Origin of the sequence: Sodalis sp. RH19, from assembly GCF_047324215.1 — a bacterium.
Taxonomy (GTDB): domain Bacteria; phylum Pseudomonadota; class Gammaproteobacteria; order Enterobacterales; family Enterobacteriaceae; genus Acerihabitans.
The window spans coordinates 3,857,574-3,915,244 of sequence record NZ_CP178734.1 but is presented as its reverse complement, the minus strand read 5'-3'; the positions used below and the strand labels follow the sequence as shown (position 1 = coordinate 3,915,244).

Genomic DNA, 57,671 nt, shown 5'->3' with positions numbered 1-57,671 from the left:
AACCATGTATCGCTGGATGGAACTGGTCGGTCACCCGTTTATCGCCATCCTGCTCGCCTGCCTGGTGGCCATCTACGGTCTGGCTTATCGCCAGGGCATGAGCAAGGATAAGGTGATGGAGATTTGCTCGGCGGCGTTGCAGCCGGCGGGCATCATCCTGCTGGTGACCGGCGCCGGCGGGGTATTCAAACAGGTATTGGTGGATTCCGGCGTAGGGCCGGCGCTGGGCAATGCCCTGATCAGCACCGGACTGCCGATTGCCGTGGCCTGCTTTGTGCTGGCCGCCGCCATCCGCATTATCCAGGGGTCCGCCACCGTTGCCTGCCTGACCACCGTCGGCCTGATTATGCCGGTGGTCGCGCCGCTGGGGTTCAGCGGCGCGCAGATGGCGGCGCTGTCGGTATGCATCGGCGGCGGCTCCATTGTCTGCAGTCACGTCAACGATGCCGGCTTCTGGCTGTTCGGCAAGCTGACCGGCGCCACCGAACTGCAAACGTTAAAGACCTGGACGGTTATGGAAACCATTCTCGGCACCACCGGCGCGGTGGTGGGCATGATTGCCTTTGCCTTGCTATGATTCCCTCCACGCGGCTTTGCGTCCATAGCCGCGCAAGAGGATGCCGATAGCCACCGCGTAGGCGGGTGCAAATCACACTGTCCGGATAAGACATCTGCCCGCCGCCGGCAATCATTCTTGCCGTCGGCGGGCAGCGCTAATCAGAAGCGATAACCCACGCCCGCGTTAAACCCATTGATTGCCAGTGATTTATGATTATCGCTGGCTTTGAAATGGGAGCCTTCATATCCCACATCCAGCGTCAGGTTTGAAGTGGGGTTAAACTGCACACCGGCTCCATACATCAGGGACGTATTTTTATAGTTAGCCTGGGTTTCTCTTATTACCTTTCCTGTTTTATCATAAGCCTTGCGGTTATAGTCCAATTTATTAAAGTTAACCCCAGCCAGGCCATAAATACTGATAAATTCATTGAATCGGAAAGCCGGGCCGGCGGCAAGAGACAGATAACGGAATTTTTCTTTTTCTTCGCCGGTGCGATAGTTCTGTTTAGGATCAAATGCGGAGTAAGAATCATTGGCGCCCATAAACGTCATGGAAGTAATAATACCGACCGGACTCTCCCCTTCATAACGATACTTGAGATTCGCGCCTTTGGGACGGGAGTCTAAAATTTTACTCTGCGCATACCCCAAAGACAGGGTATGTTCATTAGCGGCGGCGGCAAAACTGGTTCCCAGGGTCGCGCAAGCGGCCAGCGCAAGGCATATTTTTTTCATTATCTCATCCTTAATTAATTTATAAATTAAATATATGCAATTGTTCAATAGTGTTATAACGCGTGAGTATAATAACGTGTTTGAGGGCGAGAATTTTAAACGAAACGTTACACTGAGAAAGAATAAATAAAAATCACCGGGTTAAATTGAACTTCTTGGTAATGCATGTTCATAAAATTGCTTATTAAAGTATTAAGTAATGTATTAACAAGAGAGGATGTTGCCATAAAATTATATTATTTTTATGATTAACCTCTATTGCCTGAATTAAAAAAAGATGACGTCTGTGCATTATATTCCATGCCCCGGCCGCGGTTGAGAGGACCTGGCATCCGCCTTCGACCGTCATTGCCGCTCTCCGCTGTCGAAAGCGGTCCTCGCGCCGGGATGTCCCTGGCGCAACAGCCTTGACAAAATCTGAAAACCACCTCGACACTGGCGTCGCGATTTTTTATAATGGCCATTAATTATTCAATCACCGCAGTTTGGGCCAGAGAGGATGTCATGAGCATTGAACAAGCAGCATGTCTGAAGAAGGGTCGTGGACGCCCTAAGCAGTTTGACCGCGACATCGCTTTGGACAAGGCGCTGGAAATGTTCTGGCGGCATGGTTATGAAGCCACCTCAATGGCCGATTTGGTCGAGGCCACCGGCGCCAAGGCGCCGACGCTGTATGCCGAGTTCGGTAATAAAGAAGGGTTGTTTCGCGCGGCGGTGGAACGCTACGTCAGCAAATTCGCCGAGAAAGGCAAAGCCTTGCTGACACGCCCCGGCAGTTCCATCACCGAAGCCGTGGAAGGTTTTTTCCGCGCCGCGGCGGCCACCTTTACCGATAAGAGCCTGCCTTCAGGGTGCTTTATCATCTGCACGTCGGCGGCGTTGTCCGCCTCCTCGGAGGATGTCGCCGAATTGCTGCGCACGCGCCACCATTTGCAGGAAAATACGCTGCGGGAATTCCTGCTGGCCCGCCAGGCCCAGGACGAACTGCCCGCCGGCACCAACATCCCGGCGTTGGCGAAATATCTGGCCTGCACGCTGCAAGGCATGTCGGTCCAGGCCCGGGACGGCGCAACCCAGGAAGATTTGGACAGTATCGTTTCCACGCTTATGGCGGTCTGGCCGGAATTAATCCGCATCGGCGCGGACTTCAGGCTGCTTGCCGCCGTCGAAGCCTGACTTTTACCCCCGGCGGCCCGTCGGCGCAGCCTGGCCCCCCACCCTTGGCGCGCCGGCCAGGGGGCGTGTACATCCCCCGCCGTGCGCTGGTCCGTTTTACACGGCTGCCTGCGTGATACCACTGATTACCCCAGCATTAATTTTTGCGCCAGCGTACGCATTTCCGCCGCCGGATTATGGCCGATCAGCATAAAATGGTGCTTTTGCGCGCTCCAGTACACCACGTTCATCTCCAGGCGGACTTCGCTTTGCGCGCCGCGGTTAACCGCGCGATCGGCCGTGGTAATACAGAACGCCAGTGGGCCATGGCTAGGGTCCAGATAGGCGATTTGCGCAATGGGCTGGCTATCGTAACGCAGCATCCGGGCAAACTTCAGCTCTATCCCCGGCAGGGACAGGCGTGAAGGCTCAAGCGCCAGGCCCAGCTTGGCGCCGATAGTGCGCAGCTGCCGGTGTTGCAGCGCCATGGATTCGGGCATGTCGGCAAAGGTTTCATTGGTATAAAGCGACATATACTGCGCAACCAGGCCGCGCCAGTTGCCCTCGGGCGCTTCGCCTTCTCCCAGCCCCGCCGACAGCCGTCCGGCCACGCCGCCCACCGCCAGGCACGCTATCGCCGCCGCGATCAGCTGGCGCCGGCTGACGCCATTCCCGCGCGCAGACGCCGCCGGCAATGGTGAAGACCCGGCGTACAGCGTTGCCAGCCCGGCCTTTAAGCGGGCCACCGGCGCCTGTTCCAGCAGGCCGGCATAAGCCGCGCCAAACGGCAGGCTGGCGGAATCCAGATGGGCCAGACGCGCCGCCAGCCGTGGGTCCCGGCTGACCTGCTCCTCTATCTGACGGCGTTGTTCCGCGCTGATTTCATTATCCAGGTAAGCCACCAGGGTTTCATCGGAAAACGGCGGAGCCGGGTGTTGTTGTGTCATTAAAAATCCCCCTCTGCCACGATCCGTCCTGACGCGACGGCGGTGTCGTTTGCCAACCGTTGCCGGGCGGTCGCCAGTCGGCTCATAATAGTGCCGATAGGTACGGACAAGGTATGTGCCGCTTCCTGATAGGTAAAACCTTCCACATAAACCAGGAATACCGCATTGCGCTGCGCCTCCGGCAACCGGTTGACCCGCGCCATGACTTGATTCGCCCAAATAGCATTCACCGCGCTATGGTCGTCGGTTGGAACATCGGCGCCATCGATATCAACAAATCCCTGGCCCTGGCGGATTAACCGTGACCTGATCTCATTGACCCATATTGAGTGCAGAATCGTGAACAGCCAGCGATCCAGGGTGGTGCCGGCGGTAAACTGCCCCGCACGCTCCAGGGCGCGCACGCAGGTCGCCTGCACCAAATCATCGGCGATATCCGGTTTGCGCGATAACACCATGCCGTAGCGCCAAAGGCGCGCCAGATGGTGCTCCAGTTCGCCTCTGATCTCGTCTGCTTTCACACTTATCCTCTCACTGCCGGATGCGCTGCCTATAGCTCGGGGTGGCCGTCAATGGCCGCCGCCAGATCGCGATATTCCTCGCATCCGGTACCGCACAGGGTCTTGATCGTGGCCAGCTGTTCCCTGGCCAGGTCCGGACGTCCCTTGATCATATAGGCTTCGCCAAGATATTCGCGTACCTGGGCATAATGCGGATCGAGGGCGATCGATTTCTGATAATACCCGATGCCCTCGTCGGTGCGCCCCAGCTTGCGGGTGGCGTAACCGCGATAATTCCAGGCCCGGGCGGTATTGGGCTGCCTGAGGGTATTCAATACTCCCAGCGCCTCGTCATAACGCCCGGCCTTGGCCAGGGAATAGGCATACCGGGCGCGATCGGCGTCGGATAGCATGCCGCCTTTATCCACCATGCAGCTTTTGGTGCGTGAATCGTAGATCTGTCCCTTGGGACAGGTGGGCGTCGTGGCCGAACTGTCGCCCATGGCGTTCGCCGCGCCGGACAGCAGCAGCATGACGCCGCCCGCCAGCGGCAGGACGCGTTTTTTTAATACCCTTACAGTCGCTGCATAAGTCATGGTTGGTACTCCGGTGGTTAAGGGGCGGATATCCGGACGTTATTCTGCCGGCGGGAACATTCTTTTCAGCGTATCGTCGCGCAGAACGTAGTGATGGAATAACGCCGCGCAGGCATGCAGGCCCGCAAGGATGATAATGGTCCACGCGGTATAGAAATGCAGCATGCCGAACGTACGGCGCAGCATGGGATCGACGCCGAAAATATCAGGAACAGGAAACAGGCCGAAAAACAGAAAAGGTTCGCCCTGAGCCCACCGGAACAGAAAGCCCAGGGTAACCTGCCCGATCAGCAGCAGGTATAGCGCCCAATGGGTCAGCTTGGCGATACGGTGCAGCCATAATGACGACGAGGCGGCGGGTAATCGTTTCCCGGCCGTACCCCGCCAGATAAGCCGGGCGACAATCAGAGCGGCGAGCATGATACCGAAGGAGATGTGCAGCGACTGGAGCCCTTTACGCCAGGGCGTACCGCGCTCCAGTTGCTCCCATATCTGCGAGCTGGCAAAAAGAAAAATAACGATTAACGCCGTTGCCCAATGCAACGTGATGGTCCATTTATCATAGCGTCGCGAGGGCGTTTTTTCCGACGCGGAAGGTGTGGTTGACATACCTGTATCCTGATTGCCTGGTTGGAATACAGAGTAAACACCTCATCGTGGCAATTTATTCGCTTTTTATAAATTATTTTTCTCACCGGCCTATGACGCTACGGCGTGCTCCCGGCCGCGCTGATAGACCGCCAGATGGGTATAGGCGGCGCAAAGCAGGGGAGTGGCGAGCCCGGCGCGCTGGCCTATTGCCACCAGATCGCCCAGCACCTGCTCCGCCTCCACCTGGTAACCCTGGTTCATATCCCGGTACATGGACGAGGTTTGCGCTGAATTTTTCTGAGTCAATAACGCGGTGGTATGCGCGATATAGTCTTCGCGCCGCTGATAGCCCGCCGAGGTTATCACCGTCAGTATCTCGTTTATCATCGCGCGGGCGAACTGTTCCCCGCCCGGGGCCGCGGCCACCTGGCCGATATTGCCGCGCATCAGGCAGGTAATGGCGCCGAGGCTTGCCAGCAGCAGCCATTTTTCCCACATATCGTTGATGATGGTGGTGGATAACCGGGAGGTAAAACCCGCATCCTTGAACAGCGCATCAAGCCGGCTGATGCGATCGGACAGCGAGCCGTCCAGTTCGCCGTAGGTGAATTCATGCAGCGGGCTTAATTGCACGACCCGTCCCTGTTCGTCAAGGGTGGCGGCTATTTTGCACAACCCGCCGATAACCGCCTGCCCGCCGAAGCGGTCGATGAGGATCTCCAGATGCTTCATGCCGTTGAGTATCGGCATGATAATCGTATCGGCGCCCACCGCCGGGGCAATATCGTTAAGCGCCGCTTCCAGGCCGAAGGCTTTTACCGTTAACAGGATGACGTCAAAGGGGCGGTTGATTTGCGCAGCGGTTATCAGCTGCGGTTGCAATGACGTCTCGCCTGTGGGAGTGACTAACCGCAGGCCGTGATGGCGCAGCACATCGGCACGCTTGCCGCGCACCAAAAAAGTCACGTCGCGTCCGGCCTGGGCCAGCCTGCCGCCAAAATAACCTCCGGTAGCGCCTGCGCCGACAACTAAGATCCGCATAGTATTCCCTTCTTATTGTTAAATAGTGAAGAACCCCATCATCCGCCAGAAATGGGTGAGGATGCAACTCAGCGCGCGGACATCCCAGGCATCGCATAACCCGGTCTGGGATGGGGCCTGCGCCAGGGAGCGGACAGGATACGTTAATCTAAACGCAATGCATGGCGTTAAGAAAATATCTTTCTAGCGGTTGATTATGAAAAATACTACCGTGATAATCCACGCTATTCAGTCTCAATAGCCAGCGTCAGGCCGGGATTTATATTGCGGCGGCAATTACCGCGGGATTATTTTCGCCACCTGCTGTTTGATCCGGTCTGGTCATGAAAATGTCATTTTATTCAATTATAATGAATTTAATAATATGATTTTAAAATAAAATATATTATGCCATTCTTAATAGATTATTGAATCGTATATGTTGACGCTTGGCGGTAAAAGTGCCGGCCGACCTGTTAATCGGCGCATGATGGATGACCCGTCATTCGATCTGATAATAATGTCATCGATAAGATAGTATTCAAAAGTTTTGATAATGTTATATGAATTAATATTAGCGGAGATAAGAAATGAAAATCATCCAGATCACCGACAGCCACCTGCGTTCAACGCCTGGCGCGACGATCCATGGCTATAATACCTATGAGGGGTTAACCTCGGTGATAGACGTTATTATTGACCATCATAATTTTGCATGCGAAGCACTGCTGGTTACCGGTGATATCTCTGATGACGGTTCTCACGCGTCTTATCGGCTCGCGCTGCAACAGATGAAAAGGCTGAGTCTGCCGATTTATTATTTGGGTGGTAATCATGATAACGCAATAAATCTGGCTGCGGTATTCGGCGCGGAAAAAAACGTCGGCAAGATAGAGGCGTTGTTATGCGACGATTGGCAATTTATCTGCGTCGACACCGTACAAAATAACCAGGACAGCGGTTTCCTGTCCGCGCAGGCGCAGGAGACATTGCGCAGGAAAATCGCCGGCGGTGAAAAAAATAATATCGCATTATTTATGCATCATCACCCCGTTGCCGTAGGTATACCTTTGGTCGATGATTGCATGCTGCTTAACGGCGAAGACATTATCGCCCTCTGTCAGGCTCACGATGAAATCAAGGCGCTGTGCTGCGGCCATGCGCATACAGAATATCAGGAAATACAAAATAATTGCATGATAAGCGTATGCCCGGCGACCTCGTTTCAATGGCAAGACGGCGCCAGAACACTACTCACGGAAAATAAGCGCGGGTTCAACATCCTGGAGTTCGGCGCAACCTATCAGGCCACAACCTTTTTTATATGACTGCCGTTAAGAGATATAACCTGCGCCATACCGTTGCCATCCCTGCAACGCGGCCGGCACTCCCCGCCGTTTACAGCCCGGGCGCTTTCCACATCGAGGTGGTCAGGCCATGATCCACCAGGCCCAGCTGGTCGGCGTACACCGCCTGCCAATTGATTTTCATTTCCTGGTAGCGCTGATGGTTTTCCATGTCGGGCTGGTATTCACGCTCCCAGCGCACCAGGCGCTCGCCGGTTTCGGCCAGCGCCGGATAGATGCCGGCGCCCACCCCGGCGGCGATGGCGCAGCCCAGCGCCGTGGCTTCCTTGACCTCGGGTACTTTAACCATCAGGCCGGTAACGTCGCTGAGGATCTGGCACCATAACTTACCTTTGGATCCGCCGCCGGCGAAAACCAAGGAGGGCGCCTGTACGCCTGAGAAGCGGGCGATCTGCTCCAGATTGCAGGCACAAACGATGGCCGCGTTTTCTTCCAGGGCGCGGAACAGCGTCTGTTTATTGCAGCGATCGGGATCGATGGACAAATTGATAAACGAGGGGGCGGCGTGATACCAGGATTTAAAATGCATGGCGTCGGAAAATATCGGCATGATGCCATGGGATCCCACCGGTACGCGGGCCGCCATTTCCTCCAGCAGGCTATAGGTGTCCACGCCCATGCGCGCGGCGATGGATTTTTCCTCGCTGCAAAAAGCGTCGCGAAACCAGCGCATGGTAAGCCCGGTAAAAAAGCTGATGCACTCGGCCTGCGTCATGCCGGGGATGACATGGGGATTGATGCGGATGTTCATATCCGGATCGGTCATCGGCGCGGGCAGGTTAACCACCTGCTGCCAAAAGGTGCCGCCCAGCACCGCGGTTTGTCCCGGCTGCACGATGCCTAATCCCAGGCTGCCGAGCTGTACATCGCCGCCGCCCATGACGACCGGGGTGCCCGCCGCCAGTCCGCAGGCATGCGCGGCCAGGCGCGTGACCTCGCCCAATAGGGTGCCGGTCTCGCGCACCGGCGAGAGCATGTCGGCGCGCAGGCCGGCCATATCCAGCAGGCTGCGTTGCCAGTCGCGGCTGGAGAGACTCAGCATGCCGGTGGTGCCGGCGTTCGAGGGATCGACCGCCAGTTCCCCGGAAAGCATATAGGCCAGCCAGTCGCTTATCATGGTCAGCGTCGCCGCCCGGCGATACACGTCCGGCCGGTGGTGCGCCAGCCACAACAGGCGCGGCATGGCGCTCAGCGCCAGGGTTTGCCCGGAATACTCATACACCTCGCGCTCAAAACAATAATCGTGCAGTTCTTTCAGCTCGGCCACTTCGCGGCTGGCGCGGGCATCGACGTTGGCGCAGGCCCAGATGGGCTTGCCGTGGCGATCATAGAGCACGATGCCTTCGCGCATGGAGCAGGCGGCCACCGCCCGAATCGCCAGGGGAGGAAGCCCGGCGCGTTGCAGCGCCTGGCGTATGCATCCGCAGGCCAGCTGCCAGTTGTTGTCCAGATCAAAGTCCATGGACCCTGGGATGGCGGGGTCGGAGACGTGCCGCCATTCAGCCTGGCTCACGGCCACCTGATTGCCTGCGGTATCGAAAATTACCGCCCGCACGCTGCCGGTGCCGGCATCGATCGCCATCAGATAATCGCCGCCGGGGGCGGGGTCATTGTGCGTAGGGTTACAGAGTGATGTCATGGTTTTATCTCTGTTTTATCCGCGCCGGGGCGCGTTATGGGTATGGATTACAGCCTATCGAGCATGGCCCTCACCGTACTTTCTTCCGTGACCAGGGCGTTGATATGTTTGCCCGCCAGCGCCGCCAGGATGGCCTCGGCTTTTTCCACGCCGCCCGCCACGCCGATCACCAAGGGGATATTGTCCAAATCCCGCAGCGATATGCCGATCAGCTCCTGGTGGATTGGCATGGCCGCCGTCAATTCGCCGTTTCGCTGCATAAAATAGCCAAGAATATCGCCCACCGCGCCCTTGCGTCCGAACAGCAGCTGTTCCCCCTCGCTGATATAACCGGAACGCATGATGGTGGCCTCGCGCCGCTGGCTTAGCGAACCGATGCCTACCACCGCGATATCCGCGGCGCAGGCGGTCAGCATGACATCCTGTACGCTGCGCTCCTGGCGGAAAATTTCCGCCACGCTTGCCGAGGACGCGCGCAGCGGCGCCGGGATAATGCTGACGCTGCAGGCGGCGTCCAACTGGCCGATGCCGGTCATATAGGGACCGACCCCGCCGGAAAGGGTCACCAGCCTGATCTGCTGCGAGGTGATAAAACCGCTCAGATGCTGCAGCGTGCTCATGGCGGTTTCGCCAAAACCCACCGCCAGCAGTTGCTGCGGTTGAAGCTGCTTCATGATCTCCTGGGCGGCGCCGATGCCGATGCGTTGGCTCATATCCCGCTGCGGCAAGGCCGGCAACACCCGCGCGTGGCGCAAATCGAAACGCTCCAGCAATTGGTTTTCCAGCTCCAGGCATCCCTCGTAACGGGAGTTAATTTGTACGCGGATGACGCCCGACTGGCGGCCTTTTTCCAGCAGACGCGACACCTTGAGGCGGGTCAGCCCAAGCTGCTCGCCAATCTCTCCCTGGGTCATGCCGTCGTGATAATAAAACCACGCTATACGCGCTAACAGTTCCTGCTCGGCCATGCTGCTGTCCGCTGGGTTGAAATGATCCGGATTATTTTTCTTCATATAGAACACTTATTAAAATTTAAATCAATTGTTCAATTAATCACAACGCTAAATTGTGATGGAGACGACAAAAAGACCTTTCCGCCATCTGGTACGGCGATTAATAACCCCGTGATGCACAAAATGTGATCGATCTGGCGGTTTTATTATAACGGCCCAACTAGGATTATGAACAGTTTTGAATTTTAAATTCATTTGTTCATACGCGTCGAGGCAGCATGATACTACCATCCCCGATGGAACCCACGCCGTTGCTCAGCGTGCATAACGTCAGCAAACACTATTCAGGCGTGGCGGTATTAAAAGATATCGCCTTTACCCTGATGCCGGGGCAAGTGCATGCCTTGCTCGGCGGCAACGGCGCGGGTAAGTCGACGCTGATGAAAATCATCGCCGGCGTGGTGGCGCCGGACAGCGGCGCCCTGAGCATCATGGGCGAGCCCTGCCCGTCGCTGACGCCCGCCCGGGCGCATCAGTTGGGTATCTATCTGGTGCCCCAGGAGCCGATGCTGTTTCCCAACATGACGGTTAAGGAGAATATCCTGTTCCGCCTGCCGCGCCATCAGGCCGATAGCCGGAAATTGCAGGCACTGTTGCACCGCCTGGGCTGCGATCTGCCGCTGCAGGCCGCGGCCGGCACGCTGGAAGTGGCCGACCAGCAGTTAGTCGAGATCCTGCGCGGCCTGATGCGCGACGCGCGTATCCTGATCCTCGACGAACCCACGGCGTCGCTGACCCCCGTGGAAACCCAACGTTTGTTTCAACAGGTGCGCGGCCTGTCCGGTCAAGGGGTGGGGGTGGTGTTTATCTCCCATAAACTGCCGGAGGTCCATGCCCTGGCGGACCGGGTCAGCGTTATGCGCGACGGCGCGATTACCCTCAGCGGCGCCATCGGTGAGTTTACCACCGACGCGCTTATCCAGGCGATCGCCCCCGTGGCGCGTGTGGATAGCCTGCCGGTGGAGCAGAAGATGTGGCTGGAATTGCCGGGACGACGCCATACCTTCGCCGCCCGCGGGCCGGTACTGGACGTGTCGGGCCTTACCGGCGAAGGGTTTAAAGACGTCTCTTTCACGGTTAATGCCGGAGAAATCATCGGCCTGGCGGGCGTGGTGGGCGCCGGGCGTACTGAGCTGGCGGAAACGCTGTATGGCCTGCGCCCGGTCCGCGGCGGGCAGCTACGGCTGGAGGGACGCGATATCGGATCGCTGACGCTGGCCCAGCGGCTGGCGGCCGGGCTGGTCTACCTGCCGGAGGACCGGCAGTCGTCGGGATTGTACCTGGATGCGCCGCTGTACTGGAATACCGCCGCGCTGACCGCCGGCCGCCGCGGCTGGTGGCTGCATCCCCGGCGGGAAAAAGCCACCTTGGAACGCTACCATCGCGCGCTGGGCATCAGATATGCCGATCCCGATCAGCCGGCGCGCACCCTCTCGGGCGGCAACCAGCAAAAGCTATTGATCGCCAAATGCCTGGAAGCGCAGCCCCGTCTGCTGATCGTCGACGAACCGACGCGCGGCGTCGACGTATCGGCGCGCGCCGATATCTACCGGCTGCTGCGCGGGGTGGTGGCGCAGAATGTGGCGCTGCTGCTGATTTCCTCGGATCCGGAAGAGATAGCGCTGCTGGCGGACCGGGTCTTTGTCATGCATCAGGGGCAATTAAGCGCGCCCATGACGGGCGGCAGCGTAAGCGTAGAACACATGATGCGCATGGCCTTTGGCTCCCATGCCCCGGATGAGGAGATCGCGGATGCTTAGACTATTGCAGAATAACCGTGAATTTACCGCCTTGCTGGCCATCCTGGTGCTGTTTGTGCTGCTGGGGGCGCTTGATCGCGGTTATATCGGTTTCCAGACGCTGCTGATGATTTTCAGCAGCGCGCAGATCCTGATGCTGCTGGCGATGGGCGCCGCACTGGTTATGCTGACGCGCAATATCGATGTGTCGGTGGGGTCCATCGCCGGTCTTTGCGCGGTAACGCTGGGATTGTTGCTCAATGCCGGCTGGCCGCTGGCCACCGCCATTGTGTTTACCCTTTTGACCGGGCTGGCGGCGGGGCTGTTTAACGGTGTGCTGGTCGCCTGGTGCCGGATACCCGCCATTGTCGCCACGCTTGGTACCCTGGGGCTGTACCGGGGACTGATGCTGTTGCTGACCGGCGGCAAATGGATTGAAGGCCTGCCGTCCGGGTTAAAGTCTTTGTCCAATCCGTCGTGGTTTGGCGTCTCGCCCATCGGCTGGGTGATCATGCTGCTGCTGGCCGGCCTGTTCTGGCTATGCTCGCGCAGCGCGTTCGGGCGCAACTTCTATGCGGTGGGGGACAATCTGCAGGGCGCGCGCCAATTAGGCGTGCCGGTAAACGCCATCCGTATCGCCGCGTTTGCCGTTAACGGGGCGATGGCATCGCTTGCCGGCATCGTGTTTGCCTCGCAGATCGGTTTTGTCCCCAACCAGACCGGCAGCGGACTGGAAATGAAGGCTATCGCCGCCTGCGTGCTGGGCGGCATCAGTTTGCTGGGCGGCACCGGTACGGTGATAGGCGCCATCCTCGGCGCCTATTTCCTGACGCAAATCGACACCGTGCTGGTATTGCTGCGTCTGCCGGCATGGTGGAATGATTTTATCGCCGGCCTGGTGCTGCTCGGCGTGCTGATTTTCGACGGCCGCCTGCGCCGGGCGCTGGAGTTGAACCGCCGTCGCCAGAAATACGCCCGTTTTATGCCGGCGCCGGCGGCGAAGGCCAAAGACGCTAAAAAACGCCCCGGCGGCGGCGCGCGCGCGGCGGCGTCCGGCACCACTAAAAAGAACAGCGGGGTGGCCTGATGAAACCGGCAAAACTAAAAGGCTATGGTTGGGAAGGCGCGCTGATAGTGCTGCTGATAGCGGAAATCCTGCTGTTCGGCGTCATCAACCCGCGCATGCTGGATCTCAATATGCTGTTGTTCAGCACCAGTGATTTTATCGCCATCGGCATCGTCGCCCTGCCGCTGACCATGGTCATCGTCAGCGGCGGGATTGATATCTCTTTCGCCGCCACCGTCGGGCTGTGCGCCATCGCGCTCGGGGTCCTGTTCCAGGGCGGGGTGCCCCTGTCCCTGGCGATCCCCTTGACCCTGCTGCTTGGCCTGGCGTGCGGGCTGCTTAACGCCGCCCTGATTCTTTATACCGGCGTGAATCCGCTGGTGATAACCCTTGGCACGCTGTATCTGTTCGGCGGCAGCGCCCTGCTGCTGTCAGGCCTGGCGGGCGCCACCGGGTTTGAAGGCATCGGCGGTTTTCCCGCGGCCTTCAGCGACGTCGCCAACCTGGCGCCGGGCGGCCTGCCGATGCCGCTGCTGCTGTTCCTGCTGACGCTGATGGGGTTCTGGCTGCTGATGCACCGCACGCGGCTCGGCCGCAATTGCTTTGTTATCGGCCAAAACGCGCGCGTGGCGCGTTATAGCGCGGTGCCGGTCGGGCGCACCCTGTGCGCGGTATATGGCTTGACCGGCCTGGCGTCGGCGGTGGCCGCGGTACTGCTGGTGTCTTATTTCGGCTCCGCCCGGTCCGACCTCGGCGGCGCGTTGCTGATGCCGGCGATTACCGCCGCGGTGCTCGGCGGGGCCAATATCTACGGCGGCTCCGGTTCCATCCTCGGCACCGCGCTGGCGACCCTGCTGGTGGGCTTTTTGCAGCAGGGCCTGCAAATGGCGGGCGTCGCCAACCAGGTCTCCAGCGCCCTGTCGGGCGCGCTGCTGATCCTGGTGGTTATCGGCCGCTCCGCCAGCCTGCATCGGGAACTATTGGCCCGCTTCCTGACTCGCCGGCTGCGCCCGCGGGTTTCCTTATGATGACTATCTCTGAGATCAATGGAGTCGAACATGGATAACAGTATCTGGCGCAATAGAGCAATGGCGGGCGCGTTCCTGCTGGCGGCCGCGGGGTTCGCCACCGCCCAGGCCGCCGAGCGCATCGCCTTTATCCCCAAGCTGGTGGGCGTGGGTTTTTTTACCAGCGGCGGCAACGGCGCGCTGGCGGCGGGCAAGGAACTGGGCGTCGACGTTACCTATGACGGCCCTACCGAGCCCAGCGTCTCCGGGCAGGTACAGTTGATCAACAATTTTGTCAACCAGGGCTACAACGCCATCATCGTATCGGCGGTGTCGCCCGACGGCCTGTGTCCGGCGCTCAAGCGGGCCATGCAACGCGGGGTAAAGGTGCTGACCTGGGATTCCGATACCAAACCGGAGTGCCGTTCGGTGTATATCAACCAGGGTACGCCGAAACAGCTCGGCTCGCTGCTGGTGGATATGGCGGCGAAACAGGTCACCCGGGAGCAGGCCAAGGTGGCGTTTTTTTACTCCAGCCCAACCGTTACCGATCAAAATCAATGGGTCAAAGAGGCCAAGGCCAAAATCAGCGCCGATCATCCCGGCTGGACTATCGTCACCACGCAGTTCGGTTATAACGACGCCACCAAATCCCTGCAAACCGCCGAGGGTATCCTGAAGGCCTACCCGGACCTGGATGCGATTATCGCGCCTGACGCCAACGCGCTGCCCGCCGCCGCGCAGGCCGCGGAGAATCTTGGCCGTAAGGGCGTGACCATCGTCGGTTTCAGCACGCCTAACGTCATGCGTCCCTATGTGCAACGCGGCACGGTGAAGACCTTTGGCCTGTGGGATGTAGTACAGCAGGGCAAGATTGCGGTGTATGTGGCGCATGAAATGCTGCAAAAGGGCGACCTCAATGTCGGCGATAAGCTGACCATCCCGCAGGTGGGCGCGGTGGAGGTCTCCGCCAACAGCGTGCAGGGATATCAATATGAGGCCAAGAACAACGGCATCGTCCTGCTGCCCGAACGCGTGCAGTTCAATAAAGACAATATCGATAAATACGATTTTTAACCGGTCTGCGTAGGAGACATGATTATGGCTGATTTGGACGATATCAAGGACGGCAAGGATTTCGGCATCGGCGTGGCGCAGCGCAATGTGCCGTTTTTCCTCAAGGGCAGCGGAGCGCTTGACTGGGGCATGCAATCACGCCTGGCGCGGATTTTCAATCCCGTATCCGGTCGTACGGTAATGCTGGCGTTCGACCATGGTTATTTCCAGGGGCCGACCACCGGTCTTGAGCGGATCGATTTGCACATCGCGCCGCTGTTCGCCCATACCGACGTGCTGATGTGCACGCGCGGCATCCTGCGCAGCCAGGTGCCGCCGGCGGTAAATAAACCGGTGGTGCTGCGCGCGTCCGGCGCCAACTCCATCTTAGGTGAACTGTCGAACGAGGCGGTGGCGGTATCCATTGAAGATGCGCTGCGCCTGAACGTGGCGGCGATGGCGGCGCAGGTGTATATAGGCAGCGAATACGAGCATCAGTCGATAAAAAATATTATCCAGCTGATTGACCAGGGCACGCGCTACGGCATGCCGACCATGGCGGTCACGGGCGTGGGAAAGGATATGGCGCGCGATCAGCGCTATTTTTCGCTGGCGACACGCATTGCCGCCGAAATCGGCGCGCAGGTGATCAAGACCTATTATACCGATATCGGTTTTGAACGCGTGGCGGCGGGCTGTCCGGTGCCGATCGTCATTGCCGGCGGCAAAAAACTGCCCGAACGGGAGGCGCTGGAGATGTGCTATCGCGCCATTGACCAGGGCGCATCCGGGGTCGACATGGGGCGGAATATCTTCCAGTCCGAGGCGCCGGTGGCGATGCTGAAAGCCGTGCAGGCGGTGGTGCACCACGGCGAAAACGCCGAGCGCGCGTATGCGCTGTTCAAAAGCGAGCAACACCCGATAGAAGGGGGCAGGTAATGCATGTGACGCTGGTGGAGATCAATGTCAAAGCCGACAAGATAGACGATTTTATTGCGGTTTTCCGGCAAAATCATCTTGGTTCGATTCAGGAACCAGGCAATTTACGCTTCGACGTGCTGCAGGACGAGCAGGTGCCGACCCGATTTTATATTTACGAGGCGTATCGCGATGAACAGGCGGTGGCGGCGCATAAAAAAACCGCGCACTACCTGCGCTGCGTTGAGCAATTGGCGCCGCTGATGACCGAACCGCGCAAGAAGACCACCTTTATCGGCCTGCTGCCGGAGACGGCGTAAGCTCCCGGCATAAACGGCGGGCGGTCAGGGCTGCCATAGCGGTTCCTGTCCGCTGAGCTTACGGTCAAGGAAAAACGCCGCGCTGATCAGTGCCAGATGGGTCAGCGCCTGCGGCGTATTGCCCAGCGGGTAGCCCCGCTGGTCGAATTCTTCAGCGTACAGGCCGAGCGGATTGGCATAGCTGAGCAGTTTTTCGAATTCGAAATGCGCTTCCTCCAGGCGATCCGCGCGCGCCAGGCACTCTACATACCAAAACGAGCAGGCGGCGAAGGCGCCCTCGCTGCCGGGCAAGGTATCGGATGGCGTGTTTTCGTTATTATAGCGCCGCACCAGGCCGTCCTGGACCAGCGTATCCCTGATGGCGTCCAGGGTGGCGAGCCAGTCGGGATCGGTGGCGCCGACAAAACGGAACAGCGGCATCAGCAGCATGGACGCGTCCAGGTCCTGACCGTGCCGCGTGGCGGTAAAATGGCCTAGCTCATCATTCCAGAAATGCGTCCAGATATCCGCGCGGATATCGGTGCGCGCCTGATCCCAGCGATCGTAGGGCATGGGCAGGGAGCGTTTCATCCCCAGGCGCAGCGCGCGATCGATGGCCACCCAGCACATCAGCCGGGAGTGCAGGAAATGCTGGGGTTCACCGCGCATTTCCCAGATGCCCGCATCCGGCTGGTTCCAGCTGTTGCAGACATGATCGATCATCCTGACGATATGCTGCCAGCCGCGGTGCGAAATAGCCTCGCCATATTTGTTCGCCAGGTAAACGGCATCCATCAGTTCGCCATAAATATCGAGCTGGAGCTGCCGGTAAGCCCCGTTGCCGATGCGTACCGGCACCGACCCGGCATAGCCCGACAGATGCGGCAGGCTGGCCTCCGGCAGTTCGGTACCGCTGTCCAGCCGATACATGACCTGCAGTTTATCCGGCTCAAACTGACTGTTTTCCATGCAGCGGCCCACCCATGTGGTAAAGGCGCCGGCTTCCTCGATATAACCCAGGCGCATCAGGGCATAAACGCTAAACGAGGCGTCGCGGATCCAGGAGGCGCGATAGTCCCAGTTGCGCGCGCCGCCCAGATGCTCAGGCAGGCCGAAAGTGGCGGCGGCGGCAATGGAGCCGTGTTTCCAGGAGGTCAGGAGCTTAAGCGCCAGCGCCGAGCGGTTGACCATTTCCCGCCAGCGCCCTTTATAGCTGCTGGCGGCGCTCCAACGCCGCCAATAGCGCAGCGTGGTATCGAAGCATACCCGGGTATTATCCAGATTGACCTGCGGGTCGCGGGCGCTGCCGAAGATAAATTCCGCGTGTTCACCGGCTTTAAGCGTAAAACGGGCCACGGCGGCGGTGCCCGCGGCGGTATGCAGGGGGACGCTGGACACCAGGCGCAGGCTGGGCTGGCCGGGAGCGGTAAACACCACCGTCTCATGGTCCAGGCGGGCGCGGGTGGCCGCGCGGGCATAGTCGTGCACCGGCGCGCAGCGCAGCGTAAAGCATGCTTCGCCCTGAAGCACCTTCAGGCGACGTATAATGCGCGGCATGCGGTTTTCGTCGTCGCAGATCGGCATAAAATCGGTGATTTCCGCCAAGCCGGTAGTGTCCAGCCAGCGGGTTTGCAGGATATTGCTGTCGGGCAGGTAAAGCTGTTGCCTGCGGGCATCCGGCCAATCGGGGGATAAGGTGAAAACCCCGGCCGCGTCGGTATCCAGCAGCGCGCTGAACACGGACGGACTGTCAAGGTCGGGCCAGCAGAAATAGTCAATGCTGGCGTCAACGGCGATCAGTGCGCAGGTCTGTAAATCGCCGATGATGCCGTGTTCCCCAATGCGTCGTATCGCGTCGGTTTGAGGTAAGTCAGCCATGTCCCTGATTTCCTGAAAAGGCGCGTATGCCGCTGGATTGAGTCAATGTAGTACTAACTATAGCGCAGGATGAATGGCCTGGCCTTTGCATCCGCGTTCATGCGCGCCAGTCTATGGGGTTTATGCAGGGATGATTTCAGGCGGCAGGCACGGAGAGCCGGGTTTTGGCATTGATGTTGATCAGCTGGCTGCCGGCGCAGAAAAATTTTTGCGGAATGTAACGATCGAACCCCTTGGCACGGCAAAAATCCACTAGCCCGCTTAAACAGTGCACGCCGGCTTTTTTATACACAATAAGCAATCTATTCTCGACGGTCCTGAACGAGAGGTTAAGTTTTTTGGCTATTATTTTACTGCTCATGGATTGCAATGCATAAAAGATCACGTCCAGCTCGCCTTCGGAAAACAGCTGTTCCGGCGGGAAAAAAGAGAAGAACGTGGGACGCTCGCCGTTAATATGTTTCAGCAGGGAAAAATGCTCAAACTTGCGGGCATGGAAAACGGTGCCGATACATTTGCCGATTCTATGGTCAAATAAAGGGAATTTATCAAAATAATAGGGCTGTAGCAGCTGTTCGCCGCCATAACGATGAATTTCCAGGGAACAGAGCCGATCTTTGACTTGCAGCGTGCTGCGGTCATGCTCTTTGAAATGCCAGGCGAATTCGGCAATGGAGGAGGGCAACTGATCGTCCAGGCAGCCTTCAATATTGTGTAACGAGCGCTTTACATTAATAAGGTCATAATAAGCTTTATTTGCATAGGCATAACGAGATTCTGTATCTTTAACGCCCCACGGCTCGCTGGAATTATCCCAGAACATCAAAAGCTGTGGTGATATTTCAATTGCAAATCGCTCGGCTATCCCAGCAGCGCATTTCATATTAACTTCCATTAGTGTGCCACCTAATTAATCACAACTTGTCCATATCCCCATCATAATGTTTAAACATAGTACTGTCCAGAGGGGTAAAAAAGATATTAATAACTGATAAAAATACATTGTCATTATAGAATGCAGGCCGTTAAGCCGAAGGCGCCCGTGTAGCTTACACCTTCATTTTTTTAATTTTAATTAAACGTAAATTATAAAATTAGATATTTAACCAACGTATAAACCGCCGATCCCGCATCTGGCGCTATTTACACTATAAGGATATTTGTGATGGAAAAAATCAATATCGCCGCCAATGATTATGCCTGCGCGCGCGTACCGGACGCGCGGCGCTCCGGCTTTCTCACCGTGACCATGATACGCATCGGCATTACCACCACCCTCGGGCAATTTTTGCTTGGGGCGATGCTTGGCCATGCCATGACATTTTACCAGGCGCTGTTCGCGACCTTTCTGGGAAGCCTGATCCTGGAATTCGTCGGCCTGGGGCTGGGACTGGCCGCCGCCAGGGAGGGGTTGTCCACCAGCCTGCTGGCCCGCTGGTGCGGTTTCGGCCAGGCGGGATCGGTGCTGATTGGCGTTGTGATCGCCCTTAGCCTGTTAGGGTGGTTTGGCGTGCAGAACGCCATTTTTGCCCATGGCGTTGATTATATGCTGGGAGGGCGGCTCGGTTTCGGCTGCTCCGCGGTTATTACCGGCATGGCGCTTACCGCCCTGGTCGCCTGCGGTTTTCGCGCCCTGGGCTGGACGGCCATGATATCGGTACCGCTCTTCTTCCTGGTGGTCGGCTGGATCGCGCTGGAGCTGCTGGCCGGCCATGATGTTGCCGCCCTGGTCGCCGCCGCGCCTATCGGCGAACCCATGACCCTGGGGATGGCGGCCACCAGCGTAGCGGGCGGTTGTATCGTCGGCGCTGTCACCACGGCGGATATCAGCCGTTATTGTAAAAACGGCCGGCATGTTTTCTGGATGATCACCGTCTCGATTATCATCGGCGAATTCGTGGTTAACGGTATCGCCATCCTGATAGCGCATGCGCTGGGAACGTCGGACGTGGTCGCGGTGATGACGCAGACCGCCGGATGGGTAGGCGTATCCGCGGTGATCTTGTCGGCGGTGAAAATCAATGACGCCAATTTGTATTCGTCTTCCCTGGCGCTGGCCAACGCTTTCGAAGGCATTACCGGCAGGAAGTTAAGCTATCGCCGGCTGACGATTATCTTGGGTGCCTGCGGCACGATATTGACGCTAATCGGCATTCTGGAGCAATATCAGCATTTCCTTATCCTGATGGGTGTGGTTTTCCCTCCGGTGGCAGGCGTTATGGTTTGTGATTATTATTTGCTGCGAACCAGCCGCCGGCTCCCTCGACCAAACGCGCGCCAACCATGCCCTGCCGGACCCGGCCTTGACGCCTGTCATCGGCTGGCGGGCCGTTATAGCCTGCGTAACGGGGATCCTGGCCGGCCTTCTCTTTGATGCGGGGATCGCGGCCCTTAATTCGTTAATGGTTTCCATTATTGTCTATTGGATAATATGTACTCTTAAATCAAGGCGCGTTGCCGATGTACAATAACCCTCCCCTGGTAAAGTAAAATGCCATAACATTAACAGGAAGCGTATCAGCGTCCGGAAAAAGGCGGATATCCTGATCGCTTCTTTGATATTCAAAATAATTCTTTATGTGTTTAAGGAAAATGAATATATCGTTCAGGTAAGATTTAACGTAATCTGCCAGCGCCATGACAATACCGGGCTTTATGCCACAATGTGCCCCGTTGTTAATCACTGGTATATCACAATTAGCCGCTGTCCACTAATCCACGTGGTAGAGTACTTTCTACTCGATAATAAATATGTTTTAATACGCAGCTATTTTAACAACATAACACTATACATTTGCCGGTGCAGGAGAAGACGCATGTGTAAATTCAGCCCCTGCTTCTATGAGTTCCTTTTTGATAGTCATGTTGAGTTCATTAGGAAGCCTGATGGAAATACAATAATTTTTGGCGCCTTGAATTTAACCCATACGGGAATCAGGCATATTCCGCAAAAATTGATAATTGTTAATTCGCTTATTATGAGATATTGCGACATTGAATATCTTCCCGAGGGGTTACAGGTGTTTGATGACCTGGACTTGAAAAACACGCCGATCAAGCGATTACCGCAGGACCTGCACGTTGGCGGAAGTATCTTCCTGGAAAATTCGCAGTTGAGCGAGCTGCCGGACAATTTCGAGGTTGACGGCGGATTGGATCTTGAAAATACGCCGATAAGAACGTTACCGAGTAATCTGTGCGTAGGGGGTTATCTGAACATCCAGGGTACCAATATTACCGCTTTGCCTGAAGATCTTTATGTCGGCCAGACTTTGCTGCTTGATAGCGAAAAAATCAGTATGAACGAGGCCTATCGCAATATTTTGGCCAGCGGGATAATATGGCCTAAGGAACGTCAATATATTAACAAGAATGTTAAGTCATTAACAAAGGTAGGCAATGCCGAATCGAGCTACACGCATCGTGCGTTTTTCTAGCTGCGCCGTTCGGCGCGCCCATGGCGGCCTGCTTTTTGATCCTCTTACCGGAAACGCCGTTCCAGGCTGTATTGCATTGGGGGGCCCGGCTTGTTATTAATATTTCTAATAGGGATATTAATAAAATGAGGGTGGGTTATCCCATTCCCGCGGCCTGTTTTATGGAATAGTAGTGGGCAATCTGACCCATACCACCGGTGTTTACCGCCCGGCGTACCGGCGCTGGGAGTCAATTTTCGCCATGGAGAGATTGTGATGACCCATTTTATCAACGGCAGCTGGCGCAGCGGCAAAGGCGATCCTTTTACCAAGCTTTGCCCTGTCAGCGGCGCGTTTTTATGGCAGGGTAACGAAGCGAATGCGCTTCAGGTAGACGAGGCATGTCGGGCCGCGCGCGCTGCGTTTCCCGCCTGGGCCAGGCGGCCGTTGTCAGGACGCGTCGAGCTGCTGCAGGCATTCGCCGGTTTGCTTGCCCAGCATAAAACCGAGCTGGCGAGCGTCATTTCCCGCGAGACCAGCAAGCCGCTGTGGGAAAGCCAGACCGAAGTGCAGGCCATGATCAATAAGGTGGCTATTTCCCTGACGGCTTACCACGCCCGCACCGCAGAAAGCGTCGCGGCCCAGGGCGACGGCCAGGCCAGCTTGCGCCACCGGCCGCACGGCGTGCTGGCGGTATTCGGCCCGTATAACTTTCCGGGGCATTTACCCAACGGCCATATCGTGCCCGCGCTGCTGGCGGGCAATACCCTGGTGTTTAAACCCAGCGAACTGACGCCGATGACCGCCGAACTGACCTTGCGTTTGTGGCAAGAAGCCGGACTGCCCCCGGGGGTTATCAACCTGGTGCAGGGCGGCCGGCAAACCGGCATGGCCCTGGCTCAATCTTCTGAGACCGACGGGCTCTTGTTTACCGGCAGCGCCCATACCGGCTATCAACTGCACCGGCAATTGGCCGGCCGGCCGGAAAAAATGCTGGCGCTGGAAATGGGCGGTAACAACGCCCTGATTGTTGAACAGGCGGACGACGTGGACGCGGCGGTAAATGTTATTATCCACTCGGCGTTCATCTCCGCAGGCCAGCGCTGTACCTGCGCCCGCCGTCTGCTGGTCAGGCGCGGTGCGGCGGGGGATGCCCTGCTCGGCCGGCTGGTAAAGGTAAGCGCCGCCTTGCGTATCGGCGCCTGGGATAGCCAACCGCCGCCGTTTATGGGCGGGGTGATAAGCCTGCAGGCGGCGGCCAGTCTTATCGTGGCGCAGGAACAACTGCTGGCCGCGGGCGGCAAAGCCTTGCTGGCCCTGACTCAGCCGCGGGCGGAAAGCAGCCTGCTGACGCCGGGCATTATCGATATCACCGCGGTGCCTGACGCCCCGGATGAAGAATACTTTGGCCCGCTGTTAAGCGTTATCCGCTATGACGATTTTGACCAGGCCCTGCATATTGCCAACAATACCCGTTTCGGGCTGGCCATGGGATTGATATCACCCCATCGCCATCATTTCGACCGGCTATTGCTTGAGGCCCGCGCCGGCATCGTCAATTGGAATAAACCGCTGACCGGTGCGGCCAGCAGCGCGCCTTTCGGCGGCATCGGCGCATCCGGCAACCACCGGCCCAGCGCTTTTTACGCGGCGGATTATTGCGCCTGGCCCATGGCGTCGCTGGAAAGCGAGCAATTGACCCTGCCCGAGCCATTGGCGCCGGGTCTGACATTTCCCGGTTAGCGGCGCGGATGTTTTCAGGCCGGCGGCGCGGGAAAGTAAACCCGGCATCACCCGCCGGCCGGATCCATAATTTGCCGCTGACCGCAGCGTAAATCGCTGCTATGATTGCCGGATTCATGGGTTCACCGTCATCCGGGCGCCCTCGCTCAGCCTAAGGTAGAGATATGGACATCAATAAAAGCTTCTCTATGGCGGCGCTGTGCGCCGTACTAAGCGCCTGCGCGCCGGCGCCGCACCGCGAGGCGCCGGCGCTATCGCAAAGGGCTGCGAGCGCGCCGGCCCTTTGCGGCAAACCGGATGCGGGCGCGGAAATGGATTATTATCAATCCACCAGGCAGGCCTATCTGGACGCCGGGATGGATGATGAATTAAGCACCTATCTTGCCCATACCGCCTCCGCCATGATGAGCTGTATCTGGCATCAGGAATTCGGTCAGTTCGCCGGCAGGACCTGCTCGGTGAAACTGGATTTCAGCGGTACGCGCCCGGAAAAGTCGTTTTCCGGTGATAAGGCGTTGTGCGCCTTTATCGAAAAACAAATTGTCCCGGTCGCCATTTCTCCGCCGCCGGCCTCCTATCTGAAACAGCATCAAGCCATTTGGATTGAGTTCACGCCCGGTTAAGGCGATACCGCCCGCGCTCAGACATTGCGGTTGGTGAACTCCTGGCCCAGCCAGTCTATAAATACCCGCACCCGGGGTGCTAGCTGGCGATTATGCGGATAGAGCACCGCAACCGGAATCGGCGCGGCGGGATAATCCGCCAGCAGCGACGACAGGGCGCCGCTGGCCAAATCGCCGGCCACATGGTAGCGCGGCACCTGGATTATCCCCATGCCCAGCCGCGCCGCCGCCACCAGGCTCTCCGCGCCGGTAACCGAGACCGTGGCCTGCAGCGTGCGGGTGTGCAGGGTGCCATCGATCATGAATTCCAACGGCATAAGGGTACCGGTGGCGGACGAGCGGAAACCGACCATCCTGTGGTCTGCCAGATCCGCCGGCGAAGCCGGCAGGCCGAAACGCTGAATATAATCAGGCGAAGCGCAGGTGATTTGTGCCAGCGCGCCGAGACGCCGCGCCACCATATCGCTGTCTTTCAGGTTGCCGACTCGCAATACGCAATCCATGCCCTCTCGCACCAGATCCACCAGCCGGTCGCCCTCGCTCATGAAAAACTCGATTTCCGGATACCGCGCCAGAAAGCCGGGCAGGCCGGGCAGTAGGAAATGGCGTGCCAGGGTGCCGTGTACGTCTACCCGCAATAATCCCTTCGGCCGGGCGCCGCTAAAGGCGGTCTCCGCATCCTCCACCGCCGCCAGGATCAGCAGGCAGCGCTGGTAATACGCCTCGCCATCCAGCGTCGGGCTTACCTGGCGCGTGGTACGATGCAGCAGCCTTACCTGCAGCCGGTTTTCCAACTGCTTGACGGCGTCGGTGGCGGTGGAACGCGGAATGACCAAATCCCGCGCCGCCAGCGTAAAACTGCGCTGTTCAACCACCCGGGTAAACACCCGCATGGCATCGTATCTGTCCAAGGTATTGTTTCTCATTTTCGGATAGTGATGACGAATAATAGGGGATTATCCGGTAAAGAAAAAGGTCCATGCTGTTTTCACCGGCCCCGACAGGGTATGCCGGCAACCCGACAGGAGAACAGCATGAATAACGCTACATCGCGCGTCGCCATCATTACCGGCGCCTCAAGAGGCATCGGCGCCGCCATCGCCCGGCGCCTGGCCCATGACGGTTATACCGTTATCGTTAATTATTCGCGCCAGCAGCAAGAGGCCGACGCGCTGGTCAGCCAGATCACGCAGGCCGGCGGCCATGCCCTCAGCGCCCAGGGCGACGTCAGCGACCCGGCGACTTTTACCACCTTGTTTGATCGGGCGGAAGAGGCGTTCGGCGGGGTGGATATCCTGGTCAATAATGCCGGCATCATGAACCTGAGCACCCTGGCGGACAGCGACGACGCGCTGTTTGATCGCCAGATCGCCATCAACCTGAAAGGCACTTTTAACGGATTGCGAGAAGCGGCGCGGCGCCTGCGCACTGGCGGCAGCATCGTCAATTTTTCCACCAGCGTCGTCGGCCTGCGGCTTGAAACCTACGGCGTCTACGCCGCCACCAAGGCGGCAGTGGAAACCCTGACCGCCATCCTGGCTAAGGAACTGCGCGGCCGCGCGATCAACGTCAATGCCGTCGCTCCCGGACCAACGGGAACCGATCTGTTTTTAAAAGGCAAACCGCAGGAAGTGGTTGACCGCATGGCCAAAATGGCGCCGCTGGAACGCCTGGGCACGCCGGAGGATATTGCCGCCGTGGTGGCGTTCCTGGTGGGTGCCGACGGTGCCTGGATCAATGGCCAGGTGCTGCGCGCCAATGGCGGGCTGATCTAACGCCTTTTCAGTCGATTCATTTCATCTTGAAAAGAGGTTTGGCCATGAAACACGTGATCGTGATAACCGGCGCCTCCAGCGGCTTTGGCGCCCTGACCGCACGGGCGCTGGCCGCAGCCGGACATACCGTTTACGCCGGCATGCGTGAAACCACCGGGCGCAACGCGCCGCAGGCGGCCGAAGCCCGGCGCTATGCCGCCGAACGGGGCGTCGATCTGCGCCCTGTGGAGCTGGACGTCGTGTCCGACGCATCGGTGCAGGCCGCCACTGCCGGCATTATCAGGGAGTGTGGCAGGCTGGATGTGGTGATCCATAATGCCGGTCATATGTCGTTCGGCCCGGCGGAGGCGTTTACCCCGGAACAATTTGCCCAACTGTACGATATCAACGTGCTCAGCACCCAACGCGTAAACCGCGCCGCCTTGCCGCAGCTGCGCAAGCAGGGCAGGGGATTGGTGGTATGGGTGTCGTCCAGCAGCGCCAGGGGAGGCACGCCGCCCTACCTGTCTCCTTACTTCGCCGCCAAGGCGGCGATGGATTCACTGGCCGTCTCTTACGCCGCGGAACTGAGTCGCTGGGGAATTGAAACCAGCATTATCGTGCCGGGGGCGTTTACCCGCGGCACCCATCACTTCGCTCATGCCGGGGCGCCGGCCGATGCGCCGCGCGCCGCGGAATACGATCAGGGGCCCTACACCGGGCTGGCGGAGCAGAGCCTGAAGGGGTTGTCTTCGCTGGAGCCGGCGAATGCCGATGTCGCCGAGGTGGCCAGGGCCATCGTCCGGGTCGTGGATATGCCCTTCGGCACCCGGCCGTTCCGGGTGCATATCGACCCGTCCGGGGACGGCTGCGAGGTGGTCAATGGCATGGCGGACCGGGTGCGCGCCGAACTGTTCCGCCGCATCGGCCTGGAAGACTTATTAAAACCGCACAACCGGTAGTATCTCAAGGCGCTTATGGTCTGGCATCCATCCTGTTACCGCCGCGACGGATCGCAGCGGTGATGTTCATCAGCTGTAGGGCCATAATGGCAACGTATGGTTCGCGGTAGTTATGGGCATGGGATAAATCAATTCGGTAAGACGGCGGAAATTCTTGACGGAAAAAAGGATATCGAAAAAACACTGCAGGTAATATTCGTCCGCTTCCGCAATATAGTCCTGGTACTCCCTGAGAATATGATAAATTTTTTCTTCAGACTCTTTATCCAACTGCTGCCGGTAGATGCCGGTAAAATCATAGAAATTCATATCGCGAATGATAAGTCGCGCTAAATCACTCAAAATATCGGGTAAAAAAGTGACGTTTCGTTTGATGCGGGCGTTATTGAGTGATTTTCTGATGGTAATAAGCATTTCCACCATATCAGCCAGGCGCCTGGTTCTTGCATAGCCCCGGCGATGTTCAGTAGCGCCATGCCTGTGCGTTACCGGCGCTGGCAATGCTTCACCCGGTTCGACGGTAGAGGGTGAAAAGCGGGTAAACCAATGGGGCTGCCGTTGCCTGATGTTATCTGTCGCCAGATAGGGGCCCAGCTGGATGTTGAGCCTGAGATCATTAGCCAGCACCTGGCCCCGCTGGGAATGAGGCGCAAATCCATCAAAGAGGGTGATTAATTCCATATATCGTACCTGCGCGAGGTCGGGCAGCTTGCTGTTGGCATAAACCAGACCGCGGATAATGTGCGCCATTTCGCGGGGGCGGGAGGGATAAATATTTTGTGGGACAGCCTCCATTTTAAGCGTCAGCACCGCGGGATTATCAGCCGAAGCCGCCAGCGTCCAGGTATTTTGGGTCAGCGTTTTTTCCCTTGCGGCCACAGGAAATTCTGCGATGGCCTCTTCACCATACGTAGTGGTGTTAACAATCTTCTGAAACGCCAGCCTGTCCGACATAACGGGTTCATCAGGCGGCGCGTTAAAAAGATTACCTGCGATCAGGGTATATTGTTCGGATGTGTTTCTTATCGTGAGCTTGCCTTCGGAAAAAGTACCCATTTCTTCGGCCAGGATAATCGAAGGCCCGGTCTCGAACAGCGGGTTAAATAAATTATTGCCTACGCCTGCAAAGCGGCCATCGCCGACGCTGAGTAATAAATGGCTTAAATATAAATCATCATAGAATACCGCGAGCAATTTCCCCGGCTTTATTTTTAACAAATCATCGATTTCCAGCAGTTCGACACCGGCTGACATGTAGCTCTGGCTGGGATAATTTTGACCTAATGCCCGCGTGGTTTTTTGCTGCATATCTTCCGTTTCCTGGGCGCTGAGAAGTTTAGCCTCTTTCAAAATGAGAAAAGGAAAGGTCACTTTCATATGATGATTTTCATCTGTTCGATCAATACGATCATATTCAGCGGTCATGTTACGCGCTGCCGACAAAACGGAAGGGGTATCATCATACTCAGCAGGTAATTTTTCCTTGACATAGCGATAATAATATTTAATCCCTGCGGTTTTATACCATATAGGTTCACGTAGCAAGAACGCGCCTTTGACGTATTTTCCCGGATGTTCCGCCTCACGATAGGGAAAGGCGATAGCCGATTTAATTTTACTGAAATCTTTGTATTTTATCAGGGGGTAATCGTTGCTGATGGTTTTTTTAATCAGATATGCCCATTCGGGTTCATTAAAAACCTGCCGGTCTTCAATGAGCCCGGCTCCGTACGGACGAAGGTAGGTCATATCAACAATATAATTATTCCCATTTATCTTTAAGACTAAAACAATATGATCTACCGGCAAACGATCGTGCTCATTCTGCCATAAGCGTTGCATGCGGTAGGCGACGCCCACTCCCCCATCCAGTGCTAAACCGGTTACAAAGTGGCGCAGCATAATGTTTTCCTCACCGGATCCCTGCGTAAAGACCTCACGGAATTTATGCTCGTCGGCAAGACAATCTACAAAGTCGGTTAACATATTACTTATGTCGCTGTTTTGGTCAAATAAATTTTTCATATGGGTGGTGTAGTCATTTACCATGATTTCTAACATGTAAATGTACATCCATTTATTGTCCCGGTAATGGTCTTTCGTAAATTGTATGGCGCGTAATGGTTCCATGGTAAAAATATCAATTTCTTTATTTATATGCCGGGTTCGACGGCCGGAGCGCATGTATATAGGGAAGCGGTCATTATCCAAAAAATAGGTGGCACTCCATTTGCCTTTATCGTTTTTATACATAGGGATGGCGTAATTGAAATTTATAACCTCGGTCGGTTTGACGACACGCCAGGATTTTATCGCGGCATCCCAAATAACCTGAAAGAAATAATCGTCAATCTCGATAAATTTCTGCGTGGTCCCCTGTCCCTGATCAAGGATAAATGTGCCATCGTTGTTTTTTTGAGAGAGTAAATTTTTATCAATTTTAGCGGACCAAAGAATAAAATTAGTCATTCTTTGCTCCATATTATTTAGAATAAAATTGCTCATCCATGAAATTACCGTGGCCATATTTTTAGATAAGTGATGCTTTACCTGCCTTGAGAATATGGAATGTATCGGCAACGGATTTAGATAACCGATAAGGCTGCTAACAACAGAACCCGAGCTTTTTCTTGCAATAGTGGGTAATTCTTCAACCAGTATTTTTGAAATAGCCCTATTCAGCTGCTTAACGGGCAGGTTATCGATATTGGCAATGTTAAATAAACGTTTGTATAATATCCCGGTTCCTTTGGCCGCACTACCGGTTAATTGCGCGAGCATAAAAGCCAGATCAAAAGTATCGAATATGATTTCTATGCCATTGGGCTGGTTGTCAGCGTCATGCCATTCCTTCCACAAGATTTCATAAAAGGGTATTAACGCCAGCAACTCTTGCCACCATTTTCTTTCTCGTAGCGAAATTTTTAACTGATCTGTTATCTCCTTTAGCATTTGCGTATTCCAGTAGTCCATTATTTCCATCAGCGTCTTATATCCATCTTTTTCTTTTCCCGCCACCAGAACATAATCCGGTGTGGGCATGCTGGCAATGTTTTCTTCTGGTTCAATCAGGAAAAGACTCAATGGCGACATACGCAACGTAGAGTTGTCAAAATGAATATTAAAAAGCTCTAATAAATCATCTGTTGTTATAGATATTTTCCGGCGATTAAGCCAGTTAAGGTCGAAATTGGTTTTTTTATGTTCAGCCCGAATAAAACTAAGTATGACATTCTCAGGAGATATCGATATCTCTTTGATAAATGGAGCGCTAAAAAGAGTGCATGCCATAATGAGTTTATGACTGTAAGTTTTAATCAGGGAAAAAGTGCCAAAGTTATTATTTGGCGCGAAGATATCAGTATTGGGAGATAATGAATTCTGGACGTAATTCCTAGAATAGATTTTAAAAGTATGTACTTCCTTGGGGGGATAGATCATATCCAAATAATCTAATTGCGAACGGGAAAGAATTTTATATGTAAATTGCCGTGCTTCCTGTTGTAGGGAATAAGCTTTATAATGGATAAATTGGTTATAAAAATCTCTGGCTGAATCAAATTCACTCGAGGGTTTCAACTCAAATATTTTTTTGAAATTTTCAACGGATCGCGACTCGAAATCAAGCGCGACCATTTTTTTTGCCTCTTGAAATTGCTTGATGATAAATAATGAATTGAGTTCGCTTAACTGATCCGGCCGGACGCGATGATAATCCATGTACCAGTAGATTGACGCTCTCAAAAGCAGTTCAATATCGCCCATAGTAACGCGGTGGAAGTATTGGTTGAGTATGTCCTGCTTTGATTTGTTGCTGGCGTCGCCGGGGAAGGCCATTATCATCGCCATGATTTTTGCTTCCGCCAGCCGTTGCTCATCCGTGTTACTGCCTAACAACACTTGTTCGTGCTGATGCTCGTCGACTATAATTATTAAGGAGGTTTGCAGCTTTTCAAGGAAACTCAACAATAAAATGCATTCCTTGTCATATTTAATTTGATCGAATAAAGTATTAATCCATTGAGGATTATGCGCATAGGCAGGATCGTCCATACGCGCAAGATTGGTGGCCGCGCTTTTCTCAAGGCAATGTAATGTCTCTTGGTAGGGTAGCAAACTTTCATCCTGCCAGCGTTGGCCTGCGTTGTGAGTAGCTAGGCGGGTACGATAAAAAGCGATGTCACGCAGCAACCGGTCGATATGGGGATGATATTTATCACTGCCGTGGATAAAATCCACGATCTGCTTTGCCACCAGCTCGGCTATTTCCTCTTCGCTTAACGGTGGGACCGGCTGGTCAAAAAGATTTCTGTATTCAGTCAGCTCTCCTGGAATAAAAAGATAATTGCCCTGAATGCTTAGGCCATTGTTCCTGCTATACTCGAAAATATAATAAAAAAAACGCTTAATAAGAATCCGCTTGAGATTTTTGGGCTGTTCATCGAGCATGTCAATATATATTTCCCGGGAATTGTAATAGATGAGTCTGTCTATTGTTGGGATTGAATCACTAAATAATGATCTTTCGTATTTATGCTGCGCTTCTTGCATTAAAATAAGCATTGTATATTGTTCTCTATACATTTCAACGTCGTCTAATGATGATTCTTTAATCAGTTGCAGCAGGTTTTTTTTGGCATCGGCATACGAAATGCCATTTTTAAAATCTATCAATTCACGCAAAAGTTTGAAATTGATTTTTCCCAACGCCTCTTCAATGTGGTGGCTAATCTGAGGATAAAAATCGGCCACCATCCTCTGCTCTTTGAAATAGTTTCTGCTGGAATTTTCATATTTTGTTATTTTGGCCGACGATTTAATACAATCTTCAATATTGTTTTCGATATATTTTTTGATCATTATAATATCAGTAAACTGCACTATATTGTTAAGGTATGAAATATCGTTAAATAGTTCAGTTATTTTGTCGTATAAAAAAATATTGAGATCGTACATCCATTCTAGCGAGTAAATTTTACCTTTCGCCAATGGGATATATTGCTGTTTAATTTCCGTATATAATTCTTTGGCTGCATGATTAGCGATATGTAAGTTTGTTTCACAGATATGATTTTTTCCATTATCGTCGTTTTCTGTTATCGGCGGATCGGAAAACAAGGGCAAGGCGTGGTCATGCCGCCGCTCAATGTCATCTACCGCTGCCGCGCCGGCGCCAGGTAACAATGTGGGTAGAAAGAACCTATGACGGGATTGCCACAGGGTGGTTAATATGCCGGAGGCACGCAGCGGGGAAGGACCGATATCGCGTGCTTGCGCGTTGGGCCGGTGCCCCGATGCGGCGATTTTTGCTTGTTGCGGCCCCGGTGTGCCCCGGGGTTGTGCCTGGAAAATCCGGCTCGCGTAATAGCCGCTGACCACGCCCGCGAGATGCTCCAGCAGATTGACCAAATTGTCCATCCAGGTGCGGGGCGGACCGGCAAGATCGTCAATATGATAGATCTCCCCATCGGAAAGCAACCACCGCCCGTCCATTTCCGCGATATAAACACCATAGCCGCCAGGCAAGACAATCTTGCGGGTCGGTATGCTAAGGGATTGATCGGCAATAGTGATGGTAATATTTTTTCCGGTTGTCGCCGTGGATACGCTTTCGGGATGTTTTTTAAATAAAGCCACGCAGGCGTATAACCGATCCGCTTTTAATTTTTGTTCAGCTGTTTCTTCAGTGTCAATACCGTTATGTGGTTTAGATACGCATTCGCGCTGCTTTGACGGCAGATTAGTATAATGTTGGTTCTGAACGTTGTTAATTTTTTGATAGTAATTATTAATTGTTGATGAGTTGGCATGACCTGCGACAGCGACGTTGGATTCTTTTGTTAAAAAGCAATTATATTGGCTGATAGTTGTATTTAACATAGTATCTCCAGTGATTTATAGGCATCTGTGCAGCTTGCCGGCGGGAAAAGTAAGCGGGGCGCCATAATATTATGGCGTGCTATATAAGGCATATTGGAGCATGTTAATTAAGAAAGGACAGTGGATTTTTCGTTAATGTATTTGTGATAAAAAAGCGCTTGCTAACGAACGTAAAAAAATGCCGTTGTTTATTGTTATTGCAACCATAGGCGCAGCATGGCCGGCACAGCCGGTAATTGCGACAGCAGGTACAACACCAGGCCGATAAATCCCCCCACCAGCGTGCCGTTGATGCGAATAAACTGCAGATCCTTGCCGATGTTCAGTTCTATTTGCCGCGACATATCGCGCGCGTCCCAGCTTTTTACCGTATCGCTGATATGCTGGGTCAGGAAGGCCGAGAAGTCGGGCGCCATGCGCAGGGCCGCCTGTTCCAGATGCTGGTTTAACGAAGCGCGCAGGTTGGCATCCTCCGCCAGCGTCCGGCCCATCCAGAGGCCGGCGTCGGTCACCTTGCCATGCAATACCGAGTCCGGCCGATCCAGATCGTCTTTCAGCCAGCCGCGCACATCACCCCACAGGCCGCTGATATAGGTATTCAACACCTCATCGTTTTTCAAGTAATGTTTGATTTCCTCCGCCCGGCGGGCAGTAGCGGGGTCGTGTTTTAGCCGCTCGATCAATTTTTGCGCCAGCCGATCGAACCGCCCGCGCAGCTCATGGCCGCGATCGCGGCCAATTTCATCCAGCCAGGCGTTCACCGCGTTGGCCACCGCCGTGGCGCTGTGTTCGCCAAGCCATTCCGTCGGCAAAACCTTTTCTTTCAGCGGATGCTCACGTTTAAGCCATTGGATAATCTGATCGGCGATAAGCGTGCGGGTGGAAGATTTGTTCAGCAGTTTAACCAGTTGGCGCAGCCCCGCGTCCAGCAAATCCTGATGCCGGCCGTCTTTGGTCAGGCTGTCCAGGATGGCGCCGACGGAAACGGACAGGTCGATTTTATCTATCACAGCGTCCAGGGCGCGGCGGATAAAACCCTGGATGCGCCGGTCATCGGTAAAGTCGAGAAAGCCGCGCATCAGCTGCAGGATTTGGCCGCCCAGACGATCGGCGTTGGCGGGGTCGGTCAGCCAGCCGGCAATGGTCTGCGCCGGATCGTGTTTCCTGATAAGGCCGGCAAGGGACGACGTATTGAGGAATTTTTCCCGGACGAACAGCGCCAGGTTATCGGCAATTTTGTTTTTATTGCGCGGAATAATGGCGGTGTGGGCGGCGATGAACGGGATCGGCACCCGCCTGAACAGCGCTACGACGGCAAACCAATCGGCCATGGCGCCGACCATTGCCGCCTCGGCGACGGCCTTGATTCCATCGCGCCAAAAGCCGGGCGGTATAAACAGCGTCGCGACAAATATGCCCGCGGCCACGGCCAATAACAGCAGAGCCACCCGTTTGATTTTTTTCAGTTCCGTTTGTTTAGTCATAAAGTACTAATATCGGCATCCATCAGGCGGCCGTGGCCTTGGCGCTCTAACGCTCGGGGACAGCCGCCGGTGACTGCGCAGAAGAGGCGCACGCCATCGGGCGTGTGAACGACTTCTCGTGCGGTGGTTAACGTTCAGGTTCCTTAAGCGTAGTCGGCATTTCATCCGGCGGTAAACGAATAGGCGGCCGATCCCTTCCTTCGCGCGCCTTGCCGTTAACGCATTCTTATCACCTGCCGGCGCCGGCGTGTTCAAGAGAAGTCTTAACGCGTTTATCCGTGATTTGCCCTACGATACCGTCGGCAACGCCCCCGTCACCGGCAGCCATCGTGCAAGTTTCCTCCGCTGACGGCAACACGCTTGATGGTATTCAGTGTAATATTAGTGGGCAAATAAAATGCCATACAATATTAAACCGTTATCGGCCTAGCGGCGGACGACGGCAGATAATAATCAGTACCGGCAGTTATCTGTGAGCGTCGCATGCACAACAACCGGCGTAGCGGCCACGGCATCGTTGATTTTCGGAATCATTTACTCTATGTATAACTTTTTCTTTCGGACATGTTTGCACCGTTGCGTCCTGATGGTGTTTATCATCGCGGCGGGTTTTTCCCCCATCGATGTTGTCTTTGCCGCCGATCCCGCACCGGCCGGCGCCGCCCCCGCCGCGCCGAAACTGGTGGCCAGCGTGGAATTGCCCAAACTGCAAAAGCAGTTGGACAGCATCAAGCAACGCGTCTCAGCCGCCACCAATGACAATCAGCTGAGCGCGCTGAACGATGAGACGCTGCAATTAGCCGCCGACGCCGACGCGCTGGTGGCCGCCATCCAGCCGGATCGGGCCCAGGTCCAGGCTCAGCTCGATATCCTGGGGCCGCCGCCCGCCGAGGGGGCGATGCCCGAGACCAGCGTGGTCGCCCAGCAACGCAATGCTCTGAATAAAAGCAAAACGCTTATCGACGGACAGCTCGAACATGCCAAGGCTATCAGTACCGGCGCCACCAATTTATCAGTGCAAATCGTCGATATCCGCCGCAATGCGCTGCGCACGCAGATGGCGCTGAACTCGGGCAGCATCCTGTCGGGTAGCTTCTGGTCGCCGTTGTTCAATACCGCGCCGGAAGACAAGCGGCGTCTGGACAATTTCGGAGAACAGTTAAAAGAGGCCTGGCTTGCGGCCTGGGAGCCCGAGTGGCGCTTTGGCTCGGCCGCGCTGCTGATCATGGCGCTGGCCGTCTGGGCGTTGGCCAGTCGGTTATTGGACAAGCTGACGGCGTGGTTCTGTATCAATATCCTGCCGGAAGGGCGCCTGCGGCGCAGTTTCCTGGCCTGCGCCACGGCGTTGGTGACCGTATTCAGCGTCGGGCTGGGGGCGCAGCTGATTTTGCTGCTGTTTCTCCGCCATCCCGATGTCTCGCAGCTGGTGACGGATTTTATCATCGAAATCTTTAAGCTCACCCTGTTTTCGGCGTTGATTGCCGGGCTCGGCCGCGGATTGCTCTCCATCAAGCGCCCCTCGTGGCGGCTGATGGCCATCGCCGATCCGGTGGCCATGGCGATGCGTTCGCTGCCGCCGATGCTGGCGTCGTTTATTCTGGTGTTCGGCGCGGTGGAGCAGATGAATAACCTGGTCGGCACCAGCGTCGCCACCACGATTTTCGGCAACGGCATTTCGGCGCTGCTGGTGGCGCTGACCGCAGGCTACGCGCCGCTGCGCACCAACCGTACCCGGCGCAAGCTTCTGGCCGAAGGCGGGGAGCCGGAAGCGCGCAGGACGCTGGCCGGGCTGATTCACTTGTGCATTACCGTCACCGCCATCGCCATCCTTGTTTCCCTGCTGATCGGCTATATCGCCCTGGCGCGGTTCCTGACATATGAGCTGGTGTGGGTGGGCATTATCCTGTCCTGCCTTTATCTGCTGATCCACCTGGTGGTGGATCTGTCCGATAGCCTGTTTTCCCCTGCCACCCTGGTCGGCCAGCGTATTAAACACTCCCTCGGCCTTGACGACCGCCACCTGGCCCAGGCCTCCACGCTGTTGTCGGCCATCGGTAAAACGGTGCTGATCCTGTTTGCCGCGGTGGCGTTGCTTAACGGCACCTTTGGTTCCACCACCCCGCTGGCGTTGCTGAACAAGGCCATCGATATGTGGGGCGGCAAGGGGCTGGAGAAGCTGAATATCGTCCCGGCGCATGTGATGAACGCGTTGATTTTCCTGGCCATCGGCATCTATGTGCTGCGCTCGGCCAGGCGATGGCTGGATAAGGATTTCCTGCCGCAGACCATGATGGAGCCCGGCATGCGCGCTTCGCTGGTGATCCTGTTCAGCAATATCGGGTATGTGCTGATCGCCCTGCTGACGCTGTCGACGCTGGGCATCCAGTGGAACAACCTGGCGTGGATCGTCAGCGCCCTGTCGGTGGGCATCGGTTTCGGCTTGCAGGAAATCGTGAAGAATTTTATTTCCGGCATTATCCTGCTGATTGAGCGCCCGGTAAAAGTAGGCGATTTGATCACCATCAGCGGCGTCGAGGGGGACATCCGGCGTATTAACGTGCGCGCCACCGAAATCCAGCTGGGCGACAGGTCTACCGTTATCGTGCCGAATTCACAGTTCATTTCCCAGAACGTGCGTAACGCCACCATGGGCAACGCCCAGGGCGTGGCGACCATCGCCCTGACGTTCCCGTTGGATATCGACCCGGAGCAGGTGCGTAATCTGTTGCTTGAGACCTACCGCGATCATGAGTCCATCCAGGATACGCCCGCGCCCTCGGTGACCTTCAGCCAGCTTGGCCCCAGCGGTATTACGCTAAGCGTAACCGGGTTCGTCAGCAGTCCGCGTATCGTGGCGGGCACCAAAAGCGATCTGTTGTTTGACATGCTTAAACGCATGCGCGCCGCCGGCATCGTGCTGTCTACGCCGCAGAAAATGATTTTCGAGAATTCGCCGCCGTCGGCGCCGGGCATACTGGACACCACGGCCCAGTAGCCCGTTAAAACCGCGGCGTCGGCAATGACGGGCCTGGCGCCCGGCGGCGGGGGATCCGTTATGGCATGGCCGCTATGCGGCCGGCCCGGGCAAGGTATCCTGTCCTTCACCCAGCGGCCGCTGCATCAGCAGCGTGTCGACCCAGCGGCCATGCTTAAACCCAACGGCGGCCAGGGTGCCGATAAGCCGGAATCCCAGTTTTTCGTGCAGACGAATGGAACCAATATTGCCGCTGTCGCCGATAACCGCCAGCATCTGGCGCCAGCCGCCCCGCTGCGCCCGCTCGATGGCCTCGGCCAGCAGGGCATAACCTATTCCCTGGCCGCCCATTTCCGGATGAATATAGACCGAGTCCTCCACGGTAAAACGGTAGGCATGGCGCGGACGATATAATCCCAGGTAACAGTAGCCGACCACCCGACCGTCGAGCCTTGCCGCCAGCCAGGGCAATCCCTTCGCCAACACGCCGGCGCGCCGCGCCGCCATGTCCGCCAGGCAGGGTGGTTCGGTCTCGAAAGAGGCGATGCCGTGCAGGACATGCCAGGCGTATATCGCCTGGATGGCGGTCATATCCGCGTCGGTGGCGTCGGTGATGCTTAAGGGGGTAATGGACACGTTATCGGCCTGTCAATCAAATACATCAGGCGTTCAGCATAATGCAGAAATTCCGCGCCGGGTAGCCGCTTTCTCTTATCGACGCCATAAGCAAAACAGGGTACCGCCGCATTTTGGCCCCGGCTAGTCATTTTGTCCCACGCCCGCCGGCATGGCCCGTGCACGTCGGAACACCGCGCCGTAGCGACGCATCCTCGGCAACAACAGCGCCGCGATAAGGCCCAGCAGCGCTGCCAGCGACAGCCAGGCCCCCGGCATGGCCTTATCGCCGCTGGCATGGATGAGATAGCTGGAAACCGCCGGCGTAAAACCGCCGAAAATGGCCGTCGCCAGGCTGTAGGCCATGGAGAAACCGGTGGCGCGCACGTCGGCCGGCATGACTTCGGCAAGCGTGACCACCATGGCGGCGTTATAGCTGGCGTAGAGAAAAGACAGCCACAGCTGGGCCATCATCAGCCGGCCGAACGCCGGGGCGACCACCAGCCAGTGCAGCACTGGATAAGCGGTCAGCAACATCAGGGCGCTACAGGCCAGCAACAGCGGCCGCCGGCCGATTTTATCCGACATGGCGCCCATGACCGGCAGCCAGAACAGATTGGAAACGCCGACGCACATCGTGACGATAAAACTTTGCTGCTCGCTGAAATGCAGCACGCTTTTGCCATAGGTGGGCGTAAAGGCGGTGATCATATAAAACGCCACGGTGGTGGTGGTCACCATAAACATGCCCACCAGCACCAGCCGCCAGTTTTCCGCCATTGAGCGCATGATATCGGCGGTATGGGGATGGTGGGGGCGCTGTTTGAATGCATTGGTTTCCTCCAGCATGCGCCGGATCCAGAACAGCACCGGCACAATCAGGCAACCGATAAAAAACGGTACCCGCCAGCCCCAGGCCGCCATGACGGCCTCGCCAAAAAGATGATGCAGCGCCACGCCGAGCAGGGCGGCAAAGATAACCGCCACCTGCTGGCTGGCGGATTGCCAACTGACATAAAAGCCCTTCTTGCCCGGCGGGGCGATCTCGGCCAGGTAAACCGATACGCCGCCCAGCTCCACGCCGGCGGAAAACCCTTGCAGCAGGCGTCCCAGCAGCACCAGCGCCGGCGCCGCCACGCCCAGGGTGGCGTAGCCGGGCACGCAGGCGATGGTCAGGGTGCCGAACGCCATCAGCGCCAGGGTAAGCAACAGCCCCTTGCGGCGGCCGTGGCGGTCGATATAGGCCCCAAGCACCAGGGCGCCCAGCGGGCGCATCAGGAACCCGGCGCCGAAGGTCATCAGGGTCATCATTAACGAGGCGAACGGATTATTATTCGGGAAAAACGCCGCGGCGATGGCGCTGGCGTAATAGCCGAAGACCATAAAATCGTACATTTCCAGGAAGTTGCCGCTGGTGACGCGAAAGACGGTCATGATGCCGGCCTGGTGAATCCCGGCGTGGGAGTCAGGTGAAGACATAATTAATAACCTATGCAATCAAAAACATTTTATTAACATTGCCGCCGGGGTTTAAAAAGTGATCCAAGTCTCATTTATCTTCATGGCTACGTTAACCCCAAAGCAGAGAGATATTTTTGCCCAACCCGCGCATCCGCGACGTATTTCCCGTAAACTCATTGGCGCTGTAATTTTTTTCCGTGGAATTTTTTATCCCGCCCGCTGTCGAAAAAGTCGAACCCGGGAGGAGCCGAGTGCCCGAAGCCCGCCGCGACGCCTGTCGGCGCACGGCTCCGCGCGGTCACTATACTGCCAGTCATAGGAACCTTTTCCGGCATGGAACGAAGATCATTTATCAAAGCTTCATTGGCCCTGGCCGCCTATTGCGGCGTGCCCGCCATGGCATCATTATTCGTGCGCTCGGCGCAGGCCGCCGACACCGTCGCCGACGGCAGCGCAACCGCGTTTGATTTTTCCACGCTGAAGACCATGGCCGCCAATCTGGCGGGGCAGGCCTTTGGCGGTCCTCCGGCAGAACTGCCGAAGACCCTGGCCGAACTGACTCCCCAGGCTTATAACGATATCCAGTACGATGCCAACCATTCGCTATGGCATGACGTTCCCGGCCGTCAGCTGGATGTGCATCTGTTTCATGTCGGCATGGGATTCAAGCGCCGGGTGCGGATGTATTCCGTTGATCCGCAGGCCCATCTGGCCAAGGAGATCCATTTTCGGCCCGAGCTGTTTAACTACCATAACGCCGGGGTGGACACCGCTCAGCTCCAGGGGCGCGATAACCTGGGTTTTGCCGGTTTTAAAGTCAATAAGGCGCCGGAGCTGACCCGACGCGACGTGGTTTCCTTCCTTGGCGCCAGCTATTTCCGCGCGGTGGACGATACCTATCAGTACGGCCTGTCGGCGCGCGGGCTGGCCATCGACACCTTTACCGATCAACGGGAAGAATTTCCTGATTTTGTCGCTTTCTGGTTCGATAAACCGCAGCCCGCCGATACCACCTTTACGTTGTACGCGCTGCTCGACAGCCCCAGCGCCACCGGCGCCTATCGTTTTGTCATCCATTGCGAGGCCGAACGGGTGGTAATGGATATCGAGAAACATATCCATGCCCGCACGGCCATCAAGCAGCTCGGCGTGACGCCGATAACCAGTATGTTCAGCTGCGGCACCAACGAACGGCGCACCTGCGATACCATCCATCCGCAAATCCACGATTCCGATCGCCTGGCGATGTGGCGCGGCAACGGCGAATGGATCTGCCGCCCGCTGAATAATCCCCAGCGACTGCAGTTTAACGAGTACCTTGATGAAAATCCCAAGGGGTTCGGCCTGCTGCAGCTCGATCATGATTTTGACAATTACCAGGATGTGATCGGTTGGTATAATAAGCGGCCCAGCCTGTGGGTAGAGCCGGTGGGCGACTGGGGCAAAGGGTCGGTCAACCTGCTGGAGATCCCGACCACCGGCGAAACCCTGGACAATATCGTCTGCTTTTGGCAACCCGCCGAGCCTATCCAGGCCGGGCAAGAGCTCAGCTTCAGCTATCGTCTGTACTGGAGCGGCGAACCGCCGGTCAGCAGTCCCCTGGCGCGGGTTAAGGCCACCCGTACCGGCATGGGCGGATTCCCTGAAGGCTGGGCGCCGGGCGAGCACTATCCCGCCACCTGGGCGCGCCGCTTCGCCATCGATTTTGTCGGCGGCGACATCAAGGCCGCAGCGTCCCAGGGGATAGAACCGGTGATTACCCCCACGCGCGGCAAGATCGATAATATCGAGATCCTGTTTGTCGAACCGATGGACGGGTATCGTATCCTGTTCGACTGGACGCCGGACAGCGATTCGATTGACCCGGTGGAGCTGCGCATGTTCCTGCGCACGCGCGGCAATGTGCTGAGCGAAACCTGGCTGTACCAGTATTTTCCGCCGCCTCCCGATAAGCGTAAGTATGTCGACGACCGCCAGATGAGCTGACGGAACCGCGTTGCTTGCACCGGCAGCGCATAGGGCGGAGCGGGCAGCTCCGCCCTTTTTCAACGTCCGGGCCGTGATGCGCGGCCGGTCAGCGGCATTTGGGCCACGCTGAGCCGCAATGCGTTATGACCGGGCCTCACCGTAGTGCATTCCTCTCATCTCTTGCACCAAAAGCGGAAGTATGGCCGCCGCGTACGTTTGCCATCCCGGAAAAAATCCACGAATAACATGATTAATCATACGGTTACCATGAGTGTTTTTTGTGCTCATTATTGGCCCTGTAATTGCTTGCTCTTGTCTATACAAGTCCCACCTTCGCGTTATTTTTTGATGGAGCCGTCGTATGCCTTCCCCCATAACCCTGTCGATGATCGGCATTCGCAAATCCTTTGGCGACCAGGAAGTATTAAAAGGCATATCGCTGGATGCGCGCCAGGGTGAGGTGATTTCCCTATTGGGCGCCAGCGGCTCCGGCAAAAGCACTTTTCTGCGCTGCATCAATTTGCTGGAAACGCCGGATGAAGGCACCGTGGCCATTGGCGGCGAGACCATCGTCATGAAGCGACACCGGCGCGGGCATCAGCAGCCCGCCGATCGGCGCCAGATTGATAAGATCCGCGCCCGGCTCGGCATGGTGTTCCAGAATTTTAATCTTTGGCCCCATATGACCGCGCTGCAAAATGTGATCGAAGGTCCACAGCATGTGCTGAAACGAACGCGCAAGCTCTGTATCGAACGGGGCGAACAACTGCTGGCGAAAGTGGGGTTATATGATCGCCGCAATTATTATCCGTCCCAGATGTCCGGCGGCCAGCAGCAGCGGGTCGCCATTGCGCGCGCGCTGGCCATGGATCCGGAAGTGATGTTGTTCGATGAGCCGACTTCCGCGCTCGATCCAGAACTTGTGGGCGAGGTGCTCAAGGTCATGCGGGCGCTGGCGGAGGAGGGCCGCACCATGCTGGTGGTCACTCATGAAATGGGTTTCGCCCGCGGCGTTTCCAATCGAGTGGTGTTTATGCATCAGGGCGCTATCGAGGCGCAGGGCACGCCGGAGGAATTATTTAATCACCACCCGTCCGAACGTTTCCGGCAGTTTATCTCCAGTCATCAACAGCGGGCGCAGTAGCGAAGGCAACACGCGCATGGCGCTTTACCGGGGCGGTCTTCCGGCTATAGTTGCCCGTACACCCGGCAGGCGCGCCGTTGGGCAGCATGGCAAGCCGGTATTCCCTAGGGATGTCGGCCCACGCTAAGCCACGCCGGCATAGGGATAGGGCATTGATTAGTCATGATATTGATGTAAAAGTGAGCGATTGCAGGTAAGGTAGGAAGGCTTCTCACTACCTGAACCCATCGCCGGAGGACTTATCATGATGATTAAAGCCGTTACCCGCGCCGCTCTCCTGCTCTGCGCCGCGGCAATGATGCCGTTTGCGTGGGCTGCCGCCACGCCGCAGATCAAAAGCCAGGCCCCGGGCTACTATCGGATTATGGTCGGCAATGCGGAAGTCACCGCCCTATATGACGGCAGCTCCACCTTTCCCCTGACCCTGTTTAAAAACGCCACGCCTGAAGAATTGCAACGTTATGTCGCGCAAGTGGACGGCGACGCGCCCAAGGTGGTTAACGGATCGGTTAACAGCTTTCTGATCAATACCGGCGAACACCTGATCCTGATCGACAGCGGCGGCGGCAAACTGCTGGGCCCGGGTTTCGGTCAGGTAATGGCCAATCTGAAGGCATCTGGATACGCACCGGAGCAAGTGGACACTATTTTATTAACCCATATGCATGGCGATCATATCGGCGGGCTGGTGACCGCCGACGGCAGGCCGGCCTATCCGAACGCCACCGTCTGGGCGGCTAAGCCGGAGGTGGACTACTGGCTGTCGGCAAGCCGGGCCGCCAAGGCGCCGCAGGCGCAGCAGGCGGGTTTCCAGCGCGCGCGGGATATCCTGACGCCGTTGAAAGACGCAGGCAAACTGAAAACCTTTACCGCCGGCAAAGACCTGCTCCCCGGCCTGCAGCCCATTGCCCTGCCCGGCCATACGCCGGGACACAGCGGTTTTGTCCTGGAAGAGGGCGGGCAGCGTATTTTTTTCTGGGGCGATATCGTGCACTACTCCGCCCTGCAGTTCGCCCATCCGCAGCTGGCGGTGGGGTTTGACGCCGACGGCGCCCAGGCGGTGAAAACCCGTGCCGGCCTGTTAAAACTGATGGCGCATCAGAGAACACTGATTGCCGGCGCCCATATCACCTTTCCCGGCATCGGTTATGTCAGCGAAAACGGGCAACAGGGATACCGTTGGACGCCGGTGGGTTATGGCGAGGTACGCTAAACGCGTTGGCCGGGTTAACGCGGCGCGGCCAGGGGATCGTCGTCGAGGATAAAGCGCAGGCGCCGCTGTTCGACACGCACGCGCAGGTGACGATATTTAACCAGGTAGTACATGCCGACCAGCGCGGCGGCCAGTCCCGCGGCGGCGCCGATGCCCATTGCCCAGCGCGGGCCGAACCTGTCGGCCACCCAGCCCACCGCCGGGGCGCCGATGGGGGTGCCGCCCAGGGCGATGGCCAGGAAAATGGCCATAACGCGCCCGCGCATGGCGGGTTCGGTGGTCAGTTGCATCAGGCTGATTGCCGAGGTGGTTAACGTTTGCGCCGTCACGCCGATAAACACCAGCATGACGCTGAACAGCAGATAATTGGGCATAACGGCGGCAAGCGCCAGGCCGAGACCAAAGATGAGGGTATGGGTGAACAGCAGTGAGATGCCGGTGGTGGCGCGCCGGGCGGCGAGTAGCGCGCCGATAACCGAGCCAAATGCCATCGTCGAGGTTAACAATCCGTACTGGCTGGCGCCGGTATGAAATACGCTGACCGACATGGTGGCGATAAAAATAGGGAAATTCAGCCCGAAGGTACCCATTAAAAAGATCATCAGCAGGATGGTCTTGAGTTCCGGCCGGGCCCAGACATAACGAAATCCCCCGGCGAAGCTTCCCGGCGCGCGCATCGTCCGGTCGCGCGCATACAGTTCACCGTGACGCAGGGCATGCAGCGAGCCCAGCACGGCGATAAAGGAGGCGGCATTGATAAGAAACAGCCAGCCCGATCCCACCACGGCAATCAGTATCCCGGCAAGGGCCGGGCCGACCATGCGCGCCGTGTTGAACGAGGTGGAGTTCAACGCTACCGCATTCGGCAGGTCGGCTTGCGCCACCAGCTCGGCGACAAATGTCTGGCGCGCCGGCGCGTCGAACGCCGTGGCGCAGCCCAGTAAGAACGCAAATACATAGACGTGCCATAACTGCACCAACCCGGTCACCGTCAGGAGACCCAGTGCCAGAGCCAAGATGCCCATGGACGCCTGGGTGGCGATCAGGAGTTTTCGCCGGTCGACATAATCGGCGGCGAATCCCGTCAGGGGCAGCAGCAGGATCTGCGGGCCAAACTGCAGCGCCATCACCACCCCGACGGCGGTGGCGTTATTATGGGTAAGTTGCGTCAGCACCAGCCAGTCCTGCGCGGTGCGCTGCATCCAGGTACCGATATTGGACACCAGCGCGCCGCCGGCCCATATCCGGTAATTGACATTGCGTAATGAACGGAACATCCCCGTGGCCGTACCGCCTGGGCCGGTCATGGGCGCGGGTCGTCGACAAGGCGTTGAAGCAATGCTACCGCGTTGGCCAGTTCCCGCTGTTCCTGCGGCGAGAATTTGGACCGCACGGCCTGGAACAACCAGTCCTCCCGGGCCGCCCGATTGTCGGCAACCCACTGCCGGCAGGCGTCGGTCAATGAGAGCAAGGTCTGCCGTCCGTCGGCCGGGTCCGCCGTGGCGCCGATCAGTCCGGCCGTTTGCAGGGCGGCCACGGTGGCGCCCATGGATTGCGGGCGCATGCCCTCGCACCGGGCAAGGCCGGTGACGGTCATGGGGCCCTCGCGCTCCAGGCGGATAATAACGGCAGTTTGCGCCGGCGTCAGTCCGCCCGGCCGAGTTTCCTCGCGCAGCCGGCGTTTCAGCTGGCCGATCAGGACACGAAAATCCCTGACCAGGGTCAAGGTACGCGCGGCATCGGCATCGTTGGGTAGCAATTGGGTTTTCATAACGGAATGAATAGCAGATATACAGGTAAACTACAAAGGTATCCTTCATAAATAGTGCGCGCGGATGTTAATGCCGGTAACTTGTTATGACATTACGGCGCCCGGGTTCAGCCATGGCAACGGGTAAAGCGCAACACCTCAGCCCCTGCCATGATCCAGGTAGCGACGACCCTGGCCGTCATCGGGGGGCGGGGTGCCGGCGGGCAGCTTGCCGAACCAGCGATAGCGATTGCGGGCGACGGCGTTATAGATGCCGTCTTTGATCACCTGCGGGAAAAAACGCAGGATCAGCAGTGCGCGCCATGGCCAGCCAAGCTCGGCCAGGGCGGCGAAAAAGGCCGTCGAGCGGGTCGATACCTCGCCGTTGGCGATATAGGCGATGGTGCTGAAGTTATCGGTGGGCAAACCGGCCCAGCGCAGAAGATCCTGGCCGGCCGGCGATTGCACCGTGGCCAGATGGATTTTTTTGCGCCGGTCGGCGCGGATCAGAAAACGCACCAGCCGCTGGCATAACACGCATTCGCCGTCAAACAGGATCACCCGCTCGCCGGCCAGCAAATGCGGCGGGGGCGTGAGGCGTTGATTGCGGATAACATAGAGCAGCGGCGCGGTTGATTTGCGTCTGGCGTTTTCCATGATGCTTACCCCCTTAAAACCGATCCCGGCGCCGCGCCACCGGGCGGCGCCGGGTGACTGCCTCCCGCCGCGCCTGCGGCGTCAGCCCTGTAAATCCTTGAGTACCGCCTGTTTGAACTGCGCCATCGGGCAGAACCCGCGGGCATCCACCGGACATCCCGCAATATGTAGAGTGACACGTTGCGGCGGCGCGGAAAGCGACAGCGCACGCGTATTGCGAATTTGCCTGGCGGTGGGATACACATATTCGATTTTCATCAGATCACGATTATGTCGAGCGTCGTGCCAGCGCTGAAATACCACGGCGCCGCTGATGGGGGTGCGTTCAAACTGGCCCGGCAGTTGATAATCGCCGGTGCGCAGCGCCGCCAGGAGCGAGGCGATATTGGAATCATGACCTGCCAGCACCGTCAGCTTCGCCCGCTGCGCGGCCTGTTGATTGGCATCCGCCGCCGGCTGGACATCCAGGGCGCCGGCGATAAAGCCCAGCAGGGGCTTGGCCGCATTGGCGGCAATGGCCGGCGAGCCGAACAGCGTTTCGTGGTACAGGTTTTTAATTGTCTCCAACTGCCGCCATTGCTTATCGGTGGTCACTTTGCCCCAGGCGACATCCTTAAGCGGAAAGCCTTCATAATATTGCAGCATAAACGCATCGGTGGCGCCGGTGGCGGTGCGCAGCGGGCCGTTGATGCCCGGTTCCCTGCCGGTGGTCAGCGTCACCGACGACGGTTGCGCGGCAAGATCACAGGTATGGTCCCGCAGGCAGACCGTGCTTTGCCGATAATCCAATACGGTTTCCAGCAGGCGGTAGTTCGGCTGCAGCCGCTGGTTCAGGCCGTCGATGCCGCCGTCCCCCGCGTGCCGGTTAACCGAATCCAGCGCGTTTTGCTTAAAGCTATCGGTCACCTCGGCGGTGATGATCGGATTAAACGTCGGATCCATGGTGCCGACGGCGGCCTGATGGGTAACGTCAATGCCGCAGGTGGGAAAGGCGCCGGCGATAAATGCTTTTGCGGTATCAATGGTGCGCGGCAGGCTGTTGGCATAGATAAACACCTGCTGGTCCGCGGGGCAACCCTCCCTGGGAAGCAGGCCGGTTTGCGCCAGCCATTGCCGGAAATACCGGCCGACATGTTGTTCCACTTCGCCGCCCTTGGGGGTGAGCAGTCCGCCGTCGGTTTGCCATACCGGCCATTTTTGCGGCGTCGCTTCCGCCAGCGCGTCGCCATAGTTCACCAGCGGCGCGCGGATACCGTGGCGGCTGAGCGCCACCACTTGCTCCAGGGTATAACCCGCGGGGATCCGGGCGTTGTTTTCGGCTGCCCGCAGGGGGGCGGAAGACATGGCACATTGCAGCGCCAGCAGGCCAAGGGCATAACCGGGGAGTGTTCTTTTCATTGATATTTTCCTAAAAAAACCGATGCCAATTATATGCAGGTAAATATATTCTATTGAATATAAAGTATTTTCAGAATAGTCATTAATAAGGAAAATAGAGGGATCGACGTCACACTGCCGGCACCGCCCCTGACAAAAACACAAAAAGTTACTTAAACCGCCATGCTTACCGGCGTGATCCGGTATAAATTAATCTGGTCTATACTCAGGATCGGCAAAGCGTAGGCGCGCTACCACCGGCCCCGCGTTCTGTTATCCATCCCCTCTCTGTTCCCTCCCTGCCGTGCCTGCCGCTGATGCGCGTCGCATTTGTTTAATTTAAACACGGATGTCCATGTTGCGGCGGGCCACGGCGGGGAGATTTTTTTTCGGAGGAATTATGCGTTACAGTACATTCGGCAATACCGGTTTATTTGTTTCCGAGCTCTGCCTGGGCACCATGACCTTTGGCGGCGAGGGCGGCATGTGGGGACAGATCGGCAACCTGCAGCAGGCGGACGCCGAACGGCTTATCGGCCGCTCCCTGGACGCCGGCATCAATTTTATCGATACCGCCAACGTCTATTCGGAAGGCCGGTCGGAAACCATTACCGGCCAGGCCCTGAAAAACCTGAAGGTGGCGCGGGAAGACGTGGTGGTGGCCACCAAGGTCTTCGGCGCCAGCGGCACCCAGGGCGTGAATTCCTCGGGACTGTCGCGCTTTCATATTATGGAGGGCGTGAAGGCCAGCCTGAAGCGCCTGCAGCTTGATCATATCGATCTCTACCAGGTGCACGGCTTCGACCCCGCCACGCCAATCGAGGAAACGCTGTATGCCCTGGATAATCTGGTGCAGCACGGGCATGTGCGTTATATCGGCGTCTCCAACTGGAGCGCGTGGCAGATCATGAAGGCGCTGGGCATCTCCGCGCGCCTGGGATTGGCGAGGTTTGAATCGCTGCAGGCCTACTACACTATCGCCGGCCGGGACCTGGAACGGGAACTGGTGCCGTTGCTGCAAAGCGAGAAGGTCGGCCTGCTGACCTGGAGCCCCTTGGCCGGCGGCTTGCTAAGCGGCAAATACGACCGCCATACCGCCGGGGTGGAAGGCAACCGCCGCACTACCTTTGATTTTCCGCCGGTTGATAAGGAACGCGCGTATGACTGTATTGACGTCATGCGCGAAATCGGCGATGCCAAAGGGGTGTCGGTGGCGCAGATCGCCCTGGCCTGGCTGCTGCATCAGCCGGTGGTGACCAGCGTTATCATCGGGGCGAAAAAAATCGAGCAGTTGGAAGACAATATCGCCGCCACCGCCATCACCCTGTCGCCGGATGAACTGGCCCGGCTGGATAAGGTCAGCGCCCTGCCGGCGGAATATCCCGGCTGGATGCTGGAGCGCCAGGGCGAGAATCGTCGCAAGCGCCTAAACGAGGCGAATAAAGCCTAGCGCCTCCCGCCGGGTGCAATATTTGCAGGCATCGGCGCGCGGCATATATCAATGCGCCGCGCCGATGCCAGTAAAAGGCGAATGACGGCGTGACGCGTCTTAGGGAAGTATTTTATTAATTACTTATCTTCACACTACTTTCATTAAAACAAATATAATATTTTTATTTATGGGCTCTGATAATGAAATCACGTCATTTACAGTGTCCCGCTAGGTAATATTGAAGTTCTCCCCTGTTATAATCAATATCCCAAGGTTCTTTAATGTCCGCTGCCGGAGTTAATTATGCCGCAATGTCCCCTTGCCAGCAGAAGTTGTATTGGTATTTATCACAATAAAACCGCCATTAACGTTGCGGATCAAAAATATCAGCGTCAAATCATTCGCTATTTATCCGAGCACCCCGGCGACCCGCTTAAACGCGCGCGCGCGGATCTGCTGCTGCAAAGTTTGCTATTTATAACGAATATCACGGCTCATACGTCGACCCGCATTTTGCCGCCGGCGGCGCATAAAAAGAACACACATTCGCCGGTATCGCCGGCTGCCCCGCTCGCCGCTGAACGCCAGACGGGGAACGCCGGCGATCGCCGCCATTATTGGCACGCCAGCCTTATTCTCGCCCGAACCGATGCGAAAGCGGGTGAGGGGGGCATATTGCCCGCCATGGTCAACCCGGCGTGGATAAAATCCGGCGACGCCGAAATGGGGCGCGGTGACGTAATCGCCGGCCGCTCCACGCTCGCGCGGCGCCAGCGTCGGCATGCGGCATTAAAAACCAGGCATGATCATGGCATAAACTTGCGCGGCCCGTCCGGCGTGGATGATCCGGCGGCCAATAAAGTGAAAGCCCAAACCCGCCGGATTACGGCGTGGCTGATAAAAGAACGTCTCGCCGCCGTTGACGATGTCGCCAATCATATTTACCCCTTGATCAACCGATGTATTGATTCTTTACAGGATAATCCCGGCATATTACCCAGCCTGGCCAGGGAACTGAGCAAGCCGTCGGGTGATTTTGGATCGTATCGCGCGGAGCTATTATCTGAAAAACAGCAGCAGCGTATTTTCAGCCAGTGGCTGGATGCGGTGGTCTTTAAACCCGGCATCGGCGAGTTTATTGCCCGCGCCCTGGTGTGCGACAGGTCCGGCGACGATGAAAATCCCCCCTCGCGCACGGCCATAAGGCACCTATTTTCCGCCATCGAAGCTGAGCTGGCGGCCCCCGCCACGGCGCAAGAGGACGCGGCTTCCCCGGACGCGGGCCAGGCGTTAAGCCAATCCGCCCAGCGCTATATCCTGGACAATGTGGTCTTTGCCGACATGCCGACCTTGCGGTTTTATAACGAAACCGCGCCTTTTGCCGGCATGGATGTTGGCAGCGTGGAATGGGTCTATTTGCATGCCGGGCTGCGTTATGCCGACAGCCTGGCGCTGGACGGTTCTCTCCTGTCGAAAGAAGAATTGCTCCAGCTAGGGTATTCGCTGGAAGAGATGCTAAGCGCCGCGGTGATTGATGCCGAAGTGTTGTTTTTATTTGACGCGCCGGCCAGGATTTTTTATAGCCGGCAACAAAGGTTGCCGGCGACAGAACGGCAGGTGGAAAATATCTTCCATGGGACGAATGCCTCCTCTGTTGCCCTCGAGGCGTTCTTTGCCGCCGGCGAAAAATATAAAAACGACCATAATCCGGCGGAAATTTTACTCTCGGCGCTGGGGAAATACCAAACCCGTACCGCATTGTCGCCGGATTTGGCGCAGGCTACGGCGCTGTTCCAGAGTCAAAATGAGGATATTGCCGCTAAATACGCCGTGGTGGACGCATTAATGCTGTCGCGGTTGCTGGAGGATCGGGCGTCGGTGGCGTCTGAATTTATCGCCGGCGCAGCGGTGAGGTTAATATCGGCAAAATTCAGCGCCTTTAAAAGCCTGAAGTATATCATGGGCGCAAGGCATATTCCCCGACACGCTTATTCCATCGCGCTATTGCCCGAGGTAGACCTGCTGGCCGCGTCCGTGGGGAGCGAAATACGGATTTTTGCCCTGCGACCCTCGCAGGCGGGTTATAGCCTTGAGCGCGTGGATAAGATAACGGCACATTATTATGCGCTGATGACGGACCCCACGACGGCGAGAAAAGATCCGGACTATCAGTTGGAAATTTATGAGAAGGCCGTCAATGCGCCGCTGATGAAAAGTGCCGGCGATACGCTGGGGCCGTTGATCGAAAATTTGGTCATGCGGCATAAGCAGCGGCTGATGGACCAATTGCATCAATTCGGTTTTGAAGAAACGTCATGGGAAAAAACACAAAAATTCCTGCTGTCACTGGTTCCGTTTCATGATTGCTTAACGGGCCTCGACGATGGGCGCAGGGAGGCGATCATCCCCTGCCTGACGGACGCGTTTTCCCTGGTTCCCCTGGCTGGGCAGGGCGTGGCGCTATCGGCCCGATTTGCACAACGCGGCGCCATGGGCGGCATAGTTGCCCTGCGCGCCAGCCTCGGCGCCCTGGTTGTGCGCGCGTCATTCAGGGAAACGCTGCGCCGGGCCGGAACGGATGTCGTCCACTTCGCCGTGCTGCCGGCGTCGCGCGAGCTGAACCGCCAGGCCATGATTTCGCTTGGCCTGACGGCCATCAGGGCCATGGATCCCGGCGTTGAACTGGCGGGCTTCGCCGGCGCCCGGACGTTTAAACAGCTGGTCTCCATCGCCGAATTCATGAACGGCCGACTACCGGTATGGCAAAAAATACGCCTGGGGCTTGAACAGCGTCTACCGCCGGTAATGGCGCCGCCCGCTACACCGGTAATAATGGCTCGGCTGGCGGGGCTGGACAAGGAACTGCCGGTGGTAAAACTCGGGGGCGATAAGCTGGCGGGCCAGGACGTTTATGTCCGTTTTAATCCCGAGACCGGCGAAGCCTTCGGCAAAAAATACCAGTTGGCCCTTGGCAATATATTGCAGGCGATACCTTTGCCCATGGCCAAACGGTTGCGAAACATTCTGGAGCAGGGTATGGGCGGGCGGGGCGCGCCGGGGGCGGGGAAAGCATTCGCCGCCGCATCTTCCGGCCAGCCCTATGCCTGGGTCACGGCCCAACACCTGGCGGCATGGGTGGAAAACGCCATCGGTCCATTACCGACCACTACCCTGGCCCTTATCGCGCGGTGGCGCATTTCTGTGCGCCAATGGCGGGGCTATGTAAGCCCGGACGGGGTATTAACGGCCCGGGGGCGCGAGATGCTGCAAAACGCCGCGCCGGTGACATGGCGTCGCATTCTTGACCTGCCGCCTGCTATGCAACAGCGTATCCTGGGTCCTTCCTACCCGGGGACATTAAGCCATACCGGCCTTGCTTCTCCTGCAGCGGATAACGCTCATCGCGTCCTGGCGCTTTTTCCCCGGCAATCCGATTTGCTCCTGGCAAAAGAACATGCCCATTTCAATGACATATGGCATCGATGGGCAGCCGGCGGGAGCCACCACGAACAGCGCGGCAATGCGGTGGTAACATTGCAGTTCTGCCTGCGAGATAACCTGAAGGAACTTGATTTAAGGGGGTTGGGCCTGAGGTCTTTACCCACGGCATTACCGCCACAGGTGGTGAAACTGAAGCTTAGCCACAATGAGCTGCGACACTTTCAAGGCGTTCCGCTGCCCAATTTAACGCACCTGGATATCAGCCATAATCGTTTTAGCCTGTTACCCCGGGTGCAGGCGGATAAGCTGGAAACCCTTATCGTCCATCACAACCAGTTACAAAAACTTCCCGCCACGCAGGCGCCGAACTTGTCCGAACTTGACGTCAGCTATAACGAGATTAATATGGTCAACCTGATTAGCCATGGGAAATTGATGTCGTTAAAACTTAATAATAATGAATTAACCACGTTACCCGACATTAGCCAGCTGAAATTAAAAAGTCTTTACCTGGACCATAATTTTCTGACCGAGTTGCCCCGGTTACCGGAGACGTTAACTATTTTCAGCGCCGCGAATAATATTTTAGCGCAGGGAATGGCGGTATTACCGCACAAATTAACCAATCTGGATCTTAGCTTTAATTTAATCAACAAAATACCCCAGCAATGGCAGTTCAGCCAGTTGTTGCATCTGAAACTCAATAACAACCAGATAAGTGATATACAGCGGCTATTGCCGCCAACGCTGATTACCTTGTCGGCAAACCACAACTTTATCATGGAACTGCCGCCAACCTGGCCACCTAAAATAAGGTCTATCGGGCTACAGCATAATGATATCACCACGTTGGCAAACACCCACTTCCCGCCCGGGCTGCGGCTGATCAACCTGAACCAAAACCATATCCAGTCCCTGTCTGAAAACTTGCCCGCCGGCATAAAAAAGATTTTCATCGCCGACAATAAATTGAAAGCCATTATGACCAACGTGCCGCGTGATCTGGAGCTTATCGACGTTAGCAAGAATATGATTAAGCAGCGCCCCGCGCATTTGCCCGTCGAGGTGGAATTTATCAATACCCCTTAGCGGCAGGGCGTGCGCCTCTATTTTATCGCGCCCTGCGCTGTTTCCCAGCCCCCGCCCAACGCCCGGAACAGCATCACCTGATCGTCGGCCAGTTGCGCCTGCGACTGCGCCAGGGCGGCGTCGCTGTCGGCCAGGCTGCGTTCCGCGTCCAGTACATCCAGATAGCCTATTTTGCCGCTGGCGTACAGCCGGCGGGTTTTTTCCGCCACGTCACGGGTTTCTTTACCCGCAGCGCGCAGCGCCTGGTAGCGGTCCAGTTCCCGGGCGTAGTTATTCAGGGCGGTCTCCACTTCCCGCAGCGCGGTCAGGACGGAACCGTCAAAGCGGGCCAGACTGGCTTTTGTGGCCGCCTGGGACTGGGCGATGCGCGCCTGCGCCACGCCATTATTGGGGATCGTCCAGGAAATCAGCGGTCCAAGGCTCCAGCCATAGGTATCTTTTTCGCCGATGCCGTTCATCAAGCCGGCGGAGCTGCCCGCCAGGCCCAGGGTGATTTTGGGATAGAGATCGGCCATCGCCACGCCGACCCGGGCGGTGGCGGCGGCCAACTGACGCTCGTTCTGGCGGATATCCGGACGGCGGCGCAGGAGCGCGGCGCCGTCCCCTATCGGGATAAGCCGGCTGAGGCGGGGCGGCGTCACGCAGTCGGCGACATCACGCGGAAAATCCTGCGGCAGCGCCCCGGTAAGGGTGGCCAGACGGTAGAGCGCGTTCTGGCGCTGGGCCAGCAGGGGCGGCAGGGTAGCCGAGAGCTGCTGCAACTGCGCGCGGGCGCGTACGGTATCCAGTTCACCGGTGCGGCCCGCCTGTAGCAGCCGGCCGGTTAACGCCACCGATTGACGCTGCAGGTCGATAGAACGCCGGGCGGTTTGCAGCCGCAGGCCGGTGGCGCAGATCTCGGCATAGGCGCGGGCGGTGTTCGCCGCCACGTTGATTCTGACCAGATCAAGGGCCGCCTGGGCCGCCTCGCTGTCGGCGTTGGCGGCCTCGATGGCGCGCTGGATCTGGCCGAACAGATCCACCTGGTAGGACAAGTTCAGGCCGCTGTCGTAGTGCCAGGCGTTATCCGGCACATAACCCGGCTGCAATTCGGACAGCCCGGACGGATGGCCGTAATAAGGCTTGGCGTTAACGCCGAGCGTGGGATTTTGCGCGCTGCCGGCTTCCCCGAGCAAGGCCTGCTCCCGCTCAAGATTGGCCATGGCGACACGCAGATCGGTATTACGCGCCAGCGCCTGGGCCACCAGGCGGTCAAGCCTGGTATCCCGGTAAAGCTGCCACCAGCGGTCCGGCAGCGGTTGGGCGCTGGCCGGCGCGGCTCCGGCCTGCGTCGGGGCGTCCGTTTTTTCATCCGCCAGCGGCAAGCTGCCGGCGCGGGTGACCAGCGTTGATGCGGGAGCCCGGTAGTCCGGCCCGACCGGTTGTAACGAGCAGGCGTTCAGGCCGGCCAGGGCCAGCACTATGGCGCAGGCCGGCCCGAACGGAAATTTTTGATACCCGGCAATCATGGCTTGCATCGGCATGGCTAGCGTCCTTGCGCGACGGGATGGAGATTAATGATGCCGCTGGACGACCCCGCCACCTCCACGGTAACCGTCTCGCCGGCCACCAGCCGCTGATCCGGCGCTAAAGCGCCGATTTTCACCCGTACGGGGATACGCTGCGCCAGCCTTACCCAGTTAAAGGTCGGGTTCACGCTGGGCAGCAGGTTATCGCCGGTCAGCCGATCGCGTTCGGCAATGCCGGCGGCGATGCTTTCCACCGTACCCTTGAACGGCCCATTGCCGCCCATGGGGATAACCCGGACCGGATCGCCAAGGTGAATGCGCGGCAGCTTGGTTTCCTCAAAATAACCCTCGACGTAAAACGATCCGGTATCCACCAGCGCCATCACCGGTTTGCCGGTGGTGGCATAACTGCCCTGGCGCAGATCAAGATTGGTCACCATGCCGTCGACCGGCGAACGCACCTGGGCCCGCTGCAGGTTCAGCCGGGCGCTGTCCAGCGCGACCTCGGCCTGGGCCAGGGCGTTTTGCGCCTGGTCGAGCTGGGTGCGGGTGCGTTCCCGTTCCTCCTGCGGGATCAGCGTGCCCAACTGGGCATTGCGCTTGTCCTCGCGCTGGGCCTGGGCGATGGCGATGCGCTGGGAGTTAAGGCCGACTTCCGCCTGCCGCACCGCCAGTTCATAGCGGCTGCGATCCACCACGAATAACAATGCGCCGGCCGCCACGCGCTGGTTATCATGCACCGCCACCTCGGTCACCAGGCCGGAAACATCCGGCGCGATGGGCACCACGTTGGCGCGCACCCGGCCGTCCCGGGTCCAGGGGGCCAGTTCATAATGATCCCATAGCTGCAATACCGCCCAAATGGCCGCCAGCGTCACCAGCAGGGTAATCAATACGCGGATCGCTTGCCGCGAACGTAAGGCAAAAGTGTCGGATTTCATCGTAGGTTATCGCTGCAAAAGATACGTGACATGGGTAATCCCATAAAGTAAAAGGAAATAAACGGCGATATCGAACAAGGCCGGATGCCAGACCCAGCGATAAAAACCGCCCATCGCCAGCAGGCGCCGTACCGCCCAGAATAGCCCCAGCGCGGCCAGTGCCAGCACCATCAGCCAGGGGAAAAAGAGACCATAAAAACTGGCTTCGCCAATCATGGCGCCTCCTCCTTAACGTTCAGGGCGACGGGGGCGTCGGGGAACAGGTTATTGCGCAGCCCCACCAGGGCGGAAATGGCGCTGCGCCACTGCGGGGTGGGTTCCGGCATGTCGAGCATCGTGCCCAGCGCCTGGTCGACGGCGCGATGCAACGACACGGCGGGCAGGTTTTCCGCCGAGCGGAACAACTGGGACAACTGGGCGAGCAGCGCGCCGAAGTCCACCGCCGGAAAATGCCGCCGCGCCTGCTGCAGCGCGATGATATTCACCCCCAGGCGCAGATCGCGCAGGGTTTCCCTGGCGACGCTATGGTGCCGGTTGGTTTCGCCCTGGGCGATGCGCGTCACCAGCAGGCCGATGCGATCGATCATCCTGACGGCAAAAATTTGCAGCTGCTGCGCTTTTACGCCCCTGGCCATCGCCACCAGGTCGCGGCGTATTGCCCGGCGGATACGGCGCGCGCTCCAGTCGGCGCCGACCGAGCGAAATAACCGGGTTACCCGCGCCGCCACGAAGGTTCCCAATAACTGGGCGGTGGTGCTGTTGATAAAGCTGGTGACGTCCGCATGGGCGGTATCATGCAGCGACAGGGTGCCCGCCACGCCGAACAGCAGCGGCAGCGCCACCATAAGCAGGGCCGGGCGGGCGCTGTAGCAGCCCAGCACCAGGAACAGCGGCGCGCATATCAGTACCAGCATGCCGAAGTCATGTACCGCGGGCAGCAGCACCAGAATATAAATCGCCGATATGGGAGCCGACAGGAAGGTGTATTTAAGGAAATTATTGATGGCGGGCACCGGATCGTCCATGACGGCGAAAAAGCTGCAAAACACCGCCGCCATCATGGCCGCGGTGGCGCCGTCGGCCCAGCCGATTTGGATCCAAAACACGCAACACAGGCCGATGGCGATAAAGGCCGCCAGCGACGAAAGCAGCGCCATGCCAAGATCCCGATGCAGCACCCGGTTGCCGACGGCGGCCAGGCGGCGCCTGGGCATGACGCCGAGCCGCATGGCGGTGGCGATATCCTGGCGCAGCACTATGCACTCCTGCCATTTCATCACCAGTTCTTCCAGATAGCTGACCAGCGAAATGCGCAACGCCCGCGACCACGGGCTGTGATTACCGCCGGATTCCAGCCGTGTTGCCGATTCCCTCAGCGCCAGGCGCTGGTCGTGATACTCCGCCGGGGTGAGCCGGACCTCGACGCCGGCCATTAGCGGTTCGTTGGCCGCCAGCCAGGCGCTGATTTGACGTTGCACCGCCAGCACATCGGGGCTCCAGCCGCCTTCCGCCCGATACAGCGCCTGCAGGCGATCCTCCACCCCGGAGAGCGTGGGGATCAGTTCCGCCACCCGGTCCTGCATGGTACGCATAGCGCCCGCCGTCCAGGCCAGATTGCCGGTATCAAACGGGATATGGGTGGCCAGCAGCCGCAGTTGGGTAATATCCACCGACAGGCGCAGGCGCGCCGCGGAAGTGGCGCCGTCCTCCCCTGCGGTAGGAGGAAGCGGCGCCGGGGCGGAAAAAATATCCTTCAGCCAGCGCCGGGTATCGGTTAAGGTTTTGTCCAGCAGGCCCATGACGCTGCCCGTCAAGCCTGCCGGCAGCACCACGCTGTGTACCAGGGTGGCGCATAAAATCCCCAGGCAGATTTCCTCCACCCGGGTGATGGCGGTATTAAAGATCAAATCCGGGGTCTGTACCGATGGAAAACCGATCAGCGCCGCCGTGTAGCCGGCCAGCATAAAGGCGTAGGAGCGCGGGGTTCTGTCGAGCAGGGAAATAAACAGGCAGACGCTGACCCACAGCGCCATGGCCAGCACCAGCAGCACCGGCGCGTTGGACAGGGCGGGAATGATAAATACCGTGGCGGTGCTGCCGATAAACGTGCCGCACAGGCGGTAGACCGCCTTCGATCGCACCATGCCGGCCA

43 protein-coding genes and 1 pseudogene (2 of these 44 cut by a window edge) are annotated in these 57,671 nt (G+C 57.4%); 21 read left to right on the top strand and 23 right to left on the bottom strand.

Features of this window, described 5'->3' with window-relative positions; all coding sequences use genetic code 11:
• On the top strand, positions 1 to 577 hold the 3' portion of the coding sequence (gene gntU, locus ACL2XF_RS17735; protein WP_410012348.1) for a gluconate transporter. It extends 761 nt beyond the left edge of the window; 577 of the gene's 1,338 nt are visible here — the last part of the coding sequence; its start codon lies off the left edge, out of view; its stop codon occupies positions 575 to 577.
• 140 nt (positions 578 to 717) lie between these two features.
• On the opposite strand, the gene ACL2XF_RS17730 is transcribed toward gntU, so the two are convergent.
• Positions 718 to 1,296, bottom strand: coding sequence for an Ail/Lom family outer membrane beta-barrel protein (locus ACL2XF_RS17730; RefSeq protein WP_413727263.1), 579 nt, complete (start codon positions 1,294 to 1,296; stop codon positions 718 to 720).
• 504 nt (positions 1,297 to 1,800) lie between these two features.
• Between ACL2XF_RS17730 and ACL2XF_RS17725 the strand changes: the two genes are divergently transcribed.
• On the top strand, positions 1,801 to 2,472 hold the full coding sequence (locus ACL2XF_RS17725) for a TetR/AcrR family transcriptional regulator (protein WP_410012346.1): 672 nt from the start codon (positions 1,801 to 1,803) through the stop codon (positions 2,470 to 2,472).
• Positions 2,473 to 2,597: 125 nt separating this feature from the next.
• Here ACL2XF_RS17725 and ACL2XF_RS17720 read toward each other — a convergent pair whose 3' ends face one another.
• From ACL2XF_RS17720 to panE, 5 genes are all read right to left on the bottom strand, one after another.
• Positions 2,598 to 3,398, bottom strand: a complete 801-nt coding sequence (locus ACL2XF_RS17720; protein ID WP_413727261.1) for an anti-sigma factor family protein — start codon at positions 3,396 to 3,398, stop codon at positions 2,598 to 2,600.
• Positions 3,398 to 3,925: a sigma-70 family RNA polymerase sigma factor gene (locus ACL2XF_RS17715; protein ID WP_410016643.1), complete on the bottom strand. Its 528-nt coding sequence runs from the start codon at positions 3,923 to 3,925 to the stop codon at positions 3,398 to 3,400. Before ACL2XF_RS17715 ends, ACL2XF_RS17720 begins: the two co-directional genes overlap by 1 nt.
• Positions 3,926 to 3,948: 23 nt before the next feature.
• Positions 3,949 to 4,431, bottom strand: coding sequence for a tetratricopeptide repeat protein (locus tag ACL2XF_RS17710; protein WP_413728829.1), 483 nt, complete (start codon positions 4,429 to 4,431; stop codon positions 3,949 to 3,951).
• A 102-nt stretch (positions 4,432 to 4,533) separates the two neighbouring features.
• On the bottom strand, positions 4,534 to 5,103 hold the full coding sequence (locus tag ACL2XF_RS17705; RefSeq protein WP_410012344.1) for a cytochrome b: 570 nt from the start codon (positions 5,101 to 5,103) through the stop codon (positions 4,534 to 4,536).
• A gap of 90 nt (positions 5,104 to 5,193) precedes the next feature.
• Positions 5,194 to 6,126: a 2-dehydropantoate 2-reductase gene (panE, locus tag ACL2XF_RS17700; protein ID WP_413727260.1), complete on the bottom strand. Its 933-nt coding sequence runs from the start codon at positions 6,124 to 6,126 to the stop codon at positions 5,194 to 5,196.
• Positions 6,127 to 6,695: 569 nt separating this feature from the next.
• Here panE and ACL2XF_RS17695 point away from each other — a divergent pair.
• Entirely contained in the window at positions 6,696 to 7,433 is a 738-nt protein-coding gene (locus tag ACL2XF_RS17695; RefSeq protein ID WP_413722000.1) for a metallophosphoesterase, read from the top strand.
• A gap of 70 nt (positions 7,434 to 7,503) precedes the next feature.
• Here the strand turns inward: ACL2XF_RS17695 and lsrK are convergent, their stop codons facing one another.
• On the bottom strand, positions 7,504 to 9,111 hold the full coding sequence (lsrK, locus tag ACL2XF_RS17690; RefSeq protein WP_410012340.1) for an autoinducer-2 kinase: 1,608 nt from the start codon (positions 9,109 to 9,111) through the stop codon (positions 7,504 to 7,506).
• 47 nt (positions 9,112 to 9,158) lie between these two features.
• Positions 9,159 to 10,124, bottom strand: a complete 966-nt coding sequence (lsrR, locus tag ACL2XF_RS17685) for a transcriptional regulator LsrR (RefSeq protein WP_410012339.1) — start codon at positions 10,122 to 10,124, stop codon at positions 9,159 to 9,161.
• Between the two features lie 218 nt (positions 10,125 to 10,342).
• On the opposite strand from lsrR, the gene lsrA reads away from it, so the two are divergent.
• From lsrA to lsrG, 6 genes are read left to right on the top strand one after another with little or no spacing between them, the layout of a single operon-like run.
• On the top strand, positions 10,343 to 11,884 hold the full coding sequence (gene lsrA / locus ACL2XF_RS17680; RefSeq protein WP_413727258.1) for an autoinducer 2 ABC transporter ATP-binding protein LsrA: 1,542 nt from the start codon (positions 10,343 to 10,345) through the stop codon (positions 11,882 to 11,884).
• Complete coding sequence (gene lsrC / locus ACL2XF_RS17675; RefSeq protein ID WP_413727257.1) at positions 11,877 to 12,950, top strand: autoinducer 2 ABC transporter permease LsrC; 1,074 nt, start codon at positions 11,877 to 11,879, stop codon at positions 12,948 to 12,950. The genes lsrA and lsrC overlap by 8 nt, the downstream gene beginning before the upstream one ends.
• The gene (gene lsrD, locus ACL2XF_RS17670) at positions 12,950 to 13,957 is read left to right on the top strand and encodes an autoinducer 2 ABC transporter permease LsrD (protein ID WP_413727256.1); all 1,008 of its coding nucleotides are present in this window, start codon (positions 12,950 to 12,952) and stop codon (positions 13,955 to 13,957) included. The genes lsrC and lsrD overlap by 1 nt, the downstream gene beginning before the upstream one ends.
• A 30-nt stretch (positions 13,958 to 13,987) precedes the next feature.
• Positions 13,988 to 15,013 carry an autoinducer 2 ABC transporter substrate-binding protein LsrB gene (lsrB, locus tag ACL2XF_RS17665; protein WP_413727255.1) on the top strand — a complete coding sequence of 342 codons (1,026 nt, stop codon included), beginning with the start codon at positions 13,988 to 13,990 and terminating at the stop codon, positions 15,011 to 15,013.
• A gap of 24 nt (positions 15,014 to 15,037) precedes the next feature.
• Positions 15,038 to 15,931 (top strand): 3-hydroxy-5-phosphonooxypentane-2,4-dione thiolase, encoded by an 894-nt coding sequence (gene lsrF, locus ACL2XF_RS17660; RefSeq protein WP_410016641.1) that lies wholly within the window; start codon positions 15,038 to 15,040, stop codon positions 15,929 to 15,931.
• Entirely contained in the window at positions 15,931 to 16,230 is a 300-nt protein-coding gene (gene lsrG, locus ACL2XF_RS17655) for a (4S)-4-hydroxy-5-phosphonooxypentane-2,3-dione isomerase (RefSeq protein ID WP_410012333.1), read from the top strand. The genes lsrF and lsrG overlap by 1 nt, the downstream gene beginning before the upstream one ends.
• A 24-nt stretch (positions 16,231 to 16,254) precedes the next feature.
• Here the strand turns inward: lsrG and ACL2XF_RS17650 are convergent, their stop codons facing one another.
• Complete coding sequence (locus tag ACL2XF_RS17650; RefSeq protein ID WP_413722004.1) at positions 16,255 to 18,087, bottom strand: glycoside hydrolase family 15 protein; 1,833 nt, start codon at positions 18,085 to 18,087, stop codon at positions 16,255 to 16,257.
• Positions 18,088 to 18,223: 136 nt separating this feature from the next.
• On the bottom strand, positions 18,224 to 18,982 hold the full coding sequence (locus ACL2XF_RS17645; RefSeq protein WP_410012331.1) for a helix-turn-helix transcriptional regulator: 759 nt from the start codon (positions 18,980 to 18,982) through the stop codon (positions 18,224 to 18,226).
• A gap of 270 nt (positions 18,983 to 19,252) precedes the next feature.
• Between ACL2XF_RS17645 and ACL2XF_RS17640 the strand changes: the two are divergent.
• The 4 genes and pseudogenes from ACL2XF_RS17640 to ACL2XF_RS17625 all read left to right on the top strand — a co-directional run bounded on the left by ACL2XF_RS17640 (position 19,253) and on the right by ACL2XF_RS17625 (position 23,869).
• Positions 19,253 to 20,558 (top strand): annotated as a pseudogene (locus ACL2XF_RS17640) (purine-cytosine permease family protein).
• A gap of 345 nt (positions 20,559 to 20,903) precedes the next feature.
• Positions 20,904 to 21,524, top strand: a complete 621-nt coding sequence (locus ACL2XF_RS17635) for a hypothetical protein (protein WP_413722006.1) — start codon at positions 20,904 to 20,906, stop codon at positions 21,522 to 21,524.
• Between the two features lie 255 nt (positions 21,525 to 21,779).
• A complete protein-coding gene (gene astD, locus ACL2XF_RS17630; protein ID WP_413727254.1) occupies positions 21,780 to 23,246 on the top strand; it encodes a succinylglutamate-semialdehyde dehydrogenase in 1,467 nt (488 codons plus the stop codon).
• A 164-nt stretch (positions 23,247 to 23,410) separates the two neighbouring features.
• Positions 23,411 to 23,869: a hypothetical protein gene (locus ACL2XF_RS17625; protein ID WP_410012327.1), complete on the top strand. Its 459-nt coding sequence runs from the start codon at positions 23,411 to 23,413 to the stop codon at positions 23,867 to 23,869.
• Positions 23,870 to 23,886: 17 nt separating this feature from the next.
• On the opposite strand, the gene ACL2XF_RS17620 is transcribed toward ACL2XF_RS17625, so the two are convergent.
• On the bottom strand, positions 23,887 to 24,780 hold the full coding sequence (locus ACL2XF_RS17620; protein ID WP_413727253.1) for a LysR family transcriptional regulator: 894 nt from the start codon (positions 24,778 to 24,780) through the stop codon (positions 23,887 to 23,889).
• Positions 24,781 to 24,903: 123 nt separating this feature from the next.
• Here ACL2XF_RS17620 and ACL2XF_RS17615 point away from each other — a divergent pair, with 123 nt between their 5' ends.
• Together ACL2XF_RS17615 and ACL2XF_RS17610 are read left to right on the top strand one after the other, a co-directional pair.
• The gene (locus ACL2XF_RS17615) at positions 24,904 to 25,644 is read left to right on the top strand and encodes an SDR family oxidoreductase (protein WP_413727252.1); all 741 of its coding nucleotides are present in this window, start codon (positions 24,904 to 24,906) and stop codon (positions 25,642 to 25,644) included.
• A gap of 44 nt (positions 25,645 to 25,688) precedes the next feature.
• A complete protein-coding gene (locus ACL2XF_RS17610) occupies positions 25,689 to 26,585 on the top strand; it encodes an SDR family oxidoreductase (RefSeq protein WP_413727251.1) in 897 nt (298 codons plus the stop codon).
• A gap of 69 nt (positions 26,586 to 26,654) precedes the next feature.
• On the opposite strand, the gene ACL2XF_RS17605 is transcribed toward ACL2XF_RS17610, so the two are convergent.
• On the bottom strand, positions 26,655 to 32,465 hold the full coding sequence (locus tag ACL2XF_RS17605) for a hypothetical protein (RefSeq protein WP_413727250.1): 5,811 nt from the start codon (positions 32,463 to 32,465) through the stop codon (positions 26,655 to 26,657).
• A 194-nt stretch (positions 32,466 to 32,659) separates the two neighbouring features.
• Positions 32,660 to 33,949, bottom strand: a complete 1,290-nt coding sequence (locus ACL2XF_RS17600; RefSeq protein WP_410012320.1) for a DUF445 domain-containing protein — start codon at positions 33,947 to 33,949, stop codon at positions 32,660 to 32,662.
• 586 nt (positions 33,950 to 34,535) lie between these two features.
• Between ACL2XF_RS17600 and ACL2XF_RS17595 the strand changes: the two genes are divergently transcribed.
• Positions 34,536 to 36,944: a DUF3772 domain-containing protein gene (locus ACL2XF_RS17595; RefSeq protein ID WP_413727249.1), complete on the top strand. Its 2,409-nt coding sequence runs from the start codon at positions 34,536 to 34,538 to the stop codon at positions 36,942 to 36,944.
• Positions 36,945 to 37,016: 72 nt separating this feature from the next.
• Here the strand turns inward: ACL2XF_RS17595 and ACL2XF_RS17590 are convergent, their stop codons facing one another.
• Positions 37,017 to 37,559 (bottom strand): N-acetyltransferase family protein, encoded by a 543-nt coding sequence (locus ACL2XF_RS17590; protein WP_410012318.1) that lies wholly within the window; start codon positions 37,557 to 37,559, stop codon positions 37,017 to 37,019.
• 123 nt (positions 37,560 to 37,682) lie between these two features.
• Positions 37,683 to 39,017 (bottom strand): MFS transporter, encoded by a 1,335-nt coding sequence (locus ACL2XF_RS17585; protein ID WP_413727248.1) that lies wholly within the window; start codon positions 39,015 to 39,017, stop codon positions 37,683 to 37,685.
• Positions 39,018 to 39,332: 315 nt separating this feature from the next.
• Between ACL2XF_RS17585 and ACL2XF_RS17580 the strand changes: the two genes are divergently transcribed.
• The 3 genes from ACL2XF_RS17580 (at position 39,333) to ACL2XF_RS17570 (ending at position 43,324) form a co-directional block, all read left to right on the top strand.
• A complete protein-coding gene (locus ACL2XF_RS17580; protein ID WP_413722012.1) occupies positions 39,333 to 40,985 on the top strand; it encodes a glucan biosynthesis protein D in 1,653 nt (550 codons plus the stop codon).
• 343 nt (positions 40,986 to 41,328) lie between these two features.
• Positions 41,329 to 42,111, top strand: coding sequence for an ABC transporter ATP-binding protein (locus tag ACL2XF_RS17575; protein ID WP_410012315.1), 783 nt, complete (start codon positions 41,329 to 41,331; stop codon positions 42,109 to 42,111).
• Between the two features lie 244 nt (positions 42,112 to 42,355).
• Positions 42,356 to 43,324: an MBL fold metallo-hydrolase gene (locus tag ACL2XF_RS17570; RefSeq protein WP_413727247.1), complete on the top strand. Its 969-nt coding sequence runs from the start codon at positions 42,356 to 42,358 to the stop codon at positions 43,322 to 43,324.
• A gap of 14 nt (positions 43,325 to 43,338) precedes the next feature.
• Here the strand turns inward: ACL2XF_RS17570 and ACL2XF_RS17565 are convergent, their stop codons facing one another.
• The 4 genes from ACL2XF_RS17565 to agp form a co-directional block, all read right to left on the bottom strand.
• Positions 43,339 to 44,601, bottom strand: coding sequence for an MFS transporter (locus ACL2XF_RS17565; RefSeq protein ID WP_410012313.1), 1,263 nt, complete (start codon positions 44,599 to 44,601; stop codon positions 43,339 to 43,341).
• Between the two features lie 26 nt (positions 44,602 to 44,627).
• Positions 44,628 to 45,095 (bottom strand): MarR family winged helix-turn-helix transcriptional regulator, encoded by a 468-nt coding sequence (locus ACL2XF_RS17560; RefSeq protein ID WP_413727246.1) that lies wholly within the window; start codon positions 45,093 to 45,095, stop codon positions 44,628 to 44,630.
• 138 nt (positions 45,096 to 45,233) lie between these two features.
• Complete coding sequence (locus tag ACL2XF_RS17555; RefSeq protein ID WP_410012311.1) at positions 45,234 to 45,731, bottom strand: thiol-disulfide oxidoreductase DCC family protein; 498 nt, start codon at positions 45,729 to 45,731, stop codon at positions 45,234 to 45,236.
• Between the two features lie 81 nt (positions 45,732 to 45,812).
• The gene (agp, locus tag ACL2XF_RS17550) at positions 45,813 to 47,129 is read right to left on the bottom strand and encodes a bifunctional glucose-1-phosphatase/inositol phosphatase (RefSeq protein ID WP_413727245.1); all 1,317 of its coding nucleotides are present in this window, start codon (positions 47,127 to 47,129) and stop codon (positions 45,813 to 45,815) included.
• Between the two features lie 379 nt (positions 47,130 to 47,508).
• On the opposite strand from agp, the gene ACL2XF_RS17545 reads away from it, so the two are divergent.
• Positions 47,509 to 48,558: an aldo/keto reductase gene (locus tag ACL2XF_RS17545; RefSeq protein ID WP_413727244.1), complete on the top strand. Its 1,050-nt coding sequence runs from the start codon at positions 47,509 to 47,511 to the stop codon at positions 48,556 to 48,558.
• 285 nt (positions 48,559 to 48,843) lie between these two features.
• The gene (locus ACL2XF_RS17540; RefSeq protein ID WP_413727243.1) at positions 48,844 to 53,070 is read left to right on the top strand and encodes a hypothetical protein; all 4,227 of its coding nucleotides are present in this window, start codon (positions 48,844 to 48,846) and stop codon (positions 53,068 to 53,070) included.
• Between the two features lie 17 nt (positions 53,071 to 53,087).
• Here ACL2XF_RS17540 and ACL2XF_RS17535 read toward each other — a convergent pair whose 3' ends face one another.
• The 4 genes in view from ACL2XF_RS17535 to ACL2XF_RS17520 are tightly spaced (at most 6 nt apart) and all read right to left on the bottom strand, a layout consistent with a single transcriptional unit that may run on beyond the window.
• The gene (locus tag ACL2XF_RS17535) at positions 53,088 to 54,593 is read right to left on the bottom strand and encodes an efflux transporter outer membrane subunit (protein WP_413727242.1); all 1,506 of its coding nucleotides are present in this window, start codon (positions 54,591 to 54,593) and stop codon (positions 53,088 to 53,090) included.
• Positions 54,594 to 54,595: 2 nt separating this feature from the next.
• Positions 54,596 to 55,519, bottom strand: a complete 924-nt coding sequence (locus tag ACL2XF_RS17530; RefSeq protein ID WP_410012305.1) for an efflux RND transporter periplasmic adaptor subunit — start codon at positions 55,517 to 55,519, stop codon at positions 54,596 to 54,598.
• Positions 55,520 to 55,525: 6 nt separating this feature from the next.
• Positions 55,526 to 55,735, bottom strand: a complete 210-nt coding sequence (locus tag ACL2XF_RS17525; RefSeq protein WP_410012304.1) for a DUF1656 domain-containing protein — start codon at positions 55,733 to 55,735, stop codon at positions 55,526 to 55,528.
• Positions 55,732 to 57,671 carry the 3' portion of an FUSC family protein gene (locus ACL2XF_RS17520; protein ID WP_413727241.1) on the bottom strand. 157 nt of this gene lie beyond the right edge of the window, so only the last 1,940 of its 2,097 coding nucleotides appear in the window; its start codon lies off the right edge, out of view; it ends in the stop codon at positions 55,732 to 55,734. Before ACL2XF_RS17520 ends, ACL2XF_RS17525 begins: the two co-directional genes overlap by 4 nt.

What these genes read in the sequence shown, in the direction of transcription:
- ACL2XF_RS17600 (WP_410012320.1), bottom strand. Translation starts at nt 33,949, where the DNA reads ATGACTAAACAAACGGAACTGAAAAAAATCAAACGGGTGGCTCTGCTG.
- astD (WP_413727254.1), top strand. Translation starts at nt 21,780, where the DNA reads ATGACCCATTTTATCAACGGCAGCTGGCGCAGCGGCAAAGGCGATCCT.
- ACL2XF_RS17650 (WP_413722004.1), bottom strand. Translation starts at nt 18,087, where the DNA reads ATGGCTGACTTACCTCAAACCGACGCGATACGACGCATTGGGGAACAC.
- ACL2XF_RS17710 (WP_413728829.1), bottom strand. Translation starts at nt 4,431, where the DNA reads ATGCTGCTGCTGTCCGGCGCGGCGAACGCCATGGGCGACAGTTCGGCC.
- ACL2XF_RS17635 (WP_413722006.1), top strand. Translation starts at nt 20,904, where the DNA reads ATGTGTAAATTCAGCCCCTGCTTCTATGAGTTCCTTTTTGATAGTCAT.
- ACL2XF_RS17565 (WP_410012313.1), bottom strand. Translation starts at nt 44,601, where the DNA reads ATGTTCCGTTCATTACGCAATGTCAATTACCGGATATGGGCCGGCGGC.
- ACL2XF_RS17560 (WP_413727246.1), bottom strand. Translation starts at nt 45,095, where the DNA reads ATGAAAACCCAATTGCTACCCAACGATGCCGATGCCGCGCGTACCTTG.
- ACL2XF_RS17720 (WP_413727261.1), bottom strand. Translation starts at nt 3,398, where the DNA reads ATGACACAACAACACCCGGCTCCGCCGTTTTCCGATGAAACCCTGGTG.
- ACL2XF_RS17730 (WP_413727263.1), bottom strand. Translation starts at nt 1,296, where the DNA reads ATGAAAAAAATATGCCTTGCGCTGGCCGCTTGCGCGACCCTGGGAACC.
- ACL2XF_RS17625 (WP_410012327.1), top strand. Translation starts at nt 23,411, where the DNA reads ATGGACATCAATAAAAGCTTCTCTATGGCGGCGCTGTGCGCCGTACTA.
- ACL2XF_RS17605 (WP_413727250.1), bottom strand. Translation starts at nt 32,465, where the DNA reads ATGTTAAATACAACTATCAGCCAATATAATTGCTTTTTAACAAAAGAA.
- ACL2XF_RS17535 (WP_413727242.1), bottom strand. Translation starts at nt 54,593, where the DNA reads ATGCCGATGCAAGCCATGATTGCCGGGTATCAAAAATTTCCGTTCGGG.
- ACL2XF_RS17545 (WP_413727244.1), top strand. Translation starts at nt 47,509, where the DNA reads ATGCGTTACAGTACATTCGGCAATACCGGTTTATTTGTTTCCGAGCTC.
- ACL2XF_RS17585 (WP_413727248.1), bottom strand. Translation starts at nt 39,017, where the DNA reads ATGTCTTCACCTGACTCCCACGCCGGGATTCACCAGGCCGGCATCATG.
- lsrB (WP_413727255.1), top strand. Translation starts at nt 13,988, where the DNA reads ATGGATAACAGTATCTGGCGCAATAGAGCAATGGCGGGCGCGTTCCTG.
- ACL2XF_RS17530 (WP_410012305.1), bottom strand. Translation starts at nt 55,519, where the DNA reads ATGAAATCCGACACTTTTGCCTTACGTTCGCGGCAAGCGATCCGCGTA.
- ACL2XF_RS17555 (WP_410012311.1), bottom strand. Translation starts at nt 45,731, where the DNA reads ATGGAAAACGCCAGACGCAAATCAACCGCGCCGCTGCTCTATGTTATC.
- lsrD (WP_413727256.1), top strand. Translation starts at nt 12,950, where the DNA reads ATGAAACCGGCAAAACTAAAAGGCTATGGTTGGGAAGGCGCGCTGATA.
- lsrA (WP_413727258.1), top strand. Translation starts at nt 10,343, where the DNA reads ATGATACTACCATCCCCGATGGAACCCACGCCGTTGCTCAGCGTGCAT.
- ACL2XF_RS17570 (WP_413727247.1), top strand. Translation starts at nt 42,356, where the DNA reads ATGATGATTAAAGCCGTTACCCGCGCCGCTCTCCTGCTCTGCGCCGCG.
- ACL2XF_RS17615 (WP_413727252.1), top strand. Translation starts at nt 24,904, where the DNA reads ATGAATAACGCTACATCGCGCGTCGCCATCATTACCGGCGCCTCAAGA.
- lsrC (WP_413727257.1), top strand. Translation starts at nt 11,877, where the DNA reads ATGCTTAGACTATTGCAGAATAACCGTGAATTTACCGCCTTGCTGGCC.
- ACL2XF_RS17610 (WP_413727251.1), top strand. Translation starts at nt 25,689, where the DNA reads ATGAAACACGTGATCGTGATAACCGGCGCCTCCAGCGGCTTTGGCGCC.
- ACL2XF_RS17705 (WP_410012344.1), bottom strand. Translation starts at nt 5,103, where the DNA reads ATGTCAACCACACCTTCCGCGTCGGAAAAAACGCCCTCGCGACGCTAT.
- lsrR (WP_410012339.1), bottom strand. Translation starts at nt 10,124, where the DNA reads ATGAAGAAAAATAATCCGGATCATTTCAACCCAGCGGACAGCAGCATG.
- panE (WP_413727260.1), bottom strand. Translation starts at nt 6,126, where the DNA reads ATGCGGATCTTAGTTGTCGGCGCAGGCGCTACCGGAGGTTATTTTGGC.
- ACL2XF_RS17595 (WP_413727249.1), top strand. Translation starts at nt 34,536, where the DNA reads ATGGTGTTTATCATCGCGGCGGGTTTTTCCCCCATCGATGTTGTCTTT.
- agp (WP_413727245.1), bottom strand. Translation starts at nt 47,129, where the DNA reads ATGAAAAGAACACTCCCCGGTTATGCCCTTGGCCTGCTGGCGCTGCAA.
- ACL2XF_RS17575 (WP_410012315.1), top strand. Translation starts at nt 41,329, where the DNA reads ATGCCTTCCCCCATAACCCTGTCGATGATCGGCATTCGCAAATCCTTT.
- ACL2XF_RS17525 (WP_410012304.1), bottom strand. Translation starts at nt 55,735, where the DNA reads ATGATTGGCGAAGCCAGTTTTTATGGTCTCTTTTTCCCCTGGCTGATG.
- ACL2XF_RS17645 (WP_410012331.1), bottom strand. Translation starts at nt 18,982, where the DNA reads ATGGAAGTTAATATGAAATGCGCTGCTGGGATAGCCGAGCGATTTGCA.
- lsrF (WP_410016641.1), top strand. Translation starts at nt 15,038, where the DNA reads ATGGCTGATTTGGACGATATCAAGGACGGCAAGGATTTCGGCATCGGC.
- ACL2XF_RS17725 (WP_410012346.1), top strand. Translation starts at nt 1,801, where the DNA reads ATGAGCATTGAACAAGCAGCATGTCTGAAGAAGGGTCGTGGACGCCCT.
- ACL2XF_RS17580 (WP_413722012.1), top strand. Translation starts at nt 39,333, where the DNA reads ATGGAACGAAGATCATTTATCAAAGCTTCATTGGCCCTGGCCGCCTAT.
- ACL2XF_RS17540 (WP_413727243.1), top strand. Translation starts at nt 48,844, where the DNA reads ATGCCGCAATGTCCCCTTGCCAGCAGAAGTTGTATTGGTATTTATCAC.
- lsrG (WP_410012333.1), top strand. Translation starts at nt 15,931, where the DNA reads ATGCATGTGACGCTGGTGGAGATCAATGTCAAAGCCGACAAGATAGAC.
- ACL2XF_RS17695 (WP_413722000.1), top strand. Translation starts at nt 6,696, where the DNA reads ATGAAAATCATCCAGATCACCGACAGCCACCTGCGTTCAACGCCTGGC.
- lsrK (WP_410012340.1), bottom strand. Translation starts at nt 9,111, where the DNA reads ATGACATCACTCTGTAACCCTACGCACAATGACCCCGCCCCCGGCGGC.